This window comes from Paenibacillus sp. D2_2 (assembly GCF_031199965.1).
In the GTDB taxonomy this organism is placed as follows: Bacteria; Bacillota; Bacilli; order Paenibacillales; family Paenibacillaceae; genus Fontibacillus.
Genome location: NZ_CP133605.1, coordinates 5,468,700 through 5,526,370 on the forward strand (window position 1 = coordinate 5,468,700; position 57,671 = coordinate 5,526,370).

A 57,671-nucleotide genomic window follows, 5' to 3' on the forward strand; every position below is an offset into this window, starting at 1 on the left:
ATGCTCTAACGCTGGATTATCAGCTCGATTTCTTTATTAAACATTTTCTCGGGAAGTAATGTGTAATGAGCGAAAAAATCGAACGCATCCCTTTTACCTATAAATTCATCATGGCAGTCGTTTTCTTGATTGCAGTTTTCGTCCTTGCGATGGTGTTAGGTGCGGCAGACACCTCGATGAAGGATGTATGGTTTGCTTTAACAAGCAGCCAAAGTGGCGAGAAATTGACGATGCTTCGTGAAATCCGCCTGCCGCGTGAGATTGCGGCAATCTTCGTCGGAGCGGCCCTGGCCGTCTCCGGCGCTATCATGCAGGGAATGACCCGTAATCCGCTGGCTGATCCCGGCCTGCTCGGACTAACGGCCGGTGCGAATGCCGCGCTTGCCGTAACAGTTGCCTTTCTACCTGCAGTCAACTACTTTGGCCTGATGGTGGCTTGTTTTATCGGTGCAGCTGTCGGTGCGGCTCTCGTATTCGGAATCAGTGCCATCAAAAGGGGCGGCTTCTCGCCGTTGCGTATCGTGCTGGCAGGCGCCGCCATCTCAGCTTTTCTGTATGCTGTGGCGGATGGCGTCGGCATTACCTTCAAAATTTCCAAAGATGTATCTATGTGGACATTAGGCGGTCTGATCGGAACCAACTGGGCGCAGCTTCAGGTCATCGTGCCATTCATCGTCATCGGTATCATCCTGGCAATTTGCCTGTCCAAACAATTGACGATTCTTAGCCTTAGCGAAGAAGTCGCCGTCGGCCTCGGACAGAAAACTACCCGGATTAAGACTATTTTGTTTATCGTCACCGTTCTGCTGGCAGGGGCTTCCGTTGCCTTGGTCGGCAGCTTGACCTTTATCGGACTCATGATTCCGCATATTGTACGAGCCATTGTCGGCACGGATTATCGGTTCGCCATTCCAATGTCCGCACTCGCCGGTGCCTCGTTTATGCTGCTCGCCGACACGTTGGCTCGGACCATCAGCGCTCCTTATGAAGCGCCTGTGGCAGCCATCGTCGCCGCGCTGGGTCTGCCATTCTTCCTCATCATCGTGCGTAAAGGAGGGAAGGCATTCTCATGATTCATCCGTCTCTTATCAGGAAACAGCGGCTGATTTTGCTGGCCCTGCTTATCCTTATCACGCTGACCTCCATTATCAGTATGGGAATGGGATACTCCTCCCTGTCCTTTGATCGGCTTATACCAACCTTGCTTGGAAAAGGAACGTTCAAAGAACATTTCGTCCTGTTCGACGTACGTCTGCCGCGGATTATCATCACACTGCTGGCAGGCATGGCATTAGCCTTGTCGGGCTCAATTCTGCAAGGAATTACCCGTAATGATCTCGCCGATCCGGGCATTATAGGCATCAACTCCGGCGCAGGTGTGGCGGTGGCGCTATTTTTCCTGTTTGCCCCTATTGATGCCGGTTCGTTTATTTATTTACTCCCGGTGGTGGCTTTTGTGGGAGCACTTGTAACCTCCTGCTTGATTTACATTTTTTCATACAGCCGGACAGCTGGCATGCAACCGATACGATTGGTGCTGATGGGTGTAGGGTTCTCCATGGCCCTCTCTGGCGTGATGGTTGTGCTGATCTCTTCCGCTGAGCGGGAAAAAGTCGATTTCATCTCCAAGTGGCTCGCAGGCAACGTCTGGGGAACGGACTGGCCTTTTATCTTGGCTCTTGCGCCTTGGCTTGCTGTTCTTATTCCGTTTACACTTTACAAAGCTAATCGGCTGAACTTGCTGTCACTAAGCGATCCTGTAGCGGTCGGGGTAGGCCTATCGCTGAACAAAGAGCGGGTCGTACTCCTGCTAACAGCCGTAGCGCTCGCGGCCTCCGCCGTGTCCGTTACGGGCGGAATTGCATTTGTCGGGCTGATGGCACCTCATATCGCCAAAGCTCTAGTCGGACCTCGGAATCAGCTGTTTATTCCTGTAGCCATATTAATCGGAGGCTGGCTGCTCGTACTCGCCGACACCATCGGACGCCAGGTTGCCGATCCGGACGGACTAGCCGCTGGTATCGTAGTTGCTCTCATTGGCGCACCTTATTTTATTTATTTGTTGTTGAAGAAATAAGAGGCTTCGTTCATAGAAAAAACCCAAGCAGCGGAACGATCCGCAGGATGCTTGGGTTTTCTTGAATTTATGCGATTACTACTTACTGCTTTTTTCTATTGAACAATAAGATGATCGCAGCTAAAACTCCCATTCCCGCACCACCAAAAAGACTAATAAGCCTGTCCATACTGCCGGTAACCCCATACAAAATTGCGTTTACAACCGACGAAGCTGTGCAAAGTATCAATATCCATTTTAATACTTTATTCATCATCGTGATCTCTCCTCTCACTTCCATTATTTAAGCACGTCAACATGCTCAATGTTACGAATCGACATGTACGCGATGGCTGCACCGAGAAGTGCTAACCCGATCGGTATCGCAATGATAGAGTATAAGGTGAAGCTGCCGGTGTTCTGGCAGACAATTCCGACGACAATAAGCGATGATACGATAGTAGCCGCGCCTGAATGCTTGCGCATACCAAAGTATAGCGGTATCAGACTTAAGAAGCTGGTTGCTAACGCGCTCATTATGACCTTCAACAGCAATTTTCCTGCAATAGACCATGTGAACTGATCCGGAATAACAGATGCGAACAAATTCAATACATAAAATCCTATGCCAACAAACAGATTGGTTACAATATCCGCAACTAACGTAAACAGAACTATAACGAGCAACTTGGCCGCAATGAGTTTCTTACGATTGATGGGGTACATGAACAGCACAGTGATTGATTTGTTACGGAACTCGTCAATGATAAGTCGGGAAATGAGCACCGACGCAAACACAATATATGTCGCCCGAGCAAACGTATCAATGGTAGAGTACGCCGTGTCATAACTCGGAAAGAGATCTTTAAAATCCGCGATAAGGCTCATCATGCAAACGAAACCTAAGATCACGACGTTAGCGATCAGCGCTGCCCGAACATACGTCCCTATGCGAAACTTACGCATTTCCAGCTTCATCAGCTTAAGCAACGATGCCACCCCCATTCAGGATAGACAGGAAATAATCCTCAAGCGATCCTTTTTCTTATGTACCGCTTCAATCGCCACATCGTGCAGTACCAAAGTCTTCATTAGCTCGTTTTGCGGAACGCTGCAGTCATAGATACGGATTTGGCCATCGTCAGTGATGCGGATATTAGATATATGTAAATGGTTTTCAAGCACATAAGCCGCTTTACTGCTATCCCCCGTCGTGATCTCGATATACTCGGTCGTTTGCTTGACCACCTGCTCCATCGGAACCTCCTGCAGCAGCTTGCCGTTATTCATTACAGCGATTGTATCTGCAATCAACTCAATCTCACCAAGAATATGGCTAGAAATAAGCATCGTGATCCCGTATTGCTTGCTTAGCATTTTAAACAGATCACGAAGCTCCTTAATTCCTAAGGGATCAAGACCGTTAATTGGCTCATCTAGAATAAGCAACTCCGGTCTCGTCACAATCGCCCGCGCAATGCCAAGCCGCTGCTTCATCCCAAGAGAGAATTCCTTGACCAGTTTATTATCGATCGCCTTTAGGTTCACCAAATCAAGCGCCTCATCGATCGCCTTTTTGTTATGGTAGCCCATATATTCACAGTGCAGCTCCAAATTGTCCCGGGCCGTCAGCTTTTCATAAAAAATCGGGGTTTCGATAATCGTGCCCATTCGTCCCAGCACCCGGTATGATGTATCGGTTAGTCGCTCGCCAAAAACTTCAATCTCACCTGCCGTCGGCTTTACCAGGTTGGTAATCATCTTCATAACCGTTGTTTTACCCGCTCCGTTCGGACCAAGCATGCCGTATATTTCGCCTTGCTTGATATTCAGATTGACGTTCGAGACAACTTCCTTACCCCTGTAGGCCCGGGTCAGCTGTTTCGTTCTTACGATATGCGTCATCGTTCCATGCCTCCTTCGTTCGTTACAGTTTAATTGTAAGCATCGAATTTGGCTTTTTTCTTACCCGATTCTTACAAATTTCTTAAGTAACATAGGCGATTCGTCTGAGCTTAACGGTAAACACTGTTCTTTCGTAAGGCTTGCTATGGATGTGGATTGATCCTTCTTGGGCTTCTATCAACCTTTTCGTAATGGTTAGCCCCAGACCACTGCCCTGATACGATTTGTTGCGCGAATCCTCCAAAGTATACATCCGCTCGAACACCCGATCTTGATGCAGCTCATCGATTCCTTTGCCCCGGTCCCATACATCTACGTACACAAATTCATCGTCGCCTCGCAATGTTAATCCGACGGCCATTCCTTCCCCACCGTGCCCAATCGCATTGGAGATTAAATTGTTCAGAACACGGTCTAGTGCTTCCTCGTTCCCCACGCTAGCAGCGGCTTATCCGGAATCTGGATGGTGACCTCGAAGCCCCGAACTGTCAGCGTGTCGTAGAAGGTCAACATATTTCTTCCGCAAATATCGTTCATATGAATCCGAGAGAGCGGGATCAGTTTGTCCCCGGACTCAAGCCTTGCCAAATCGAAAAACTGGAGGATCAGATCCAATACCTCGTTGGCCTTGGCGTACACTTTGGACAACAGAACTTTTCTTCTTCCGCATCCATATCCGGGTCCAGACTGATTGTCTCAATATAACCAAGTACGACGGTAAGCGGCGTCTTCAAATCGTGTGAAATATTCGAGATCATTTTGCGCATGGACTGCTCCATCTTCAGGAAATCCGACGCCGTCTGTTGGTTGTGCTCCAGCAAATGATTGATTTCGATCAAGACAGGGATCAATGCGCGATCATCCGTAAAAACAAGCAGCTTCTCGCTTGTTCCGCTGGCGATAATCTCCTGTCAGCCGGTTGTGAATTTGCTCCAAATTGGTACTTCTTGCTCGATAGGCGCGGTACTGGAAAGCAATCACTGCCATCAAAATAACGACGAGTACTGCTAAGGCGATCACCATATCATTGTCCTTCCCACTTGTAGCCGATGCCCCACAACGTCTTGATATAACGGGGCTCGGACGGCTGATCCTCGATTTTTTCACGTAAGCGGCGAATATGAACGTTGATTACGTTCTCGTCGCCATAATATTCGTCATTCCATATAAAACCGTACAGCTGTGCCTTGGTGAACACACGATTCGGGTTCGTAACGAACAGCTTCAGGATTTCGAACTCTTTGGCCGTCAGCTTTAGATCGGTACCTTGCTTTGAAGCCAAATAATTGTCCAGATCAATACGTAGGTCACCGAAAGTCAATACTTTAGACGCTGAAGACGCCTGATCTGCAGCAGCCAATCTAGAATTTGAATATGTAGTAGCCCGGCGAATTGACGCTTTAATCCGGGCAGAAATTTCAATAAGAGAAAATGGCTTTGCTATGTAATCATCGGCACCGAAGCCTAGCCCGATTGCCTTATCGACGTCACTATCCTTGGCCGACATAATAAGGATCGGCACCGAGCTATTTTCCCGGATTAGCTTAATCACCTCGATACCATCCAACTTCGGCATCATAATATCGACTATAACGAGGTCGAAGGCACTTTGCCGAAACAGGGTAACCCCGTCCAGTCCATTAAACGCCGCTGAGACGTTATAGCCTTCTTTGACCAGGTAATTCCGCAGCATTTCAACGATCTGCGTATCGTCCTCAATCAACAAAATGTTATATGGCATGTCGTTCTCCCCTCCAATACTGAAAATTATAGCCCGGGTAGATAGAATGCATAGGCTTTACTAAAAACGATCATGGATTGTAGACGTTAGGCCATGCATTGTTCCCTCTCAATGAATAACCTAGCTTATAGCTTTACTCTCCACATTTATCTGGAAAGAAGCGAGGTTAACCCATGCCAAATTCCTATCCAAAAAGCCGAATACGCAAAATAGTCCGCCGCTTCGGCCTGGTTCCATTGAGCTCGAACTCGGTCGCTCCCTTTTACCGAAAAAATGCCGTTGTCCAAGTACAGACGAAAATCGGAACTTATGCTGTAAAGCCTTTTGTTCGGAGTTCATTACTCCGCTCGAGTACAATGGATCAAATGAAAACAACTGCAAACTATATATAACTCTTGATGGATAACGGGTTCAGTAACATGCCTAAATGGCTTACGAGCAATTCCGAAAGGTTGTGGACTCTAAACCAAGGAAGGCCCTTCTACGTAACCCCATGGATAAAGGGAAGAAACTTGGAACACCCAGAGGATTACGAAAAACTTGGCCAGGCTCTTGCCTCTTTGCATGTCACATCAAGCCGTTTTCTCTCCAATGATGCCCCCTTTTATGATCATATTGGATTATGGAAAGGCCATGACCGTCTCTTTCGTAAACGAATGGCGAGAGCAAACCAAACCGATATAAGAACCCGTAGATGGTATAAAAAGTTTGGAGAAGGATGTAACCGATTTTCAGATCGGTCCTGGACCAAATTAATAAAACCTGAGATTGTAAACCTCTTAAAGAAGGAAATAATCCATCCCGCATTAATACACAACGATATTACTTCATATAACATCATTATTTCAGATGACGGCGGGCTGTTCATCATCGATTGGGACCGTGTAACGGTAGGCTCCATCTACGTTAAAATAGCAACTGCTCTCATGAATACGACTCCATTTAATTCCGTTTTTATATATTCCTTGTTAAAAGGGTACGAGGAGCTACATCCTCTAGACCCGAATGAACGTAAGTTAATTGAGCTGTAACAAACGTGACATGTTAGATATTATGGAGCAAACATGGGTTGTCCGATTAAAAGCAATGGAAGTATTAGATGCGTGGGCAAATCATTAGAGGAGGGTATGATGCGGAAATCACCTATTCCCCTTCTACTTCATCAAAAGCAGAAGGGGGTTTTTTGTCAAATACGTCCCGTCTTATTTATCGGTGCTTACATAACGATCTCTACCCGCACCAAGGCCAAAAATAAAGAGAAGAACGGATGCGCCGACCAGTATCCATAGTGGGAGCGTCCAACTTCCTGTAATATCATGCAAGTAACCGAACATGGTCGGACCGATTGCGGCAAGTAAATATCCGACTGATTGTGCCATCCCGGACAGTTCTGCTGCTTGATGGGCACTCTCCGTTCGCAAGCCAAAGAACATCATCGCTAGGCCAAAGAGAAACCGCCACCGATGCCAAGTATGATCATCCATAAAACAATCAAGCCAGAGCTGCCATATAGCAGGCCAAGTGTTCCAGACAGCAGCAGCCCGAACGTTAAGGTAACTAACAGGCGCTGATTGCGCATACGCCCAGCAATGACCGGAACTATGAATGTAAATGGAAGCAGCGCAAGCTGCATCACGGAGAGCAGTAGGCCAGAACGTTCTGCAGGTATACCTTGCTGCTTCAATATCTCAGGTAACCAGGCGATGATGACATAGAATACCATCGATTGAAGTCCCATGAACATCGTCACTTGCCATGCCAACCCAGAACGCCATAAATTTACATCCTGGTGGCCAGACACCTGGCCTTGCACAGCGACCGATCCAGCAGTACGGCGTTTCAGTTGAGGCAACCAGAACAAAATAGAGATGAAGCTTAAAATGCCCCATACCCCTAGCGCTCCCTGCCAACCCAACCCCAATCCGACGGCCAGTGGAACACTAATTCCGGAAGCAACAGCTCCGCATAAATTCATAGAAATGGAATACAGACCGGTCATCAGACCCATTCGTTGAGGAAACTCCCTCTTAATCAGGCTAGGCAGCAATACGTTACAAACGGCAATAGACAAGCCCAGAATAGCGGTACCTAGATAAAGGGTAGTCATTCCCGACAATGAACGCAACACAATACCGATCGTCAGAAAAATAACAGAAACCAGTACCATTAGCTCAAACCCTAGCTTGCGCCCTAAACGAGGTACGAAAGGCGAAAAAATCGCAAAGGCCAGCAAAGGCAATGTAGTGATCATTCCTGCCAAGGTGTTTGATATATGCATATGATCTCGAATAAGTCCTATTAATGGACCCACCGAAGTTAAAGGCGCTCGTAAATTAGCGGCTATAAACAGAATTCCAATAATGACTGCCCACGCAGCGGTTTTAGATTCTGATTGAATATGCTGCATACGGCTACTTTGATTTGACTTGCTCATGATGTATCCTCTCCATTCTATATTACAAAAAGAAAATATAATATATAAAATATAATCATTGGCATATTATAATATATATAATTAAAATTTGTCCAGTTAAAAAAGTATAGTATAATTTACTTTACCGCTTTAATTTTAAGCTATGATATACTAATCCTTAATGTTATTGTCATTAAAAAGAGGGGACTAAATGCTATGGAAGCCGATGATCCAAAACAAGTGGTATTACAGGTTGGAGCCGTCTTAAAGAAACTTCGCAAAGAGCGGAATATGAGTATTGGTGATTTAGCGGAGCTGTCAGGCGTTAGCAAGCTGACGCTTGGGAATATTGAACGGGAGAGACGAATCCGACTCTAGGTATGCTATGGAAAATTTCAAAAAGCTTGTCCATTCCTCTCATGGCGTTATTCTCATCCGGAAGCAGTGTGAGTCTGTCACGGGCTGGAGAAGGATTAAGGATCGCCGGGGATGATAAGACTTGGGTCGTGGAACCGATTTTCCAAAATGCAAGCGATGAGGTTGAGATGTGCCGGGCTTATTTGCAGCCCAATAGCACCTACTGCCCGGAGCAACACCATTTTAATACTACCGAGATTGTCACCGTGATGTCGGGAGAAATTACAATCACCGTTAATGAGGAGCCCTATCACTTGAACCAATATGATTCAGTAAGTTTTCGTGCCGACAAAACGCATTCCTACACCAATCATTCCGATGATGTTGTGGTGCTCCATATTATTCTTAAGTATGGGGTATGACTTTGCGACTATTAATATCTAGCGGTCAATAATGACCGTTAGAACAAGAAAAAAGCAATTTTGCTCCTCTGACGGACACTTTTGACCCTTAGAAGCAAAAAATGCGATTTCCCGCGGCATTTTCTCTTGTAATGGACATAATTGTCCGTTACAAAAATAGAGTGCTCTAAGAATTAGCGCTAACGGTCAATAATGTCCGGATGAGCAGGAGCATGAGTATGATGTCAACATTTGTGGGTACGCAAAAGGGTTGCCTCCAAGTCAGAAAATCGACTTTCGAGGCAACCCCTTCTAATTTTAGTGCAGATCTATGCTACCTCAATCAACTCTCACAAGCGCTTTTGCGTCTTGTCAGGTTAATTTCTCTTATGATGTCCATATCAATTTTCGGCTTGCGGTCCTCGGTCAACAGACCGTTCACTTCCTGCTGAACGTCCGATACTTGCGTATAGCAATAGCCGCATACATAGTCGAGGTCCTTAATGGCTTCCGTAATCGAGCGGAACCGCTGGATAAATGCATCATCGGACTCCACTTGATTGCCGTAGCCCCATCCTTCCTCGCTCTTAAAAGCAATACCGCCGAATTCGCTGATCAGAATCGGTTGGCCACGATACTCATAACCTTGCGCCATTGCATATTTCCAATTGGAGAACGCTATTTTATTGTTGATGACGGCTTCCTTATCCGCATAGCGGCGGCTTAACGCTTCACCCGATTCCTCATAATCATGCAAGGTGATAATGTCAGATATCGTATGCTCCCAGCCGTCATTCACAACAACTGGCCGATGTGGATCGATCGACTTCGTTAAAAAGTAGATCGCTTCAGTGAACTTCTGCTGCTTGGTATCCGTAAATACGTTGGCAATCCCCAGGATTCATTGAACGGTACCCAAGTTACGATGCAAGGGTGATTGTAGTGCTGCTGCACAATATCAAGCCATTCGCGCGTGAAGCGCTCCACCGCTTCATCATTAAATTCATAAGTTGCAGCAGCCTCCGACCAGACAAGCAGACCTCTCACATCGCACCAATACAGGAACCGATCATCCTCAATCTTCTGGTGCTTGCGCACGCCGTTATAGCCCATAGCCATAATTTTGTCGATGTCGTCGAGAAGCGCGGCCTCCGATGGCGGGGTCAAATGGCTGTCCTGCCAATAGCCCTGGTCCAGGATCAGACGCTGATAGATTGGACGATTATTAAGCAGCACCTTGCCATCCTCAATCGATATTTTGCGTAGTCCAAAGTAAGAATGTACGCGATCCAGGGTCTCTCCGTCCTCCTGAAGCACAAATTCTACCTCATACAGCTTCGGGTTATCCGGACTCCAGCGTTCAAGCTGCCACTCCAGCTTATCACTCTGGAGATTTACCGTAGCAGCCAGACTCTCGCGATCCACAGCAAGTGTCCCTTGTTTAATCACCTCATCGTCCATCGTAACAATCGTCGTCAACTGCAGCTGACGTGCCGACAACTCACTCCCATAGGTAGCGCCGCCGAGTTTATACTCAAAACTTACTGAATTATCATCATAGTTAGGTGTTATTTTCACATGATTCAGATAAGTAGGATTTAAATATTCCAGCCACACCGACTTCCATATGCCAGTTGTCTGTACGTACCAGCAGCCAAAGTTATCTTTTCTCCAGCGCTGCTTTCCGCGCGGTTGTGTACAGCTATCGCTGTCCTCCGCCTTAACCACAATCAAATTGTCATTGCCTGGATGCAGATAAGGGGTGATATCAAATGAAAAGGCAGAATACCCACCTTCATGTCTTCCTGCAAAATGACCGTTAACCCATACCTTGGCGACATAATCGACTGCTTGAAAGCGCAGCTCCACTCGCCGGGCTAATTGCTCCTCGTCCGCTTCAATCTTCCTTTGATACCATACGTATGGATGAAAAGACTCCTCTGCGATCCCGCTTGCCTTCGTCTCATACACAAATGGTACTTGAATTGTGTGCGTAGACGTGAACCCCTTCGGCCATCCTTGCGTCTCTCCCTCATTCGCATCGTCAAATGCAAAATCCCATGCTCCATTCAAATCCTGCCAATCCTTACGTACGAATTGAGGACGCGGATATTCTTTACGATAGTGATCTTTCAATGCCATTATGTTCACCTATCCTTATGCTCTATAGTTTTTGAAATTGAAGTTATAGATGTTGATCTCTTCTTCGTAATAATCCAGATTGCGAATCCGGCAATCATTAGCAATGCAACTGTCATGATCAGACTGGCCAATAATCCTAGCATGAGTTCACCATGTGTACTGCTTAGTGCAAAGATCAGGATATTGCTCATGACTAAGAACCACAGTACATTGCGCCCCATTGCGGCGAAGGGTAAGGACAATACAGCATATTGCTCCATCCCTCTGGCCGCCAAATAGTAAACATACAACAGCAGTGCCGATCCGATGATCCACCATACCGAGGGAGGGAACCGCTCCGGCAGAGCATCAGCAGATAGCCATTTCCATACAAACATGGCAGTAGCAATGCCGGCAGCAGTCAACACCTTCCAGTTCCAGACGACGCGATACTTTGCGAATAGTATTCCGACCAGGTAATACGGGAAGTATTGCAATATTGGAAAAGAGGCCAAGTCCCTCGTACCCATCAGTGGTGCCAGTTGCGATATATGGATAGCTCCATAGGGCAGCCACGTCGTGGCTAGTAGCAGCACCGCGACGGCAATTGCAATCCATTTACGCTCTGCCAGCCAGCGGAGAGGGACAAACAACATCATCCCCGCCACTGTCAGATAGCTAAAGGATATGAGAAACTCCGACCAGCCTGGCATATCCTGCAGCAGCAAAATGGGTCTAATCGTAGCAAAACCTATCTCCCGTCCATCAACAAACAACCGATATGCCAATCCCGAAATGTAGAAAGCGATCAATGTCTTCAGCGCTGCCAAAGCCATACGCGGTGCCGCATTCCGGAACGGCTTGCTGTAATATGCAAGCTCAGATACATAACCGAAGCTGAATACAAATCCTGAGAACGTCAACAAGTTAATGGTCTCGATCCAATATGAGCCGTTCGGATACACCAGTGGATCGCTGAAAAACTGCAGGCTATGGCAATAGACCATACCGAGCACCAGCAAACCTTTGAATATGTCGATGGCCTGCTCGCGCTGTCCGCTCATCCTTTAATCCCCGACAAGCTGATGCCTTTAATAATCTGCCGTTCGAATACCAGGAACACGACGACGATCGGCAGCGAAGCGACCGTATTGATAACCATCGGCTTGACATAGTCCTCTGTGAACTGATCCATCAAGGTCGGTATTCCCATCGGCAGGGTGAACAGATTGTCATCGGTTACTGATAGGAACGGCCAGAGGAAGTTATTCCAAGAACCGATAAAGGTCAGAATCGCCATGGAAGCTAGTGCCGGCCGGGTTAGCGGCAGCATAATGCGCCGGAAAATTGTGAACGTGCCGCCTCCGTCTATCTGCACGCTTTCCAGCAAATCATTAGGCACCCGTCGAAGAAGCTTTTTAATACAATAATCGCAATCGGAGAAGCCAACGCCGGAAGAATAAGTCCAAAATAAGAGTTCAGGATACCCATTTCCTTCGCCAATTGATAGAGCGGAATCAGAATCGCTTCCCCAGGGATAAGGAGCCCAGACAAGACAAACAAGAAGATAAACGTCTTATAGCGAAAAGGAATCTTCGATAATACGAAGCCAGCCATGGCAGCAATGATGACCGTAAACAGAGTGACTAACGCTGCCACGAATAGACTATTCCAGGACCAGAGCACCAGCTTCGTATCCATGATGACCTCGTTGTATACCGCTAATGAATAGGGCGGCGTGAACCAATCGACCACCGAAGTGATCTTCATGCCTTCTTTTTTGATAGAGACCACGAGCATCCATACCAGCGGAATCAGGAAAAAGGCGGCGAAGGCCAGCGAGATGATGCGGTATAGCCATTTCATAGGTCAATTCGCCTCCTTCCGATTATTCATCCAATACTGCACCGCCGACATTGCTAGCAGAATAAAGAACAACACATAAGACATCGCCGCTGCGTAGCCCAGGTCATTATGCCGGAATCCCGTCTGCCAGATGTATTGAATGACCGACCGTGTCTTATCCAGCGGTCCGCCGCCGGTCATGATATAAATCTGCATAAAGACCTTAAAGGAAGCGATAATCTGCAGCATAATGATCGTACGCGTAATCGGTCCGAGCAGCGGAAGGGTAATGCGCCAGAAAACCTGATTGTCGTTCGCTCCGTCAAGCCGAGCCGCTTCGTAGATATCATCTGAGATATCCTGCAGAGCGGACAGATACAAGATGAAGTTGAACCCCACCGTCCACCACAGCGTCAGGACCGAGATCGCCACCCAAGATAAATTCAGCTCGTTCAGCCAGAATATCTCCTTGCCTTCCGGTAGCAGCCGCACCAAATGGAGGACGGAATTCAGAAATCCGGTATAGGGCTGAAAAATAAACAGTCCCAGATAAGAAGCAACCGCTACAGACAATACACTCGGCAGGAAAAAGGCACTGCGGTATAGTCGTTGTAGCCTGGAATTGCGATTGGCAATCAAGGCCAGGATAATCGCCAGTACGACCATCGTCGGTGTCGTAAAAATAACGAACTGGAAGGCGTGCCATACCGAAGCCCAGAAATCCTGATCATGCCACAGCTTCTCGTAGTTGCCGAAGCCGAGATACTCCATCTTTCTGATCAGCGTCCATTTGTAGAAGCTCATTCCTACGCCCTTGATCATCGGCCAGATCGTAAACAGAAAGTAAACGATGAGGAAGGGGAGCAAGAAGAGGAGCGCATGTAGGTCCGCCTTCATTTTGCTCATTTTCATTGCGTTTACCCCTCTGCTCTATTTATCAAGTACTTTCTGAATCTCCGTCTGCATCTGAGCGATGGCATCCTCCGCCGACATTTTGTTAGCCCAAATTTCATTTAAATATTTAAACATCGCCATATCGCGGATCTGCCAATTCTTCGTGGAAGGCTTGTTGAATTTAACGGTATCGGCCACAGCCGCGTAATCGCTACGATAAGGCATTTCCTTGTATTCAGGCTTGTCGAGAACCGATGGCTTGGATGGAATATGCCCCGCTTTGGCCCAGATTTGGCCATTATCAGCGAGCCAGTTGGCAAAGGTAATCGCAGCCTCGCGCTTCGCCTTATCCTCTTTCTTCGCGACCGGCAGAATGATCGTATGGGAATCTCCCCACGTCAGCCGGCTTGTCGAACAACTGCGGAATCGGCATAGCTCCGAACTCCAGCCCTTCTGTCGCCTCCCACGTACCTGTAGCCCATACGCCAGTCATCATAATAGCCGCGGTACCGCTCTGGAAATTTTTATAGAAGTCAGGGTCATTCTCCTTAATATATTTTTTGAGATAGAGATCTTGGATGTATTTCGCAGCTTGAACTGCTTTGGCTTGATCGACCTGAGCTTTGCTCAAATCATCGGAGATAACGTCATTGCCGCCAAGCTGTGCGTATAAAGCCCACCAAAGCCGGAATGGATCATCATTGTTAGGTGAGAGCGCAAAAGGAGTAATATTGTTCGGCAGTTTCTCTTTTAACGTCTGGAGGAAGGATACAAAACCGTCGGCCCCGGGTTCTATGGTTGGCTTGCCGTCCGAACCAAGCAGTCCAGCCTGAGTTAACAGTTTCTTGTTGTAGTACATAATAAAGGGGTGAGTATCGATGGGTACGGCATAATGAACGCCATCTACCACGGTTGCGGAGAGAAGATTCTGGTTGAAAGAGTTCCAATCTACACCTGCTGTGGAAGCAACGTCATCAAGCCCGCTTACAACACCTTGGTCGATTAGATCGGGGAGTCTGGAAGTATGGGAAATGCCTATGTCAGGGCCATTGCCATTGCCAACTGCTGTAATGAGCTTGGTGTAGTATTCGCCCCATTCCAGCTTCGTATTTTTGATCTGTATATCTGGATGCTCTTTATTGAATAAATCAATCATGGCCTGCATGTTGTCGCCGTCTCCGCCAGAGAACAGCGTCCAGAAAGACAATGTAACCTTCTTGCCACTTGAGCCTCCGTCCTGCTTGCTTCCACCACAGGCGCTGAGAACCAAGCTACTGATCAATACCAGCAATACCAACGTCACTAACGATTTCTTCATAGTCTTCCTCCCCTTTTAAATAGAAATTTGTCGATAAAAGATACAAAATATTTGTTTTGATACAAATATCATGTATTTTTATTTGATTATAGGGCCCGTTTATTTAGTTGTCAACGCTTTCATCTAATTTTATTGTAATTAATACATGTAAAAAAGCATTAGTTACAATAATTTGGTAACTAATGCTAGTCTCTATAAAATCTATTTATTTCAGTAGCATGTGTAATGGACCTTCATAATAATATCCTGCTCGTAATCGCCAAAATGCCGGCCGAACAGATTGACTCCGCCTTTATGCACCGCATCCGACTTCACACCAATGCGCAGCTTAACGCTAGGCTTCTGCTCTAGCTTCAAGTCTGATAGCGCTACATCCGATACCTTATTCATATCCAACGTTGTGCGCTCGCTATCAACCCGCCACGTCTTCAGCAGACCGTACTGCGTCGTCGTCTGTTTGCTCCACCAGGCCGGACTGAGTCTGCCTCTCCGATCACCGAAATCCCCAGGACTCGTCCACATCCCGATCTCTACATCATTCACCCATACCGATATGTTTGACGGCCAGTCATTATCAAAATTAGGCGCTTCCGAGCACAGTTCCATTGAGAACTCTATCGCATCAATTCGCGCGTTCTGTGGGATTTCCAGCGGCATAAGGTACTCCACATAGCCTTTGCGGAACCAAATAATGCCCGCCCCCACATGGTTCGGGTGATAGAAGCTTGCCGGTTCATCTTCCTTAATGATCATCGCCTCAGCGTTTGCCATACCGCAGGTAGGATATACCTCGCAGTCGCTGTACTGGCCGATTGGCATTTCTATCTCATACACCTGTTGCCCATCATCAGGTCCGCGTACAACTGTATTCAGCATGATATGAACATCATCATAAGTTCGCGTACATACCTTCATCGCCCCGCGCACAGCGGGTAGCAACTCCGAATGAATCAATTCCGCCGACTCGAGTATCCGAACATTATTGGCCACCGTAGAGACCTGGCAGAGACAACTCCTCAGCAATAGCTATTACATTCATGCTCTTGGAAGACAGTAGACGCAATATATCAACCCGCGCTCTTGTGGATAGCGCATGAGCAACCCGGACAAGCTTATCCGGCTCATCAATTCCAACCTCGAACAACGCTGTCACCTACCATTCTATTTTATATATAGGCATTATCTATTATAGGCGATATTTTTGGAACAAATCAATATTTATGGAATTAATCTTGACCAATGATCCGATCATTCTAATTAGTTGGCTAAGTAAGCATGTAGAAAATGTTGACATTTATATTGGGGACAACTAAGCTATTTGAAAAATAAATAGGATAGCTAGTGGGAGGGAAGTAGTGGAATTTATTAAATTAAATTGTCCGAATTGTAATGGGAACATCGATTTTAAAGAAGGGGAAACCTTCAAATGTCCTTATTGTGGAACTGAATTAATGTTGAAGGAGAATAACGTCTATTATATTGATCAAACGATAAATAATTATTATGGAACAACTCCTCCGGTCAACACAACAGCACGTCCAAATCTGAATTTAAAAGCTCTTCTAATTATTCCGATCGTAATCATTGGTGCATTGTTTGGATATTTCCTTTTGTATGGCAATCAGACAGAATACGGCAGCCATAAAGAAATATCTGTGCGAACGATGCCTGAAAGCGAAGTGCTCCTGTTCTTTTAAGAGATATTTTTAATAAAGGTGAAGCGATGCCTACTGAAGAAGAACTCGCAAGTATCCGTTATTTATCTGCTTACCGTGATAACGACCAGTGGCATTTTGATTATAACCTCGACGACCCATTCACGAATAAGCAAGCTCAGATTTCCGACTATGTGATTATTGATAAAATATTGAATACACAAAGAATCGAACAAAAGGACTTTGAGGCTTTCACCGGGCTGACGGCCTTAAAACTAATGAACGAATATGAAATTTCACAAAGCAAGGAAGTTAGCTTTCAACATATGCAAGGATTAAAAAGCTATTCAGCCGGCTTTAACGAATCATTTGGTTCATTTGCACAATATTTTGGCGATAAGACGAAAATCGTAGAGCTCTCCACGCAAATTCGAAGTAATGCGGAAATGGCTTTATTGTTAGAGTTTCCGAATTTACAATCGCTTGAAATTTCGTATGTCGATGAGTCTGTTACAGATTTTCATCTACTGAATCAGTTGCCATTAAAATCATTGTCTTTAACAACGAGCCAGATCAATGATCTCAAGTGGTTGTCTTCATTAACTGGACTAGAGTCATTAACTATAGACAATAATAATGCGACAGATTTCAGCGCGTTCTATTCACTAAGTCAATTACAAGAGTTGAAGCTTACATCGGTAAGAAACTTAAAAACGCTCGATTTCATACAAAACATGCCTAATTTGCAGTCGCTTGATCTTGATAATGTTGACATTACGAATATAGAACGCCTTAGAAATAAGTCATCGTTGACGAATCTACGTCTATCTTCTTCCTATAAACTGGAATCTATTGATGCTGTAAATAGTCTGACCTCACTGACCGAATTAGCGATAACGGGTTATCATGGTACTGTACCATCGATTGTAGCTCCAAATTTAAAGAAAGCTGAATTATCAGGTTCTCTCATACCTAAACTGAAGGCGCCAGCTTTAAAATCTTTAACTGTTTACATGAGCGGGACAGCAAATGGTTTGGATGGGGCCGAATTAGTGAAATTCCCGCAGCTAGAACAACTTACAGCGATGGAATCCGGAGACTTTACAAATGTTGGTTCTTTAAATCGTCTATCCAAACTGCAAGAATTAAATTTAAATGAGACGTCTTTCTATGATGAGACGAGTGCATTGTTCAATTTGCAGCATATCAAAACGTTAAATTGTAATGAATGTCGTATCCAACTAAATAGTCAGGAGCCTTTTGTGAATAACACGATGGAATATTTAACTTTGAATCAAGCATATTTCCAGATAGGTAATGGTGACTGGTTGCATGAAATGGATAAGGTGATGCCTTATTTTGCTAATTTGACAGCCTTACGTTCATTTACTATGCAAGACAGCTCACTCCAATCATTAAGTTTCATGGAGAGTTGGAAACAAGTTGAGGAGCTCCACTTGGAAAATAACGCTATTTCAAATATAGAACCTTTAGCGAGTCTGCCTCATTTGCAGAAATTATATATTTTAGGGAATCAGGTGCAGAACAAGTCTGTTCTCGATAAGGGAGTTATGATTTATTGAGGTAAGGAAACGGAATAAACGGTGTCGGTCATGAAAATAGGTCAACCAGAGTTTTCTGGTTGACCTAAAACTCTCTATTCAATAATCTTAGAAAATAACGATTCCAGCCACTGCTGCCAACAAAATAACAGCAAAAGGATGCACTTTATACTTGGTTACCCCAATAAGACACCCTACACTGATCAATAGACTCCCTGCCATAGACCAGCTCAATATAGCATCGCTTCTTCCGCTAAATGCAAAGTGGATTGCCGCATAAATAATCATCCCGGTAATAACAGGACGTAACCCATAGAACGAAGATTTTACCCAGTTATTATTCTGCATCCGCATAAATAAAGCTGTGATCAGAATAACAATAATTAATGATGGAAGTATCATGCCAATCGTAGAGACAATTGCTCCTAAAATTCCAGATTGAAAATAACCAATTAAGGTAGCAGCATTCGTAGCAATGGAGCCCGGGGCCATACCGGCAATAGCCACAATCTCCTGAAATTGCTGATCGTCAATCCATCCACTACCAGCCACTTCCCGTTGAATCAACGTCATAACCGCGTATCCACCGCCAAAAGAAATAAGGCCTACCTTGATAAAAACCAAGAATAACTTCCAAAGCATATCATGATCACCCTTAGATGTAGTATTCAGGGAAATGCGGCTCCTTCGTCCCTTCAGACCGCTCCGTCTCTGTCCTCACAGTTATTCCTTTCTTGCGCTTCCATATCACTAAAGTGATTCCGATCAGAGGTCCTCCCAGTATTAGAAAGAACGGATGAACTCCAGTGAACAGCAGAAGTGTTACCGCAAATGCAGCAATAACCAATGTAGCCTTATCTATAATAGATGCTTTCCACATTTTATAAGCCGCCACAACGATCAAGGAGACCACCGCAGCATGAATTCCTTTTAAAGCCGCCCCCACTTTCACATTGTCCTTGAATACTGCTCCAAGTAGACTTAAAATCAAAACGATAAAAAATGTAGGCAGTGTAATCGCGGTTACGGCGGTAATAGCACCTGCTACACCTCCGAGGCGGTATCCAATAAATGCAGCGGAATTAACCGCAACCCCACCAGGGGCTGATCCGGAGATAGATACCATCTCCCCCATTTCCGCCTGACTCATCCACTTCTTCTTATGAACGATCTCCTGTTCAATCGTTGCAATCATGGCATATCCGCCGCCAAAGGTAGAAGGGCCTATTTTGAAAAAGACAGCGAATATCTGCATAAGCATTTTCGCTTGATCATAAATCGAATTCTTCATCCAGTTCACCTTCTTAGTCTTGTTGTTTCTTTCACAGAGGATAAAAGATAACATCCGTAGTATAACACATTTATTCCATTTTGGATTTAAGTTTTCGAATAGTAAGTGAAATTAATTAAATATATTGTAAATCCATCGGAATTGACCTTATATTATTAAGAGTATATTTCTTTTTGGAACAATGTTTCCATCCACGATGATACCAGCTAGAAATTATATAAAGATACCGTTATACTATTTGATATCCCGACTAATCAACTTGGAAATGGAGAAAGATAACTATGATCGCTCATTCCAATCCTTCAATAAAAAAACAAGTATATGATCGGATTGCCTATCACGGTGCGATAACCAAAGCCGAATTATTGGATTATTTCTCTATAACCAGTAGCAGCATGACCCGCCTGCTGGATGAGATGACTTCACAAGATTTGATCATGATCTCAGGGCTTGGTAACTCCACTGGCGGCAGGAAGCCTATTTGTTCAGACCAATCCGAAATTCCGTTACCTGATAGGTTTAGAAATTTCCCGAATCTACTCCACGTTAGGACTGTATGATATGCATCTCAACCCCCTCTCCTTAATCCGTTGGAAGATGGATGCCAGCATGACTCCCGAGTTTCTAATCAAACATATTACGAAGGCAGTCCATGACTTTATGGAAACTCACCATATTTCTTCTAAGGATATTCTCGGGATGGGCATTGGAGCTGTCGGACCACTAGATCACAAGAAGGGGATTATTGTCGATCCTGAACTATTCCCCGCCCCTTCCTGGGAGAACGTACCGATATGTCAGATGATAGCGGAGCAATTGCACATCCCAGTCAAGCTGGACAATGGAGCCAATACTGCGCTTATTGGAGAACATTGGGCACTTCGAACTAAGAACATCCAGCACGCCCTCTATGTTCATGTTGGGGCCAATATCCGTTCTGCAGTAATGTCAGGTGGACAAATTTTACGTGGAGCGGTAGATACAGAAGGAGCTATTGGCCAGATGATTATTCAGACCAATGGTCCAAGGCTTGGGGATACAGGGAATTATGGGGCACTTGAAGCTTTTGTGTCAGTAGCTTCACTAGTGGAACGGTACGTACTCAAATAAAAATCGGACGCAGTAGTGTAATTTCTGATATTTCTCCCGATCATATTAATTTTGCAACCCTGATCAATGCACTTGCTCAAGGAGATTCTCTCGTTCAGGAACAATTTAAGGAAACGGCCGCATATCTGGGAATAGGACTGGCCAACTTGATCAATACAATACACCCAGAATATGTTATTCTGGGAGGCCCGTTGATTAGCGCTCATCCTCTAGTTTTTGATACCGCCATAGAGGTTGCGAAGAAGAATACCTACCATTATCCCAAATACAGCCCAGTCTTTACACAAGGCATGCTTACCGATGAAGCAGTAGCAACCGGAGCCGCAATCATGATTTTGCACGAATGGGAGATTTGATGAAATGGTATAATCATTTGCGAATGCAACGATGATAGATTCAAATTGGAATTAAGATCGCGAATAAATCATCATTTTAGTGCTTATTTGTGTTACTTCCAGTATACTTTATTTTATTTTGACATTATGAATCGAGGGTGATATCTTAAATCCATAACAACTAGGAGGGATCCCCTTGTCAGGAGCATGTATCGGCAACGGCCATTCAAGAATTAGCGTCATGTGGAAGACAGTGTCGGAAGACTGTAATTTGGCCTGTGATTATTGCTATTACAGTACTTGCGGAGGCAAGCCCGGCCCAAAAATTAATAGAATCGATTCTGTTATCTTGGATAAATTCATAAAGGAATACATGGAACAATGTAACGGTGCAGCTGTATTTGCTTGGCAAGGAGGCGAGCCACTGCTAGCCGGACACGAATTCTTTGAAGAGGTGGTGCAGCTTCAAGCCCAGCATGCCCGTCCCAATACTGTAATCAGCAACTCCTTGCAGACCAATGCTACATTGATTAATGACCGATGGGCTTCTTTCTTCAAGAAATATAATTTTCTGATCGGGGTTAGTCTGGATGGTCCACAGGAGATTCATGATTCCCGCCGAGTGAATTCCGCTGGTAAAGGAAGCTTCGACCGTGTGATGGCTGGGATCGAGCATCTTTGTCGTCACCAAGTTGATTTCAATATATTAACCGTAATTCATAAAGGCAACGTAGGCAAAGCTAAAGAGCTCTTGCAATTCTATCGTGAGAACGGTTTCAATTATGTTCAATTCATCCCTTGCATGGATTTCAGGTCCCAGCAAGTGGATAAGCCTGGGGTCTACGAGATTACTCCGCAAGAATACGGCGACTTTCACTGTGAAGTGTTCGATGAATGGTATAATGACGGAAGTCCAGAGATCTCAATCCGTTTCTTCGATAATATACTTAACGTATACCTGAATCGGGACGCGGAGCTCTGTATCCATCGGGCAGAATGCCCGACCAGCCTAGTACTTGAGCAGAATGGAGATGCATTCCCTTGCGACTTCTTCATCAATGATGAATGGAAAGTTGGCAATGTTGGCACTGATTCTATACCAAGTATGCTTGCCCATCCAAACTTTGAACGTTTCCGTCGCATGAAGCCAGCCCTTCCGGAAAAATGCCGTACCTGCGACTGGAAGAAGTTATGCTATGGCGGTTGCCCACGAAATCGTAAGTGGAGCCCTGAAGGAGATCAGTCTTCTCCAGACTTCTTCTGTCAGAGCTATATGCAAATATACGACTATGCTCATGAGAGAATATTTGAATTGGGACAGAGATTACGCAACGAGATGTACTCCCACAACTTGAAGAACTACTTCAAAGGGAAGACTCCTGGACGTAACGATCCTTGTCCTTGCGGAAGTAACAAAAAATACAAAGCCTGCTGTGCCTCTAATCAATCTCCCATCTTGTAATGGATTGATGAAATGTTGATTGCCTCCTGCTCTCGAAGACAGGGGGCATTTGGGGTTTATAATTAACGTGGAGTAACCATTAAAAATACTTAGACCGATACTGCTTCGGTGTCATGCCCGTAAACTTCTTGAAGACCTTAGTGAAATGAGGTTGATCATAAAAATTAAGCCGCCCTCCAATCGACGAAGTCGTATCATTCGTCATACTAAGCAGCTTCTTGGCCTCTTCTATCCGCTGTTTCTGGACATAATTCATCAGCGTCATGCCTGTCTGCTCCTTGAATATATGCATCAAATAACTGCCGTTAAGATCGGTCAATTCTGCAAGTTCATCTACTGTAATATCCTGATATAGATGATTGAAAATAAACTCTTGGCATATCCTCACAGGTTTTGAAACTCCCTCCCTCTGGCTCTGCTCAACACGTTCCGTAAAATCAAATACTGCTCGGGTTATCACTGCCTCAACCGTCTTAGTATCCTTCAACTCCTCAATTTGTTGGATATACAAGTCGCTAAGTGTAAAAGCCATCTCTACGTACACCCCCATCTACAGCAGCCCTCGTTACAAGCACGATTGCACAGATCGCTAAATTCTTGGCATTGCGAAGCTGGCTTCGCTTGGATAGAATCCCTACCCCCTCGTCTGAACGGACTGTCAATTGCTTGGCAAGTTCTGTTGTATTACCGGTGCGGATTAACTCCACAAGTTTCCTTTCCATCTCCAAACTATTATGGAATAACGATAATTCCCGCTGAGTTGAGATTCCAATCTCTTTCTCACCCAGCGGCATATTAGGGAGTGCATACTCATAGCTATATTGCTGCACGTCGGTAATCTGCAAGGTTTCTTGATTGATGATCCAGTTCGTAAGTACAGCAATATGAAGTAGACGAAGGCGATTTATAACAGGTAGGTTACTCCAAAATTCCTTCCAACGCGGCAGTTCGCGATAGGATATTTGATAATCGTTCATGAACCCATTAATAAGCTCATCTGTAGGGATCAACTCAATGGAAGGCCCAACTACGACGAATCCCTGACGCTTCCCACCACGCTTAACAGGCACTACAATAAATCTCTCCAGGAAATTACCAAATAGGATAACCGGGTAATCTGCCTCTCTATCTATAAAAGGTCGAATCTGAGCCTCTATTTCTTTGAAGAAAAGTTTATGCTTCTCCTCCATCCCCCACATCATATCCGATGAATCCCCGTTCTCTGAATAAAAGACAGCGATCTGGATTGTCTCGTATAGCAGCTTACAGGAGTAGGCTAAATCCGAATGCTCTTGAACGTTGACCATTTTAGAATCCCCCTCCTTCACGTACAAATTTTCTAATTATTATACCATAATATAAAGCGGTTTCATGGGAAGATAGAAACTATAAAAGATCTAGGAGGTTATATTTCATGAAACGTGATATCCAAGCTTTGATCGCTGAAATGACATTGGAAGAGAAAGCTAGCCTGTGTTCTGGCCAAGATTTCTGGCGTCTAAAAGGTATCGAACGGCTGGGCATTCCTAGCATCATGGTGACCGATGGCCCACATGGACTGCGCAAGCAGCAAGGTGACACTGATCATTTAGGTATATTCGAAAGTGTACCAGCAACCTGCTTCCCTTCATCTGCCGGAATGGCTAGCTCCTGGGATCGGGAGTTAATCGGCAAGGTAGGCGTAGCTCTCGGTGAAGAGTGCCAAGCTGAGGGTGTTGCCGTCCTGCTTGGTCCCGGCGCCAATATCAAACGCTCCCGTTATGTGGACGCAACTTCGAATATTTCTCAGAAGATCCTTATCTCTCCTCAGAAATGGCCGCCAGCCATATTCAAGGGGTTCAAAGTCAAGGTGTAGGCACTTCTCTGAAACATTTTGCGGTTAATAACCAGGAGCATCGTCGTATGGGAGTAGACGCAATTGTCGATGAGCGCACGCTGCGGGAGATCTACCTGGCCAGCTTCGAGGGCGCAGTAAGAAAGGCGCAGCCTTGGACGGTTATGAGCGCTTATAACAAAGTCAACGGAGCCTTCGCCTCTGAGCATAAGTACTTGCTCACTGATATTTTGAAGGAAGAATGGGGGCATGAGGGAATCGTCGTGACGGACTGGGGAGCTAATAACGAACGCGTAGATGGATTGGCAGCCGGCCAAGAGCTGGAGATGCCTTCAAGCAACGGTCTTGGTGACCGGAAAATCGTCGAGGCTGTTCAAAATGGAGAATTGACCGTAGAAGCGCTGGATCGCGCCGTGGAACGAATTCTGCGAATCATCTTCATGAGTGTCGACAACAAGAAAGCTGATGCTACTTACGACAAAGAGGAGCACCATCACCTAGCCCGCACAGTTGCTGGTGAGACAATGGTACTCTTGAGAAATGAAGATCAACTTCTCCCGCTGGCCCAAGGACAGAAATTAGCTGTCATCGGTCCATTCGCGCAGAAGCCTAGATACCAAGGCAGCGGCAGCTCTCATATTAATCCAACTAGGCTCGATATTCCGTTCGATGAAATCAAGAAGCTCGCAGGCGACACCAGCTCGGTTGTCTATTCCCAAGGCTTCCACCTAGATAAGGATAATCTGGATTATGCCTTGATCGAAGAGGCGATTAAAGCCGCTAGTGAAGCAGATGCAGCTATCATCTTCGCTGGCCTACCAGACCGTTATGAATCCGAAGGCTATGACCGCAAGCATATGCGAATGCCTGCGAACCAGGATCAGATTATTGCAGCTATCACTAAGGTACAGAGCAATGTGATCGTCGTTCTAATGAATGGCTCACCAATCGAGATGCCTTGGATTAGTCAGACAAAAGCGGTTGTCGAGGCTTATCTGGGCGGTCAAGCAACCGGCGGGGCAATTGCTGATCTCTTGTTCGGCAAGGTCAATCCGAGCGGCAAGCTGGCTGAAACTTTCCCGGTCAAGGTAAGTGATAATCCGTCCTTCCTATTCTTCCCGGGTGAAGGCAATCGGGTGGAGTACCGCGAAGGAATCTTCGTCGGGTACCGCTATTACGATAGCAAAGAAGTAAAGCCTTTGTTCCCATTCGGACATGGACTGAGCTACACTACTTTCGAATACTCCGATCTGCTCATCGATCGCAAAGAGATCAAAGATACGGATAGCGTAAATATTCAAGTAACGGTAGAAAATACAGGATCCCTCACTGGTAAAGAAATCATTCAACTCTATGTCCGTGATGTGGATAGTACAGTAATTCGTCCGGTCAAAGAATTGAAGAACTTCGCCAAAGTTGAGCTTCAGCCTGGAGAGAAGAAGGCCGTGACATTCAAACTGGATAAGCGCTCTTTCGCTTACTACAACGTAGAGCTGAAGGATTGGCATGTCGAGTCTGGTCAGTTCGAGATCATGATTGGGCGCTCCTCTGAGGACATCGTACTGAGCGATGTAATTCATGTTGAATCTACTGTTGCACTAAAAACTATCGTCGATAAAAATACGATGCTCGTCGAACTCTTAAGTGATCCGCAAAGAGCTCCGCTCGTACAAGGATTGCTTAAGCAGATGCAGGAAGGCATGGGGGGCTTGACGTAGCGCAAAGTCTTGGTGATGGTGCAGGAGAGATGTTCACCGAGATGATGAATTACATGCCGCTGCGCACTTTGGTTGCCATGGGGCAAGGAATGTTCACCGAAGAAATGCTAAATGGACTAATTGAGCAGTTAAATAGACTCTAAAGGACAAATCGGGGACAAAAAAATATGCAAAGCGAGAAAATCAAGTTCAAAGAGAAGCTTGGTTATGGTGTTGGCGACATGGCCAGCAACTTCATCTGGGCATCAACAAGTATGTTTCTAACATTCTTCTATACCAATGTCGCTGGAATTTCTGCTGCTGCTGTCGGTACACTATTGCTCATCGCACGCGTATTTGATGCATTCGTCGATATCGGGGTCGGAGCAATGGTAGACAAGACGAAGACCAAGTACGGCAAGGCGCGTCCTTGGATACTCTGGCTCGCGATCCCGTTCGGTATTTCAGGCATTCTAATGTTCGCTGCCCCGGATCTTGGTCCGACAGGCGCTCTTATCTACGCTTATGCCACCTATTTAATCATGAATGTCGTGTACTCAGCGATTAACATTCCATATGGCGTCTTAAATTCGATGATTACGCAGGATCAATACCAACGTTCGTTGCTTAACATCTTCCGAATGATGAGTATGTTGATTGGTACGTTAGTCGTAACGACAATGACTTTACCCATGGTGGATACATTCGGCGGCGGTAGGGCTGGCTGGCTGAAGACCTTTATCATTTATGGCTCTGTTGCAGCCATTCTCTTCTTCATCACCTTCAAGACAACAAAAGAGCGGGTCAAGCCCTCTGTTGTACAGAAGGAAATCCCCTTCAAGCGAGGGGTCAAGGCTCTATTTCGTAATAAATATTGGGTCATGATTGTCGTACTTATGCTGATCACCGGGATATCCGGATCTGTTGGAAGTGGCGTTGGTATTTATTATTACCAATATATTATGCATAACAAGGATCTGGTGGGCTTGATGGGCGCGATTAGTATCATTCCAATTTTCATAGGATTGATGTTTGTCGCACCGATTATAAAAAGATTCGGCAAGCGAAACTCATCCATCATAGGATTGATCATCTCATTGATTGGCAGTCTAGTTCTAATTATTAATCCAACAAACTTAAGCGTCATCATCACTTCTACCTTAATCAAGAGTGTTGGAAGTGTTCCGTTAGCGGCCACCATGTTCGCCATGCTAGCAGACACCATCGAATATGGTGAATGGAAAACAGGCATGCGTACGGAGGGGTTAGTCTATAGCGCTGGCAGCTTCGGCTCGAAAGCCGGCAATGGCATAGGAGCAGCTCTCGTCGGATGGTTGCTCGCTATGGGAGGTTATATTGGCGGCCAGGGGACGATCAGCACATCGGCAGGTCATGTCATTCAGTTTATGTTCATCTATCTGCCGATCATCTTCGGGGTAATTACTCTCCTGCTCCTCATACCGTATAAGCTGGACAAGGAATACCCACAGATCATCGAGGATTTAACAGAAGCAAGAACCGCTTAATCGTCTTATAGGAGGAACCTAAAATGAAGGCAATCAAAGTTATAATGCCGTCTGATGGATTTCATGTTCTGCTAGCCAAGCAGATTAGCGGGACTGCCGCTACTACGCAATCGGAAATTCGCTTGATTTGGGAAGATCATAATGTCATCTCCGATGCAAAGAGCATTCTCGGAGTTATGGCGATGGAGGCGAAGAAAGGTACTACTCTTACGTTAACCTTTGATGGCCCGGATGAGGAACAAGCTCTAGAATTGCTAGTTTCATTATTTGAAGAAGCAGCTCAATAGACATAAAAGGGTGAGAGAAATGCCCAAATGTACTATTGGCCCAGCAAATAGTAAGACCGGAATGTGTTCTGCTCATTCCGGTCTTATTTAATGTTACGGTTCGATTCCCCAAGCAAGCGTTCCAGACTGATAGAGTGTCACTTTGTTCCAGTCGGTATAGGCCGTCTTCGTGGAGTCATACGAGTAATCGTTGGACTGGTTGAAGTTGGACCAATCAGACTTGGCAATTCGTGTCTGGATATCACCCGATGTTCCGCCTGGTGCGATCGAGCCCGCTCCGGAACCGAACGAAATCTCCATGTACGTATCCGCATTGGTACCCGTCGTACTTCCGAAGGTGGCGCTGACATTCGAGTTGCCGACCGCCGCCCAATCGATATAAGCATTTAGTGCTGAGCTGCTATCCTTCGTAAAGTAGTACCGGATTTTCAAATTACTGAGATTGACGGCCGAAGTACCATTATTCTTGATCACGAAGTTCGGAGCAAGCGTATTAGAGGTGGCGTTCGTATTCTGAGTTTTGTATTGGACGACAAGATTGCCACCAGTACCTCCACCGCCGGTAGGTATCACACTCACTTGCGCGGAATTGCCGCTCGTTCCGGCGGAATTCGTGGCCGTGACGACGTAGTAGTACGTCGCTCCGTTCGTCAGCCCCGTTATCGTATAACTTGTCGTCGATATATTAGTCGCCACGTTCGTATACGGGCCACCGCTGGTCGTCGCCTGCTTCACCGTGTAGCTCGTCGCACCGCTTGAGGCAGCCCAACTTAGGGCCACTTGGGCGTTGCCCGCCGTTGCCGTTAACCCAGTCGGTGCAGCCGGTACTACTGGCGTGCTCCCACCGCCCAGATATTGCTTCAGCCATTGCATGGCCGGACGCTCAGTGCCAGAGGAGGTTACCAGGTACGTATCGGATTGCCACGTTTGTCCTTGGATGTATCCCCACAGGGTGATACCCTTCACGTTCGGGTTCTCCCACAATACCGGGAACTTCGTCTGATAACGCGACAACTGCGTGGCGTCATCGCCGGTCATGTCCAATTCCGATACGTAGATCGGTAAGCCTGTAGCCGATAGCGAGTTGAGAACACTGTTCATGGTGCTGACGGATACATTATCCATGTTGAAATAATGGCATTGAATGCCGATGCCGTCGACCAATCCCCTGTCCTTCAACAGATTGATGATGGTCAAGTATTGCGACGCTGCGTTAGGATCACTGATGATGCCATAATCGTTAATCAGCAACTTCGAATTTGGGAATGCCGCTCTAGCTTGCTGGAACGACCAAATGACCCAGTCCCAGCCCGTGGTGCCGTCCCCACCGATGGCGTCTTTATAACTAGGCTTGGCATGTAGCGGTTCGTTGACGACGTCGACATAGTCCGCTTTCGGATAGTGCTGGCCAGCGAGCTGAATCCATTCTGTTACTTCAGCCTTCTTGTCGGCTGCGGATAGACTACCAATCCAACCCGGCTCCTGGCTGCCCCAGACAAGTGTATGGAACTTGAAAGGAATCTTGTTTGTCTGTGCATAATTGTAGATCAGATCCCCATTAGACCAGCTCATGGTGTTACGCGTAGATTCGACGGAACCCCATTTCGTCGCGTTTTCCGGTGTAACCTGGTTCCAGTACTTGGAAAAGTCCGAGGGGGCACTGCTTCCAATTACATTGCCCAAGAACTTGTTGCCCGAAGCAAGGCTCGCATCTGCTCTTCCTGCAATGTCGGACAAGAGCAGCCCAAACACCATCACGAATGCAACGTACAAATACAGCCATTTCGATTTCAACATAACCATTACCTCCTCCATCATGATTTTGATCCTACCTCGCTAGCGTACTTGGACCTTCGCCACAGGCTCCCAACCACCTCCATAAAAAGATATCGCTTACATTTACAATTATAAATTACAATTTCATCCATATAAAGTTTAAATATATACGTTTTTTACTTTAAATTATTTCGATCCTCGTGAGAGGAGTGGCCCTATCTTCACTATAAGGATTAAGATGGTCTGCTTACTGCGAGCAAAAGTAGGGCTCCCATATCTGCCACAGCAAAGCCACTCCCTCATCAATCCGCTCCCAGACAACTCCACCGAAGCCAATCAGAAATCTTCTCTGTGGATGATAGACCGCTTTGTCCCCATAAAATGCTGTCGCTGAAGCAACTACAATACCATGAGAACGTGCTAATTCAACCAATTCTTGCTCAGAGACTGAAGCGTGGAGCGATAGAATCAGATGAAATCCAGCATGCGGGGTAATCACCTCGCCATGTCCCTCGAAGTGGGTCTGCAGCGCTTCGGCTAACTGATGGCTTTTTTTGCGATAGAGATTTCGCATTTTACGGACATGCTTCTCGAAATAGCCCTGTTCCATAAATTTCTCCAGGGTACGTTGATAAATACGAGAAGATGATTGTTCGAACCATAATTTCCTGCGCAAATGATGATAAGCATCCAGTATTGAGTCAGGAAGCACCATATAATGTATACAAATGTCAGGTGCGAGAATTTGTGAGAATCCTCCGATATATATCACATTAGCCCCTGGAGCAAGACCTTGCAGTGCAGGCACCGGTTGGCCTAAATAACGAAGCTCTCCCCGTAGTCATCCTCAATAATGTATCCTCCATGCGCCTCAGCCCACCTCAGTAGTTCCATTCTTTCGTTAATCGGCATCACTCTTCCACCAGGGTATTGATGTGAAGGTGAGACAGCAACAATACGGGCTGATGTCTTCAACAAGCGAGATATGTCGATGCCCTGATCCGCCTCTGTGACGTAAGATATCCCATAACCCTCTGCTTGAAAGGTATAGGGGAGCAGCGGATAACAAGGATCTTCCACAGCCATCACTGAGGAAACATCCTTAAGCAGAATCGCGAGATAATGAAGAAGCAGATGCTGCTCTGCGCCGAGTACAATCTGTTCCTTGCGACAGACTACACCACGAATGCGATAAAGATAGGCTGCCAGCTCCTCTCTCAATCCTGCCTCCCCTTGATAATCTCCATAGAATAATAGATCGTTGTATTCATCCCGCAGCGTGTCCGTCAACAGACGCTTCCATTGGTTGATCGGGAAGCCCGCAAAGTCATTTTTGCAGAGATGGAAATCATAGGGATAAGCTCCCTCCATTGAACAATCCCTCTCAAAATGAACAGGCTCGTTCAGGTGATCAGTCAGCGTGAATTGCCCGTATGACACTGGAAGGGCAGCAACAAAGAACCCTTTTCTGGGCCGATTCTCTATGAATCCTTCCGCAACTAGCTGCTGATAGGCAGTTTCTACCGGCGTAGTACTTATCGATAATTGCCGGGCTTGCTCGCGAATCGAGGGCAGACGATCGTTTGCCCCTAATTTTCCCTGGACAATATCCTTCTTGATAGATTCGTATATTAAAGCGTAGATGTTCTGCATTTTTACCCTCTCTTCTGTCACCTAAAAATAATCGAATCTGTACATCCTCAAGTATACAGATTAGTGGTAGATTAAGGTAGAACTGAGATAAAGGAGATATGAATGATATGGAAAATGTACGCTTTCTCGAAGGAAAAAAAGTATATTTGCGTCCGATTGAAGCAGCCGATACCAACTGGTACTTTAGTACGTTGTACGATAAAGAAACAAGAAGACTCACCGGAACGCAGAGACACCATACTCGGGAGCAAATTGCTAGCTACATTGAAGCCAAGTCACAAGACTCATCTTCCGTGCTGCTCTTGATCGCTACCTGTAGCGACGACGCACCAATCGGAGACATTGCGATTCAGGATATTGATACAATGAATCGTAATGCGAATATTCGGATAGCGCTCACTGACGGTAGCCAGAACAAAGGATACGGTACAGAGGCACTTCAGCTCATGCTCGAATATGGGTTTGGAGTGCTTAATCTGCACCGGATTGAACTTAATGTATTCTCGTACAATCATCGTGCAGTGAGAGTATATGAGAAAGTAGGCTTCAAACAAGAAGGGGTTCAAAGAGAAGCTTTGTTCTACAACCATGAGTATCATGATTCCATATTGATGAGCATTTTGGAGGATGAGTACAAAGTTATTAAACAGAAACTAGCAACCAAGGACTCATAGGGGCTTGCACTTCTAAATAAAAGAGGCTAACCACTTTTCAGGTTAGCCTTTATCCATACTGTTATTCCTTCGACTTAGGTCTGATTGGAAGCAACAGATCCAATTGAAGCCGTCGATCAGCCTCCTCATTGCTTAGGTGGTATAGATTGATGTAATTCAAATGCTCTTCCATAGAACCGTACATGCAATCCGGATTACCCCAGTTAGGCTCATACTCTTTACTCTCATCTACCCATTTGGCAAGCAGCCCCCACTCCTCGAAATTCCCCATTGGAATCATATGAGCTGCATATAAACCGCCAACAAATTTCTTTTTCACAAAAGGTTCTTGTACCTCCATATCATCCGGAATGGTGACCCATCTTTCGTACCCATGATCTGAACCATCGGATAGTACTCCGTTCGGATGGTTAAAGCCGTAATGACGCAGATCCAGCTTCTCACTGGCGAGGTTCGTCTGAGTCATTAATTGTTGAAGTTTAATCCATGTATCGTACTCCGGTGTTCCACCTACCAAATGAATAGAAGCTACCGTACAAGGGGGTACATAGAGAATTCTTGCCTCTTTAAGCTTAGACAAATGGTGATCGGCTACATTCAAATGATTCACAGTGATTTCCTCCTTTAAATGATTCGTTGTCGTTGGCAGAGTCTTAATGGTATCCCAAGCAACCTCCAGAAAATCTGAACTCATGTCCAAGTGACCCTTAACGTCAAGTAAGATTATGAATTGTTCCAAGGCCGTTCTAACGGCAGTCAATGCCAAAATATCACTGGATAGCTCCTTAATCTTCTCCTGAAACACAGTGATAGCTTCCAAGGACTCTTCGCTGTGTAGAACCCGGTCAATTTCCCTTAATGGAATTCTCAGTTTTCGTAAGATTAAAATCTGTTCCAACCTAATCAGCGAATCCTGGTCATAGCTGCGATAAGCATATCCCTCTTCTTTACACTCTGCAGCAATCCGATCTGCTCATAATATCTGAGTGTTCTTGTGGAAATCTGATATATCTTAGAAACCTCGCTAATTGTATGCAGCTCCATGTTTTCCTCCTTTCTAGGTACAGCTTAGAGTACGACACGACGTCAAAGTCAATGGGTTTGCCTATAAAATTGCAAGCAAAATAAAAAGGCAGTCTTCGTCCATAGAAATTAGAAGAAAGACTGCCTAGATTTATATATTATATCATTGTCTATTGCATAGGCTGCGGTTCACGGTTCAATCCCAGCGTCCGCGCCGTTGAAGTATGGATCTGCCCAATCAGTTCCGGCTTGCTTAAGAGCCTCATGCCATAGGATGGAATCATTTCTTTGATCTTTGGCTCCCACTCTTTGATATGCTGTGGGAAACATTTATTGATCACCTCAAGCATGACAGGAACGGCGGTAGAAGCACCTGGTGAAGCGCCGAGTAATGCAGCGATTGAACCATCGGCAGCACTAATGACCTCCGTACCAAATTGCAGTGTTCCTTTGCCACTTTCCGTATCCTTAATAATTTGTACGCGCTGGCCTGCCACCACCAGATCCCAATCCTCAGATTTGGCATTCGGTACAAATTCCCGTAAAGTTTGCACGCGCTTTTCCTTCGATTGCATCAATTCCTTGATCAGATAAGTCACCAATGACATGTTCTTGGCACCTGAAGCCAACATCGTTATGAGGTTATGCGGTTTAACCGAAGAGATCAGATCGAACATAGAACCAAACTTCAAGAACTTAGGAGAGAAGCCGGCGAACGGACCAAATAATAAGGATTCCTTACCCTCGATTAATCTGGAGTCCAGATGCGGAACAGACATCGGTGGGGCCCCCACCTGAGCTTGACCGTATACCTTAGCATAATGCTGCGCAACAACGTCTGGATTCTTACACACCATAAACAATCCGCTTATTGGGAATCCGCCGATCCCTTTACCTTCAGGAATGCCGGATTTCTGCAGCAAATGAAGGCTCCCTCCCCGCCGCCGATGAAGACAAATTTAGCCGTATGGCGCGTAACCGTACCGTTCTCGATATTCCGCACCTTCAATTCCCATCTGTCATCACTAGTCCGCTTCACATCCTGGACGTGCTGGTTGAACTTCATGTCAACGCCTTTACTCTTCAAATGATCGAACAATATGCGTGTTAAAGCGCCAAAATTAACATCTGTGCCTGAGTCAATCCTTGTAGCTGCGATCGGACCACTTACCGTCCGGTCCTTCATCATCAGCGGAATCCATTCCATCAGCTTCGCTGGATCATCCGAATACTCCATCCCTTGGAATAGTGGGTTGCTGGATAATGCTTCGAATCTCTTCTTTAGAAAGGCTACATCCTTAGCCCCTTGTACAAAGCTCATATGAGGCACTGGCATAATAAAGTCTCGCGGATTACGTATCAGCTTGCTGTTTACAAGATATGACCAAAACTGCTTAGAAACCTGGTACTCTTCATTAACCTTGATCGCTTTACTAATATCCATGGATCCATCCGGTTTTTCTACGGTGTAGTTAAGCTCACACAGTGCGGAATGCCCTGTTCCAGCATTATTCCATTCGTTAGAGCTTTCCTCTCCAGCGCTACTGCGCCTCTCAAACACTGTAATTTCCCAGTCCGGTGCTAGTTCTTTCAGTAGTGACCCTAAAGTCGCACTCATGATCCCGGCACCGATCAAGATAACGTCTGTCTTGATTTGTCCATTAGCCATTTCGCCGTCCGTCCTTATATTCAAATATTTGATGAAAAGATGTAGGCGCTCCTACGCAGACACCACAGCAAGCCAGAGTGCGACATCGTCACACATTTCTTCCGGAGCAATATAACCTATAATGAATCAGCTTAGTTAAAGATTTAATATCCTCATTATATGATATTTATTTGCTGTTTGATAGACATTCAAGACTACCGGACGGGGGTGAATGGCTATAAAAGATTTCTTTAACACCCATAACCATATTTCATTGTTACATGAGCGGATATCACATTACTGGTCGAAAAACCCAACGTCTCTACTAAATGTCGGGCCTTCTTAGAAAACTTATAATGCCTCTACAAGCTCTAACAAATTGACGCAATATTCGTTCCCAAATCCGTCTGGTATGATAGATTAATATCCTGAAACCTAAAAAAGGCCTATTCCAATTACAACAAGGAATAAGCCTTTTCGACCGTAGCCGCTCTATTTCTTCAGCTTGCGATTATTGATCCAGATCGGCAAGCGAAATACAAGATTAATCAATAGGACAACGAATACTAGAACAGCAGCCGATTTATCGGCAATCTGCCTGGCATCCTCCACGATCGCTTCGGACTGTACGTACCACAAATGAACAGCCAACGTCTCGCCAGGAGAGAATAGGTTAAAATCCCACATCTCGCCGAAGTGCTGAGTCCCGCCGTCAAAATAATAACGGCCGATTCCCCGAAAGCACGGCCCGCAACAAGACAAATGCCGGTGATGATTGCCTGCATGGCTGTAGGAATGACGACCGTGCGGATCATATGAAACTGGGTCGTTCCAAGTCCATATGCCGCGTGTCGCAGATCATTCGGCACCGCCCGAACCGCTTCTTCCGTAACCCGAGCCAACATCGGCAGGTTGAGAAAGGCCAAGCTAACGGCTCCGCCAAGAATCGTAAGCCCGATGCCGAAATATTCGGCGAAAATCGCCAGGCCTAGCAGGCCGAATACGATCGATGGCACAGAGGATAGCGACTCGACGCAAATACGAAGAATTTCTGTGAATCGGTTGTTCGGCGCGTATTCCGCCATATAGATGCCCGCTCCCACACCGATCGGAACTGATATCAATAGCGAGAGAAACAGGATATAGAAGGAGTTGAATAGCATCGGTCCGATGCCTCCGCCAGCATCAATCTCCTCCGGCAGCTTAATCAAGAAATCCCAGGAAATTTGCGGCAGCCCTTTGCTCAGGATAGTGAACAGCAGCCAAAACACCAGCAGCAGGACCCCCGCTCCCAAAGCATAAAAACAACCCGTGGCTACCCGATCCCATAGCAAGGAGCGAGTAGTTTTCCGCGACAGTTTATACCCGGTCATCGATTAGCCCCTCCTTTGCGCCCGATAATACGGATGATCAGAATCAACACGAACGAGATGAGCAACAGCAAAAACGCCATTAGGTGCAGACTATAGTTCCAGGTCGAATCAAAATCGACGTTGGAGATCTGCATGACGATGTTGCTCGTCAGTACCGAGGTTGGAGCGAACAGGGATTTTGCCAGCTGCGGTGTATTCCCGATCACCATGACTACGGCCATCGTCTCTCCGATCGCCCGGGTCATACCCAAAATGATCGCCGCCACGATGCCGCGGCCAGCTGCGGGCAGAACCACCCTGAAGGTAGTCTGAAGCCTGGTGGCACCAAGCGCATAAGAAGCGTCACGGTACTTTCTCGGCACGGCCGAGATGGCATCCTCGCTGATGCGGCTGATCGTTGGAAGGATCATGATGGTTAACACCAGGGAAGCGGCCAGTAGGCCATCCCCAAGCCCTTCACCACTAAGCTCTCTAAGTAATGGAAGCAGTATGGTCAGTCCAAGATATCCGTATACGATGGATGGAATCCCGACCAATAAATCAAGCAGCGGGCTCACGAACTTCTTCACCCAGCTAGGTGCAATCTCTGCAATCAGAATAGCCATTCCCACGGATAGCGGGACTGCAATGATTAAGGTCAAGACCGTTAAAGACAATGTGTTGACAATGAAAAGTGCAGCTCCGAACCTTCCCTCTTCCGGCGCCCAATCAAACGAGAAGAAGAACTCGGCAGGTGTCACCTCCTGAAAAGTTAACAACGCCGTCTTCCCTATAAAGAAAATGACCATCGCCAATACCAGGCAGAGAGCTAATATACTGAACAGAAAATAGTATTTAAACAGCCAATTTACCATCCGAGCTCGGGCATTTCTCGACGTCAAATTCCAACGGTTGCGCGGATATATTCCTGTTCCGGATTCCCGGACAGTTTTGTGAGCAGAAGTGTTCAACCTGGTTCCTCCCATATATAAGACCAGTCCCGTAAATCAGGGACTGGTCAAATTGTAGCTATCGCTGATTTATTTCATTGCCGAGATCGGAATGAACTTCAATTTTTTCAGGGAACCCTCTTGGAACTTTTTGCTTTGAATGTATTCGATGAAAGCTTTTGTCTCTCCAGTTGGCTCTCCCTTGGTCATAAAGTAACCATAAGACCAGATCTTGTATTTACCGTTGATTACGTTATCCACGGTTGCCTCTACCCCGTTATGTTTCACGGCTTTGATGTCATCGCCGCTGATGTAGGTCAAGTCGATGTAACCGATCGAGTTCGGCGTTGTTGCCACAGCCGTCTTCATATCACCGCTGGAGCCCACTTCCTTGTAGTTCTTCTCCTTCTTGACAATGTCTCCGCCACCAAGCGCCTTTGCTTGGTAATTGACACGAGTACCGGAACCGAAGGAACGAGTGATGACTACGATATCCTTGTCTTCGCCACCAACATCTTTCCAGTTCGTGATTTTCCCGGAATAGATGCCTTTTAATTGTTCCGTCGTCAAGCTATCGACCTTAACGCTTTTGTTCACGATCGTCGCGAACGGAATTACCGCAACTTTATTAGCCACTTGGCCATCAAACTTTTTAAAGCCTGGTACGTCTGTGCTGGCATCCCAGTCGCAGGCGCCAATATCAGCGATACCCTTCTTCACAGCCTGTGGGCCAGTAACCGAGCCCTTACCCGAAGCAGCGATTTTCACTTTCGGATGTAGCTTTTGGAATTCCTTAGCGGCTTGCAGCGTCAACGGCAACAACGCCGTCGAACCGTTCACCGTAATTTTACCTTTCAATTCATCCTTCGCCCCTACAGTGCCCGAGATCGTTGCAGACAAGAGGAACGCTGAAGCGACCGCAGCCAAGGACAGTGTTTTCAACCATTTCATATTGAGTAACCCCTTCCGAATTATAGATTATATTATTTCGTAAGTTCCGATACTTTTCCGTCTTGCACCAGCATTACTTTGCCATCCGCGATGAACGCAATGGTTCCATTCTGTGCAATGGTCCAGTCAGAGACGGATTCGTCTGTGCTGAACAGCTCCGTTTTAGCGCCCGATGCGGCTACTTCGAACCATTTGCTGCTACCATCTGCCGCCTCAGCAAGAATAATCAATTTGCCCGAGATGAATTCACTGGAGATCACGTTAACGTCAGCAACTAAATTACGGATTTGGGAACCATCGGCTGGAATGATCTTCAGGGTGTCGTTCTCTACCTTACCTTCCGGATCGGCGCTGATGTAAGTAACACTGCCATCCGACAACAGGGACAGGTACAATTTGTTGTCCATCTGCTGAGTCAGTTGCACCGGTTTCGCCTCAGGATTGCCAAGCTCGAGCGAATACACCTGAGTGCCCGCTTTCGAGTAATCGATGGTCAGTGACTCCTCGGTTCCTTCCTTATCCGTTTGGGCATTTCCGGTCACGTTTACGAAGTAGACGACTTTCTTCCCGTCCATCGATACTTGTACCTCAGATTTATTTTCGACTTTGTCAGCCAGTACTTCCGTGATTTTACCAGTATCCACACTTATGTAAGCAATTTTCTCTTGTTTGTCGCCTTGGATGAAATAGATTCTCTTGCCGTCTGCAGACCATACCAAATCAGTCTTTACTGATTTGTCCTTACCAAGCGGTTGGATTCTGCCAGTTGCCGTGTTCAGCAAGAGCAATGCCCCGCTCTGATCTGTAAATGCAGCCAAAGAACGGTCAGGGGATAATGCTGCTCCGATGGCGCTCTCGTTGCTGGAGAACATTTCAACTTGCCCGTTGTTCCACAACTTGATCAATGTCGGATTCTCTGCATCCTCTTGGCTAACAATGACGTTACCAGCAGCATCGAACAGTGGCGTACCAAACTGACCGCTCAAGCGTCCCACACTACGCAGATCACCTGACTCCTGCACTTCTCCTCCCAAAGCCTGAACCAGCGCTATCGGCTCTACGAACATAACGCCTCCCGCAATTTGCGGAGCGATCGTAAATTGGGCAGTGGTGCCGTCTAAGCTATAGCCTTTTGAGCCGGATTTGAGGCTCACTTCGTGCAATCCTTGACTGTCCGTTACAATAAGACTCTCTCCACTCAGCTTGATCGTGGCTCCTAGACCACCAGCCAGATCGCGAAGCGAATAAAGTTTTGTCTTTCCTACGACCATTGTTTTCAGCGTATATTTAACGCCGTCGATCGCCACGCTTTCACTAGCTGCCTTGAGTTGGCTTGCCCCGGCTTTAGTCGCAATCGGCTTTTGGCCAGCTTCAGCCGCAGACGCAGATGCCACCGCCACAGACGAAGTCACCAGCGCAGAAGCAAGAATCATTCCCAGAACCTTACTCTTCTTCATCCAATTCACCCTTTTATATTGGCATATGTAACTAAATAGATTGTCGTATATATTTGTTAAAGTGATTTTAGAAGATTGTAAAGTTATGTAAAATCAACAGAAAAATTTCGTCAGATTGTAAAGTTCTGATCTTCTGATAACAAAAAGACGGCGCAGGGATGGGATCCCTCGCCGTCTTTTCATTTTCTCCATGCTATTTATCGCTAGATATTCTCGCAATATTTTTTGAAATTGTCTAAAATCGACTGCCAACCAGCTCTTTGCATCTCAACGGGGTTGGTGGCCTCAGCATCAAAGATTTCGATCACTTTCGTGCTGTCTTCCTGACTAACGAAAGTGATCGCTACTTTTCTTCCATCATCCATCGTGTATGAAATGAACTCGTTGATTCTGACATCATCATAAACTCCGCCGAAATCAAATCCAAAGCTGCCATCCTTCGCTTCCATTCTAGTGAGGAGCTTCCCGCCGACCCGTAGATCATTTTCGGCTTTTGGAGTGTGCCAATCATCGGAAGCGGAATTCCATTTTGTAAGATGCTGAGGTTCTGTCCAAAATTCCCAGACTTTCTCTACTGGTGTTTGAACTGTAGTTTCAATCGTTATCGATTCTTTATGCCCTGTCCCCATAAAGAAGCCCCCTCATTATTAGGTTTATTAATCGTCTGCTTACTTCTTAAGCATTTGGAACACTTGCTCGACATCCTTATCGCCGCGGCCGGACAGATTCACGATGAGAATCTGATCCTTATGCATCGTAGGAGCTAGCTTCTTAGCGTAGGCAACCGCATGAGCACTCTCAAGAGCAGGAATAATCCCCTCCGTACGGGACAATTCCTGGAAAACTTCAAGCACTTCCTCGTTAGTTACGGTCGCATATTCCGCCCGCCCAGAGACCTTAAGATGGCTATGTTCTGGCCCAATACCTGGGTAGTCCAGGCCTGCTGCAATGGAATAGGTCTTCTGCGGCTGACCTTCCTCATCGAGCAGTACTAGACATTTAAAGCCGTGGATGACGCTTGGAACGCCTTGTGTCAAGGTCGGAGCTTGATCAGGCTCGACCCCAATCAGACGAACGCTCGGCTCATCAATATAGTGGGCGAACGCGCCAATCGCATTACTACCGCCTCCAACGCAGGCAATCACCGCATCTGGCAGGCGACCTTCCTTCTCCAAGATCTGCCGTCTTGATTCTTCGCTAATGACGGATTGGAAGTGCTTGACCATCGTTGGAAATGGATGAGGCCCAACCGCGGAACCCAGCAGATAAAATGTATTCTGATAGTTCTCCACCAGATCATTCAGCGCTTCATCTACCGCATCCTTCAACCGACCTTGTCCTTTATTAACAGGAACAACGGTAGCTCCCAGCAGTTCCATCCGGAACACGTTCAGCGCTTGGCGGCGAGTATCTTCAGCCCCCATATAGATGACACATTCCATATCGAACATAGCGCAGGCCGTCGCTGTGGCTACTCCGTGCTGTCCGGCGCCAGTTTCGGCAATAATCCGCTTTGCACCCATTCTTTTGGCAAGCAGAATCTGGCCGATAGCGTTGTTGATTTTATGCGCGCCCGTATGGTTTAAATCTTCCCGTTTCAAATAAATCTTAGCCCCGCCCCAATCATCGGACAATCGCTGTGCATACGTCAATGGACTCTCACGTCCCACGTATTCACGCAAATAATAGCGAAGTTCTTCATTAAATTCGGGATCATCCTTGAATTTGTAGAATTGCTCACTTAAATAGTCCATAACCTCTTGCAATTGTGGCGGAACGAAGCTACCTCCGAACTCTCCAAAATACCCCTCTTGCTGCAGCTGTTGGCTCATCTTGTAACACCTCCATAATAGATACAATTGAAAATTTTTCTTACTATCGTACCATAATTTTCTGCTTATGGGCGGTATTATTTCTGAGCCCCTTTCCGTCAAAAACATGACTGTACTTAGGACTGCATCTCGTCCTCGATCCGCTTCATGAACTCTTCCGCGGCGCTGTAACCAAGCTGCTTGAGATACCAATTATTCGCCGCTGCCTCGATCAGACCAGCTACATCACGTCCCGGCTGCAGCTGAATTTCGATATGCGGTATCTGCACACCCAGATAATCAGTGAACTGAGGGACGACCTCCAGCTCATTGTTCAGAGAATCTCCCTTCCACGGGGTTAATTCGATATCAAGTACAATCCGCGTCTCGTCCTGAAAGGCTCTTCGCCCATATTGACGGACGACATTAATCAGTCCGACGCTGCGCAGAGCAAGAAATTCGCGGGTCGTCTCATTATGTGATCCAAGAAGAGTAGATGGACTGAGCCTCTTAAGCACCACTATATCGTCCGCCACAAATCGATGTCCCCTCCGGATGAGCGTATGAGCGGTCTCGCTTTTGCCAATGCCGGATTTACCCCTGAGCAGGATACCTATGCCGGAGACATTTATACATACCCCATGAATCGATACTTCCGGTGCCAATGCCTTCACTAGATAACCATCCAGCTTAACAATAAAATCCGTTGTTGTCTCTGATGTCCTCAGCAAAGGGATGCCTTCCTGCTCGCAGAACAGGGTTAGAAAAGGGATCTCCTGCTGGCCAGACGTCACAATAAAGCACGGTGGATGATATTTGACGATGTTCCCAATATGCAGCTTGCGTTCCTCTACCGTACGCGTCAATAAATAGGTAATCTCCTTACGTCCAAGTATTTGAACCCGCTTCATAGGGAAAAAATCAAAATACCCGACAAACTCTAGCCCCGGTCTGTGTGTACGAGGTCGGGTAATCTCGCGATCCATGTGGCCAGCTCCAGTAAGCACCTCTAATTTGAATACATCGGCCAGTCTCTGAACAGTGATCGTCTTCATGTGTCTCTCCTCCTTCGAACTATCTATTCTAGTTGGATTGATTTTAACAGAATTCTGTTACGAGTTCCTCTCTGTGTTCTAACAGTTATGAGACAGTTCATCCTATAGAGGTTGTTCACACTTATATTGAACCATTCACCCAACTGAACATCGCAAACCTAAAAAAATCACTAACCCTAAAACAGGATTAGTGATTTTTTTATTCGGTATTTTAATAGCCAGCGGGAATCTCTATTTATTCAACCATTAAGCACTCTGCGCAATTAAGCCGTTTACTTCATCCAATACAGCCTCATACGTAGTTCCCAACGCGATGGCAATTTCTTTGAACAATATATTTCGAGTTGAAGTTAACATGGTCTGATCTTGATTGCTCAGCTTTTTGTTATTTCTCTCGGCCCTTTGCTTTTGACGCATTAGCGTATTGATAATTTTAGCGATTTCTTCCCGGTTGCCAGAACGGATGACTTTAGAATACGTATGATTGCGATCTGTATTTTTCTCGATCCATTCCGTGCCCAGAGATCTAAAGGATTGTATGACCTCCTCGGCTTCCGCCGGGCCAATAAGGTTAAGCATGAGCAAGTTATGGTTGTCCACCGGGGCACTGATCTTTAAATTATCATCGCTCAACGGATGCAAATCATAATACAGTTTCAGTTTGCCTGGCAATTTCCTTCTCACTTATACTATCAATTTTGCATATGCCGTGTACTGAATATATAACTAAATGACCCACTTTAAACATGCTGATGACCTCCTCGCCATTTGTCAACCAAGTTGACATACTTCTCTATTATACACCATCGTCAACCCGGTTGACAATGAATAGCCTGCTTTTGTATATTGAATGAGCATATACCGAAAGGAATGATAATAATAAATATGGAATTGCATAACTTAAATGTGATAGACCTAGTAAGTGAGCTTCATATCCGTCTTCGCAGCTTAAACAATCAATTGTGGCATCAGAGCCATGATATCCATATATCCAACTCAGAATGGTACATTATGTCAAGGACCTACAAGAAGCAGGTAACCATATCCTATGTCGCAAGGCAGATGGAAATTTCTCGTCAGGCTACACATAAGTTCATTAAAAATTTAGAGTCCAAAGGCTTGGTAGAAATCAACAATGCACAGCATAATAACAAGGACAAATGCATCCAGCTTACAAAGCTCGGCGAAGAATGTTTTGAACAGAACAGAGCCATTAGGGAAAAGCTCGAAGCGAAGATTATCGCCTCCATCGGAGCCGAGCGTACGGATCAGCTTGTGCAAATCTTGAATATGGATTGGGGATTGGATAATGTCTCATCTTAAAAAAACATCCCGTATAATACAGAAGAAGGACATCCTCTATAACTAGACGGATGTCCTTCTTTTAGTAGTTTATAACTTAAATCCTTTAACAAGACTTTGTAAATCATCAGCCATTTTCGCCAAGGATTCGGAGAACGAGTTAACTTCCTCCATGGAAGCCAATTGTTCCTCTGCTGCGGCCGAAATGTCCTTTGTGCCGTCAGCTGAATTTTTCGCCACTTCAGAGATTTGACTAACAATCTCAACGGCTTGTCCTGTACTGGATTGGATCTGCTGGGAATATGCAGTAACCTCTTGGATTTGTGCCGCTACTTCGTTAATGGATTGTTGAATGATCTCGAACGACTTTCCTGCATGATCGACAACTTCAATACCCAGGCCTACTTCTTTGGTTCCCTTGCCCATCGCCTCGACAGCTAACTGGGTCTCATTTTGAATCGAGGAGATCAGCAGCCCAATCTGTCCTGCCGAGTGAGCGGAATGCTCCGCCAATTTGCGGATTTCATCCGCAACTACGGCAAAGCCACGGCCATGCTCCCCTGCTCGAGCAGCTTCAATAGCAGCGTTGAGCGACAGTAGATTCGTCTGAGTCGCCATATCAGAGATGACTTTGGCCATATCTTCAATTTCGGCTGATCTTGCTCCCAGATTCGATATAATTTCGGCAATTTGCGTTACTGTATCTTTGATGGAGTGCATCTGTGCAATAACTGACTGAATCTCCTCGTTCCCTTCTCCAGCGGTTCGGGATGTCTGTATTGCCGAATCTGTCACTTGCTGTGCATTCGCAGCAACTTGCTGTACGTCTTCAGCAACTTCTGTGATCGAATTGACACTCGCTTCGGCATCATGAAGTTGCTTGTCCGTCCCTTCAGCCATTTGTTCAATGGTTAGAGCAATCTGTTGGGTCGCTTTGCTCGTTTGTTCGGCATTTGCGGACAGCTCTTCAGCCGAAGTTGCCACTTCTTCTGCCGTAAACTGAACCTTTGATATGAAGCTGCGTAAATTCTCTACCATTGCATTAACGGATTGAGATAATTGACCAACCTCGTCTCGGGAGCGGTTCTTTAATGCAGATACCGTTAGATCCCCTGAAGATATGCGTTCAGTAACAGAAGCAGCCTCCATAATTGGTCTAGTGATTTGTCGACTTACAAAATATGCAATGATGATAACAAGCACCATGACAAGCAAAACGACAATCGTGATTTCTTTTTTTACTGAATCAACCTGCTCCGTAATAGCTTTCTGAGGGAGGTGGAGATATAATCCATACCCCGACTGCGCCATCGGAGCATAGACAACGATAAAGGTTTTTCCCTCTTCTTTGTATGTAGTAGAACCAGAACTTGTTCCATGGGATTCCAAAATATTGGCCAAGTCCTGCGAAACGCCTGCTTCGCTAACCTTCTTCCCAATTAACTCTTTGTTCGGGTGGAGCTGGATTACTCCCTTTGAATCGACAACTACAGGATAGCCCGCTCCGTTATCGATATACAAATCCTTCGTGTATTCATTCATGAATGCTTCAAAGTCAACTAAACCGGTAAGAACTCCTAATACTTTATCGTTCTCTCCTTTTACCGATGTAGCTACGATAATCGATCTTTTTCCAGTAGATTTGGCAACTACGACTTCACTGTAGGCGTCTTTACCTTCCAACCCGCTCTTAATATACCCCCTTTCACTTAAGTCAACTCCGATATTACTCTCGAACGTATCTGCAGCTACAACCCCATTTTCGTTAGTAAACGTATTACCGTCGAAAACATTGGTGCTCTCAGTAAAGTTTTTAAGGAATTTAGATTTTGCCACTTCATCCGTAGATTTTATATCAGATGTAGAAGCCAAGATTTTTACTTCCGCCATCCGCTGTCCGATGTACTGGTCCACGGTGTTCGCTGTGGTGGTTACGAGCTTTTCATAACTATCTCTTTGCTTACTGATTAACGCCGAAGAAGATTGGTTAAAAATATAGAGCGATGTCGTAATCAACGGAATCAGTGCAACAATTAGAAATAAGCTTATGATCTTATTCCGCAACGTACCGATAAATAAACCTGTAGTTTTGCCAACCCCTTCCTTAGATTTTTTCATAAATTGAGAACTCTTCATCTTACACCCCTCCGTAATGTTGTACCTTTACCTTGCTGAATAAAATGTGGACTGCCGAAAATAAATTCGACAGTCCATGAATAACTTCGTTTCTGGTCGATTGCAATCTCAGTCGCGTTTAATCAAAAAATCCGGCTGGTGCAGTCACCCGAAAAGCTCCTTTACCCTTAAATCTTTGGAAATATTTGACTTCATGTTATGTATTTATACATTATTAATCGGACAGGTTTCAACATTTTTTTATATTATCCGACATCGTTTTTCAGAAAATTTTTCAAATTCACGAAAATTCATGCCTAACTCCTGTCAAAAAAGGCGAAGGCCCCGTATACTAAGGGTTACCTTCGCCCAGTTATTAAACCTGCTGCTCTCGCGAGCAGAATTTTGACTCTTTCCTACTCCTCCTCCGAGAGAAGCTAAGCTTGCGATTCGATGCCAACTTCCGGAGTGGAGAGCGGCTTCACCAGTGCCTTTTTCTCCCAAGCCCGGCTTCTCCAGCGAAGCAGCATGATAACTCCGCGCAACCATTCATCCACCGTAAACGCGATCCAAATACCAAGCAGCCCGATCCCAAAATGGACACCTAGCACATAAGCGAGTGGGACCGAAACTCCCCACATCGAAAGTACACCCATCATAACAGGAAACCGCGCATCGCCAGCAGCACGGAGCGAATTGATAATGACTGTATTAAAGGTTCTGCCAGGCTCAAGCACGATGGAAAGCAAGAAAATAGTTGCACCAACCGCAATAATGTCAGGATCCTTCGTGAACATACCGATCATCTGATAGCGGAATAGAAGCGATGCGATACCGACAATGACAAACGTTAGTAAGAAGCTGGTTCTCACGCTTTTAATCAGTCTCCGGTAAGCAGCCTTCATCTCCCCTGCGCCAACCATTTGTCCGACGATGATCTCCGTACCTGATCCAATCGCCATTGCAAGTGCCATAAAGTAGTTCGATACGTTCATGACATAAACATGCGTATTTAGAGCTGTAACGCCTATCATATTAACAAAGCTGATGATCATCAGATACTGCGACTGCCAGGAAAGATGCTCCCCCGCAGCTGGCAGACCAATGCTCATGATCTGCTTCACATATGAACCATCCCAGGTCACGTAGTCCTTACGATGAATCGGTGCAGGAATGCGACGGTATAGAATTACGATCAGAACGATAATGCCGAGCAAGCGGCTAATCACCGTCGAGACGGCTGCTCCTGTAACACCCCATTGCGGGAAGCCGAAGTTGCCGAAAATCAGCAAATAATTGCCGGTCATATGAATTATGTTGACGCCTAATGTAACATACATAACACTCTTCGTATGTCCAGTAGATCTGATGACTGACGAGATCGCATATGAGAGCGCCTCAATCCAGATAAATCCACCGATAATCTTTAGATAGTGACTGGCAATACCAACTTGTTCAGGATTCAAATTCAGCAATCGCAATAAGGGTTCTCCGAAGCTAAACAGTGCGATACTGACGATGATCCCGAAGATCAGATTAATCGTAATGGCGAGCGCCGAGATCCGACTTGCTTCCTGCTCTCGTCTGGCGCCAATGTACTGGGACACCGCAACACTCGTTCCAATTCCGACAAAGCCGAACATCAGAATACAGAAGAAAATAATTTCGTTGGCTAATCCAACAGCTCCTGTTGCCGTGTCAGAGACGCGGCTTAACATAAACACGTCCACTGTACCCAGTAGCATCCGTAGCACGGAATCTATGAAAATGGGCCAAGTTACGGCAAAGAGGCTTAGTTGTTTCCATGAAGGAATATGATCAGATGTCGTCACGTTTTTGTATGCTCCTATATAGGTCTATTCTTTACATCTACAATAGTTTAATAGGTGTAAACAAAAACGTCTATAACATTAAAAAACAATAAAATCGATCCCCGATTCATATACATGTTAAAAATTATACGGTATTCTTGTACATGGTATTATCACATATGATTTGAAGCAAGCAATCCAGCTAGAAAAGGAAGACTCATAATGAGTAATTTATATACTTTTGGCAATAAAGATGGCATTGAATTAACAGCACGAGTGTACTCTATAGCCTCTGACAAACCTGCGATTTTGTATTTTCATGGAGGTGGGCTGCTCTGTGGAGAAAAAGACGATTTACCTAAGGCCTATATTCAGAAATTCCTAGATTCAGGCCATCCATTTATCACTTTTGATTATCGACTTGCCCCCGAGGTAGGTCTACCAGATCTATATACTGATGTACAGGATGCAGTTAATTGGTTTCAAGCTAATTTTGAGCAAATCGGGCTTACCCATCATCGATTTATTTATTTCGGACGCTCTGCAGGAGCATACTTAACCTTCCTCGCTGCGAAAGATGACAGTCTGCCTAAACCGGAAAAAATGATAGCTTTCTACGGTTATCCAAGGCTCGATATTGATACATTCAGTTCCAAAACATATCAGCATATTACGCTTATACCTAAAGCTCTTGTTGACGGAATAATAGGAGACAAACCGGTTGTATACGGCCCTATCCATAAACGATATGCATTATATTTGCACGCACGCCAAACTGGAACCTGGATTTCTAGTTTATTTCATGACCCTACGACAAATGTAAATAACTACCAATTATCAGATGAGGATCTACACAAGCTTCCTCCTACTTTTATCGCACAATCTAGAACCGACTCAGATGTACCTTTTTATGTGAGCGGAACACTTCATAGCCAGATTCCGAATAGCGAATTATTCGTCGTCGATCAAGGAGAACATGATTTTGACCGTGACCCATCTAATCCGCTCGCGATCGAAGCTTATGAGAAGGCAATCGCATTTTGCATGGAGTAACAATTAAAAAACCAGTGTGTCACCTTATTATCTTTGGCTCACTGGTTTTTCTTATCTATATTAGATTGACTAAGCAGAAACTCGGAAAATATTGACATATAATACAGCCCGATGGTACGTTTTATAATAATTTTATTTATTATAAGGTGGCCTATGAGAAGAAAACTACAGATTTTTATATCGTCTACTTATCCCGATTTAATCGAGGAAAGGCATACCGCTGTGGAAGCCATACTTAAAGCAGGTCACATCCCTGCTGGAATTGAACAATTCTTCAAGCGCCCTCAAGCAGGAATTATTAAGAAGTGGATTGATGAATCCGATATATTCTTCCTGATTCTCGGAGGACTCTATGGGAACATGCTTCCGGACGGATCAAAAAGCCACACTCATTGGGCATTTGATTATGCCGGCGAAGTTGGTAAACCTAGATTCGCTTTTGTTCTCACCGATGAAGCCTTAAGACAGAAACCATACGACTTTGTAGTATTGGAGGACTATCCTCAGTACCAAAAGTTCAAGCAATCCGTAATAGAGACAGTACCTATATATCATATTGAAGATATGCGGCACATTCAGATGGTGATTCGTGATCAATTGCCCGAGCTTGCAAGAAGGGACGATTTATATGGCTGGGTCTCCGGCAAGGATGTCCAAGACGCAAAGAAGCTGTTGGAAGACAACACACATCTGTTGAAAGAGAATGCTAAATTGAAAGCTGAGCTAGAGGAAATAAAAAGAGCAAATCAATGACATGCAAAATTACGAAATTACTCAATACGGAATTTGATCAAAGGTTTGGATGGATGGGAAGCTGAAAAGGTAAATGATCCATCACAGCGCTAAATCAAGGGGGATTTCGCAAGTTACTGCAGTAACGGTTGCCACAGTGGCTATTTAGCCCATAATCCTCCATTTTGATTTTTAACGGTTGTCATGGAGCTTATTGATCGATTTTGATGTAAATATACCTACTCTTGATGGAAATAGGCGCTATGACAACCGTTAGACTGCGAAATGCGGCATATTACGATGAATAAAGGCTATGGCAACCGTTAGAAGCCACGACACCCTCATTCCGCATTTATTGGTTTCATCAAATCGTTGTTCGTTAATTTATTTGTTCGTATGTTCATCATCTGTTTGAACACTTATTGGAACTGCCATCGTGATGATCCCAGTATCAATAGAAGCTTATTTTTTTCTCACACTGCGTAAGTTTATCAATCCCGCCCCGCCTCGTAGAGCTTCTGCGCCACCATGGCAGGCCTTGTACGCGAATCCGTCATGTGGTCCCCATCACCAACAATCAGTCGGAACAGACCGAGCCGCATGGACATATGTGGATTCCACCCATAGCCTTCTCCCTGTGGCAATACGTTGTCCTGATAGAAATAGACATAGCTCCTTGGTGTAGACAATGCATAGAACGCCTTAAGATCCAATTTCTCAAAGAGCGGTTTAGCCGGTTAGGAACAACACCAGCATAGATTTGCCTAGCCACATCCAAGGTAGCGGTGTTGACGAACAATTCCCGAAACAACGGAAACGGAAGCATGATCGTGTCGTCCTTTGAACTAGCTCTAAGCTGCTCAAATCCTTGTCTCGTTTGCGGAGGTAACTCATCGGCAAGCGACTCGCCGTCTTTCAGTACAAATGCATCCCAGAAGACGAGGCGCTTAATACGGTCTGGTACCTGTTCGGCTACCTTCTGAATGACTGTTCCCCCAAAGCTGTGTCCAACAAGAATAATATCGTGCAAATTTAGCTCCGTTATAAAATCGACTACAGAATTCGTGACCATGGCATGCGTGACATTTTTGTTAGGATCATCTCCATGACCAGCATATTCCGGCGTATAGACGACATGCCCATTCCTGCGCAGTGCCGTCGCTATGCCGTCCCAGAAATGAGCATCGGCCCAGGAGCCATGCACAAGCACGAAGGTAAGCCGCTGCTCGACATGCACTTGATAGTTATTGTTCGATTCCATGGCTTCATCCCGTAAGAACCATCCACCTTCAAAATTAAGGGGAAAATACCTATAAGGCATAAACCGGTAATCGGTATAGGGAAATTGATGATTTTTTTGGCAATAAGGATACATGCACAAACATCCTCTCAAATCAGCATATATCAGCTTATGCCTAATGCGTTTGAGAGGTTCCCACCACTTGATCTATATATCGCTCATGCCCTCACGTCTGGTCTCCTAGCAATTATCCTTCACTGTCGTTGGTTATCTCTTAGTTTTTGGAGTTTCGCAATGATGTAATCGTAATCCAATTCATCGATATTCGGATATCCATTGATCTTCGATTTCACATCAATCAGTTCCTGTGGTAATTCTGTATTTGCACCTCTCGTAAAGATGGCTGCCACAGTACCTGTAACCACACCGATAACTCCAATTCCCGAAAGCATAAGTACACTTGCAATAATTCTCCCCACGGTTGTCACCGGTGAAATGTCCCCATAACCCACCGTAGTCATTGTGACAATCGCCCACCATAACGCATCCTCATATGTATGTATATCTGGCTCGATCAACTTCATTGGTAGAGCAACCACAAAAAGCATGGTCATAACAAGCAATAATAGATTATCAATCTTGTACTTCTTCAAAAACAGATCAAAGAGCGCTGTACGTCGATTCATAATCATCAGCAACCGCAATAGCCTAATAATTCGCACAAAACGCGCAGTTCGCAAAATGTGATCGATCGGGAGAATGGATATAAAGTCCAATGGATGTTCCCTAAAAAACTTCCATTTATTCTCACTTAGTGCCAGTCGGATAATGTAATCTACAAAGAACACTGCCCAAATAAACCTGTCCAAAATTACGCCCTCGACGGAAGGAAGGTCTAATGTAAGTGAAAGGACTACTAAAAGCCCCAGCCCTATTTCATAGATTAGTCCAAATGATATTTTCTTTGTCATTGATCCTCCTTTTCATCAATAAACGTTTGGAAAAATATTATTCTTCTCCATTATATTACCTTATTATCACTTATGATATGGTTCAGCTTGACGGATCTATCGGGCGGAAAACAGAATAAGCCTCTATTCCATACACGGAATAAAGGCTTATTTTTTATACTTTTGCTTACTTTAATACTCCCCTTTTATGACAAAGAACGAGCCCCGAATAGTTCCAGCAAGTTTAGATTTCTGCCTAGCAAACTTAAACTTCCCTTCTAGCTCCTGCGGTACCTCCATCCCTTCAGAAAGCTTAAAACCAACAGCCCGCTTCTTAGGGTCATCAACCGTATACATCACATTAAGTCCCAGACCATCTTCATAGAAGACGTAGGTAAACAGAATATTTTCTACTTGGAAACGCGACGTCTCTAAAGGTTTAGCTGCAAACTCAATATCACGTTCTTTTAATACTCGGTTCACATAATCAAGGTTCTCCTGGCTTTCACTAGCAGGTACAACCGTAAATTCATGCTTGTATTTATTCATAAAGTAACGCGCTTCATTCGCACGTAAGCCTGGCAAGCGCCTCTGCCACAGGAGAAGATTCTAAACCAACCGTAGACACATTTTTAAAATCAACGATATACGACATTCCAATCCTTCTCTCTATTTATTTACTAACAACAGGAATCCACATCTCACCAAACACTAAGCCGTCTCGCTGCCCCATATGAACCGTTGTATTTGGCCCACCAACATAGGCAAAATTCTTTGCTTCTGGTAACACTTGACCAAAGGCAATGCCAGCAAGCTTATTACTAAGCTCATCAGCCGTCGTCCCTTCCCCTTTTACAACCAGGTATTCCCCCTTAGGGAATTGAATAACCCTTGTTGCCTCTGGCAGTGATTCCTCTGTCATGACACCAGCATAGTGCATCATCTTATTGTTCACCGCTTCGTTCACAGCAAAAATGTAATCATTTGTGGCGATGGCTTTTAAAGTGGCTAGCCTTCCATCTTGTTCGACAGCCGACCAAAAGTCCGCCTTTTCCTTATTTATGCCAACAAAGTCTGTGTAATCGCTCTTCAGCTCTGTTCCAATCCCTAATACGGTAAAGCTTTCTTTTTCCTCCAACGCATATTGTGCCATAATCAAAACCATCCTCCTTTTTAAATGAACCAAATGATTTGTCTTTTCACTTGATGGGTTTATAATAGCCTTAAATCATGTCAAAAAGTGATACTGTTTAGGGGGCCCTATGAAAAAAGTTGAACGGATTAATATCATCATGCGCTATATTAACAATCGTGCCCACTTTACTATTTCTGAAATCATGCAAGAATTTAATATTTCTCGTTCGACAGCGATTCGAGATATCAGAGAAATTGAAGCCCTAGGGATGCCACTTGTCGCTGAAGTTGGGAGGGATGGAGGGTATTTTGTCATGAACAACTCTGTCCTTCCCACGGTTCGCTTTACCGATAATGAGATCAAAGCCCTTTTTATTGCCTTTATGGCCACAAGAAATCAACAACTTCCTTATCTAAAGAGTCGTCAGTCTTTAACTGAAAAATTACTAGGCCTCATCTCAGAAAACCAGCAAGACGACCTTGTTCTTTTAAATCAGATATTGCTGTTTGAAGGGACTAACCCCCATAATCCCGATCTACTTGATCTGTCAGACCTGCCCCATCCTATGGTAGAAAACCTCTTCCAAAGCCTTCTTTTAGATAGCTATTTATTGGTTACCATTCAAGAAGAGAAGATAACTCAATCATATCCCATTTTTCTCTTGCACCTTTATCACGAAAAAAGCCAATGGCTCATTGAAGGCTTTGACTTAAAGGAAGAGAAGCGGCGAATTTTCCCTGTCGACAATCTCATCCATGTAGAACCCTACCCTACGAAAAAAAGAGAAAATAAAAAAAAAATTTTAGAAAAACTCAGTAAACAGGAAGAAGCAATCAACCTTATCCTTGAGCTTGGTCCAAAGGCGATTGCCCAGTTTAGAAAATATCATCCTTTGAAAGCTTCCATTTCTTATACAAATCCTTACCAAACCACAGCCATTCTAAAGACTTTTATCAACGTGAACAGTTCAGAAGAATTAACCGAAATTACAAGTTGGCTACTTTTTCTAGGTGGGGATATCAAGATCAGGGAAATGCCCGAAGAAGTCTTAAAGATTCTACAAGAGAGATTTAAGATATGGAGGTTTGAATGAGCGCAACAGAAAGCTTCTATATATATGTGTACAAAAAAGAGGAAGCATGCGCCCCCTCCTTCACTCGTTCTAATGTTTAATAGCGTCTTTGCCTACATAATACGTTTCGGTAGGTCCTAAATAGCTGTCTGCAGGTTGCTTTCCTTCTGGATAGATCACCAATTTTTCCAATACAAAGCCTGGGCTAACTGCATAAATCCTCAATGTATTTAACCCTTCGCGGCACTGGATCCCCGTGCTGTATTTACGAATATGATCAAGAACTCCTTGTGCCCAATGATCGTCATCCACTCGGTATCCTTCAGGCATTGTATTGACGATGCTAATCGCTTCCTCATTCACTTGAACCCCACAGAATAACGAGCCTTGTTTGGTAACTGGATTAGATGGTTGCATATAGAGCTCTACCTCATACAGACCGCCTTCCTCTACTGCAAAATGATATTCCAGATAAGGTGCGTCCTTACCTGCAGTAAAGTATTCTGTAGTTGGATAAGCCTTCACAGCGGATAATGTCTTACCGTATCCTTCAATCACTTCGAATTTGCTAGCATTCCCATTAGGCTGGATGGCTTCCTGGTTCAGCGCATAATGCTCAGCTTCTATAGAAATATAACCATTCGTCTCGATAAAGGTCATATGAGGCAGTTTACTAAGGTCATCTTTGGGTACATTTACAACTATAGTACATCTACCTAATGGCATTTCTATTAAAATATGGCCTTCTGTCTCGTCGTTTATCGTACCACGGTCAACCTTTACATGAATGACATTTGTTGTTTGTTCTTTCCCGTCTAAGCTTCCGCTCGTCTTAGAACAGGTCAACCACGGATGATCACATGTAATCTTATACTCAGCAGTAAGATCGCTAATACTTGAAATGGTAAATGAAGCTTCCTCAACGTCCGGCTGTAGGAAATCATTCATATATAATTTGTTGATATGCCATGCGCTTCCTTCGCTACGCTGGGTCGTTCCATCTATTGCAACTACCAATCTCGGTTTATTCGCCGGTATAACATGCATGAGAATCGGATTTCGAGCTTCATCTTCATTCCACCTCGTGAAGCCGATATGCTCAGAGAGCCCCATACCGTACCACCTGCCATCATCCATTACATGATACAGATCAACAAGCTCTTTATCCTTTTTCATGCATTGTCTAATCTGTTCAGCAAGCTTATTGGCTTCCATTTCCCCTAGCTTTGCTTTGTAATGGTTTTTACTTGTGAGCAACCACATTTTCTGCAAATTGAGATTCCCTACGGTTGGATAATAGATTAGTGCGAAATAAGACGGTAACTTCCCTTCATCCACTGTCTTATATAGTTCATTAGCTAGATCTAATAGGTAATCTATTTGATTTAATAAATGATCTGTTTCCTTATAATTTACCGGATGGTATACATCTGAATTCATGTGCTCAGGTCTGCGTATATGTGCCATCTTGGTATAGCCTGTCAGGAGCTCAAAGATCTTCTCCATATCATCCTCATTGAACACGCCAGCAAACTGCTGCTGAATCCACTGTTTCGTATATAGATCCGTCTTATTAAGAGCATCGGTTCCCCATTGTTCAAAATCATACGCCAAATCAAGAAAATAGGATAACGGGAACTCCTGCGTACTAATATCACCCACATTGACGATCCAGAGATCACGGATTCCGAAGTCATAAGCCATCGTCATCTGCTCCCAAATTTTCGGGAGGTACGAACTGTTAATCCATTCAAAAGAGATCGGCCCGCCATGATAATCAAAATGATAATACATTCCATAACCACCTGGATGGTTACGCATTTCTTCCGTTGGCAATGTGCGGAGATTACCGTGGTTATCATCACAAAGCATTAGAATAATGTCCTCAAGCTCCTCGGAATGGATTAATCCTGGTGTCTGTTCATCTCCATAGAAGAAAGGCTCCACCTCTTTATATAAGGCCAACATTCTTGGTACTTCTGACAGGTCTGGATTGACATTTTCCCGGATCAATCGGTTCTGTGTATGTATGACTTCTCGCAGCAATTGAATATTATCGGACAGTGTAGCGCCTTTACCCATGATTGCAGTATCGGCTTCACCACGCATACCGACCGTAATCACACTTTCAAATTTGCCGCTTCGTTGAAGACCGTCTTCCCAGAATTTCGTAATCCCTTCTCTGTTCACAATGAAATTCCAGGCATCGCCATAGATTGAATCCTTACCACGGAGATATTTATATTCCTCACCAGATCGCAAACAAGGCTCGTGATGGGAAGCCCCCATGACGACTCCATATTCATCTGCCAGTTCCGCATTAGCCAAGCCGGGCCCATCATCATAAAATCGAGCTGACCACATCGCAGGCCAGAGATAATTTCCTTTCAATCTTAGCAATAACTCAAAAACGTGATCATACATTTCTGCGTTAAAACCGCCATAATTTTTCATCGTCCAATTGCCAAAGGCCGGCCATTCATCATTAATAAAAAAGCCGCGAAAACGAACGGATGGTTCTTTAGAGATATATTTCAAATTCTCACTCAGAGAGAACGATTCTTTCCACTCTGGCTTCACATTGGCCCAATCCACCAACGGAGAAACCCCAAGACACTCTGATAGATGAAAAAGACCGTAGATTGTACCGCGTTTATCACTTCCTGCGATAACCAATGCCTTCTCAACGCCTTCAAAGGGATGATCAATGACCTGGAATAAGAATACTTCTCTCTTCCCTTTGATGTCTGACAAATCGATCAACTTCTTCTCCTCAAGCTCGAGTAGCATTGGGCTACGACCCACGGTTCCATACAGAACAGCATTTTTGCCAAGCTGGCTTCTGTCTGTCGTTGCTTGTGGTGCATAACCAAAGACCAACTCCACATCATGCATAACCTTTTTAGCTATTTTGTTCACACCGACGAAAGCTTCCTCTTCCGAGTAAAATAGCGCGCCTGCTATTGATGCACTATCGTCTGTAGTGCTTACATTTTTAAGCATCTCTTGAGTAATAGTGAACTCCATAATAACTTCCTTTCTGCTGCTGTTTTCTCATACGATTGTATGCTCTCTTCATTTTATTACAGCCAGTATATATAAATTGGGGATTAAAAGATATGCACTCTACGAGCATGAATCTACCATAATCTCTCATGATCGACCAAAAGGCCATCCTATGCGGATGGCCTTTCGCTTTTTTCAACATCGTAGTCATGTACTAGGTTAACGTACCTCCGGTTAAAGATCTCCGAGAAGTGCATCGAATTGCTCCCAACGCTCCGCAGTGTGAATCATTTCTTCGGCAAAACGGGCAGGGGCCACACTGAACGATTCGATCGACGGCTGGATCCACCAAGACGATTCGATACACCAGACGTACTTGATTGCCCTCAAAATCGAGCCCGGCGGCAGCGACCGTACACTACGGTAGCCTTCAGTAAAAGCAACCACAGCATCTTTGTGAAGTCCATATTCGCTGAGCGTGCCGGAAAGGATAGCCCGTCCAAGGTCCAGTGCTGGAAACGAGTAGCGCGCCCGATCAAAATCAACGATGGCTGCTAGATGGTCCCCTTCGAAAAGCAAATTGTCCGCCCACAGATCAAGGTGGGTCCAGCCCGCACTCAGAGGCGGCACAAAGTCATCATTTTCAAGTGAATTAATAATCGACTTCTGTAATTGCAGTAAGTTCCTGACACGTTCAGACGAGTCACGAGCTGCATTCCAATTGACCTCCCAGGTGTGTTCCATCTCCTTGCGAGACAACTGCCAGACCAGGTCCTTCCGGCGGCACTGCTAATCCGAGCCCTATTGCTGCTGAGGAATCCCAGAAGGCATGCATATCCGCGGCAGCTCGTCCGAGTGAGTGCATCCTATGCTCACCAATCATTCCAGCAGGTACCATAGCCCCCGGACAGCACGTCATGACGGTCATGTACCTTCCGCACGGCAGGATGTGCATACAGCGCCCTTCCAGTGTCAACGGCTCAGGACACGGTCCTCCCGACTGATAAAAGAAGCTGCAGTTGCAGCGCATTTTCAATCTTGTCGCGGAACTCCGGATCATGCATCTTATACCGTCCGGGGTGATAGCTTTTGACG

53 protein-coding genes and 10 pseudogenes (2 of these 63 cut by a window edge) are annotated in these 57,671 nt (G+C 45.2%); 19 read left to right on the forward strand and 44 right to left on the reverse strand.

Annotated features, from left to right (window positions below):
- The 3 genes in view from RE628_RS27945 to RE628_RS27955 are tightly spaced (at most 6 nt apart) and all read left to right on the forward strand, a layout consistent with a single transcriptional unit that may run on beyond the window.
- A protein-coding gene (locus tag RE628_RS27945) for an iron-hydroxamate ABC transporter substrate-binding protein (RefSeq protein WP_309156599.1) crosses the window boundary here: on the forward strand, positions 1 to 59 show its 3' end. It extends 880 nt beyond the left edge of the window; only the last 59 of its 939 coding nucleotides appear in the window; the start codon falls outside the window, past its left edge; the stop codon is at positions 57 to 59.
- Positions 60 to 65: 6 nt separating this feature from the next.
- Positions 66 to 1,073, forward strand: coding sequence for a FecCD family ABC transporter permease (locus tag RE628_RS27950; RefSeq protein WP_309156600.1), 1,008 nt, complete (start codon positions 66 to 68; stop codon positions 1,071 to 1,073).
- Positions 1,070 to 2,077 carry a FecCD family ABC transporter permease gene (locus RE628_RS27955; RefSeq protein ID WP_309156601.1) on the forward strand — a complete coding sequence of 336 codons (1,008 nt, stop codon included), beginning with the start codon at positions 1,070 to 1,072 and terminating at the stop codon, positions 2,075 to 2,077. Before RE628_RS27950 ends, RE628_RS27955 begins: the two co-directional genes overlap by 4 nt.
- Before the next feature lie 82 nt (positions 2,078 to 2,159).
- On the opposite strand, the gene RE628_RS27960 is transcribed toward RE628_RS27955, so the two are convergent.
- The 5 genes and pseudogenes from RE628_RS27960 to RE628_RS27980 form a co-directional block, all read right to left on the reverse strand.
- Positions 2,160 to 2,333 carry a hypothetical protein gene (locus RE628_RS27960; protein WP_309156602.1) on the reverse strand — a complete coding sequence of 58 codons (174 nt, stop codon included), beginning with the start codon at positions 2,331 to 2,333 and terminating at the stop codon, positions 2,160 to 2,162.
- A 23-nt stretch (positions 2,334 to 2,356) separates the two neighbouring features.
- Positions 2,357 to 3,046, reverse strand: a complete 690-nt coding sequence (locus RE628_RS27965; protein ID WP_309156603.1) for an ABC transporter permease — start codon at positions 3,044 to 3,046, stop codon at positions 2,357 to 2,359.
- A pseudogene (locus RE628_RS27970) lies at positions 3,039 to 3,961 on the reverse strand (ABC transporter ATP-binding protein). Before RE628_RS27970 ends, RE628_RS27965 begins: the two are co-directional and overlap by 8 nt.
- Positions 3,962 to 4,043: 82 nt before the next feature.
- Positions 4,044 to 4,984: pseudogene (locus tag RE628_RS27975) on the reverse strand (sensor histidine kinase).
- A 1-nt stretch (position 4,985) separates the two neighbouring features.
- The gene (locus RE628_RS27980; RefSeq protein WP_309156604.1) at positions 4,986 to 5,702 is read right to left on the reverse strand and encodes a response regulator transcription factor; all 717 of its coding nucleotides are present in this window, start codon (positions 5,700 to 5,702) and stop codon (positions 4,986 to 4,988) included.
- Positions 5,703 to 6,100: 398 nt separating this feature from the next.
- On the opposite strand from RE628_RS27980, the gene RE628_RS27985 reads away from it, so the two are divergent.
- Entirely contained in the window at positions 6,101 to 6,733 is a 633-nt protein-coding gene (locus RE628_RS27985) for a phosphotransferase (protein WP_309159601.1), read from the forward strand.
- A 171-nt stretch (positions 6,734 to 6,904) separates the two neighbouring features.
- Here RE628_RS27985 and RE628_RS27990 read toward each other — a convergent pair.
- Positions 6,905 to 8,109: pseudogene (locus RE628_RS27990) on the reverse strand (CynX/NimT family MFS transporter).
- A gap of 222 nt (positions 8,110 to 8,331) precedes the next feature.
- Between RE628_RS27990 and RE628_RS27995 the strand changes: the two are divergent.
- A complete protein-coding gene (locus RE628_RS27995) occupies positions 8,332 to 8,493 on the forward strand; it encodes a helix-turn-helix domain-containing protein (protein ID WP_309156605.1) in 162 nt (53 codons plus the stop codon).
- 2 nt (positions 8,494 to 8,495) lie between these two features.
- Positions 8,496 to 8,894 carry a cupin domain-containing protein gene (locus RE628_RS28000; RefSeq protein ID WP_309156606.1) on the forward strand — a complete coding sequence of 133 codons (399 nt, stop codon included), beginning with the start codon at positions 8,496 to 8,498 and terminating at the stop codon, positions 8,892 to 8,894.
- Positions 8,895 to 9,216: 322 nt separating this feature from the next.
- Here the strand turns inward: RE628_RS28000 and RE628_RS28005 are convergent.
- From RE628_RS28005 to RE628_RS28040, 8 genes and pseudogenes are all read right to left on the reverse strand, one after another.
- A pseudogene (locus RE628_RS28005) lies at positions 9,217 to 11,015 on the reverse strand (glycoside hydrolase family 2 protein).
- A gap of 5 nt (positions 11,016 to 11,020) precedes the next feature.
- A complete protein-coding gene (locus tag RE628_RS28010; protein ID WP_309156607.1) occupies positions 11,021 to 12,058 on the reverse strand; it encodes an acyltransferase family protein in 1,038 nt (345 codons plus the stop codon).
- Positions 12,055 to 12,384: a carbohydrate ABC transporter permease gene (locus RE628_RS28015; protein ID WP_309156608.1), complete on the reverse strand. Its 330-nt coding sequence runs from the start codon at positions 12,382 to 12,384 to the stop codon at positions 12,055 to 12,057. The genes RE628_RS28010 and RE628_RS28015 overlap by 4 nt, the downstream gene beginning before the upstream one ends.
- Complete coding sequence (locus tag RE628_RS28020) at positions 12,363 to 12,860, reverse strand: carbohydrate ABC transporter permease (RefSeq protein WP_309156609.1); 498 nt, start codon at positions 12,858 to 12,860, stop codon at positions 12,363 to 12,365. The genes RE628_RS28015 and RE628_RS28020 overlap by 22 nt, the downstream gene beginning before the upstream one ends.
- A gap of 3 nt (positions 12,861 to 12,863) precedes the next feature.
- On the reverse strand, positions 12,864 to 13,751 hold the full coding sequence (locus tag RE628_RS28025) for a carbohydrate ABC transporter permease (protein ID WP_309156610.1): 888 nt from the start codon (positions 13,749 to 13,751) through the stop codon (positions 12,864 to 12,866).
- An 18-nt stretch (positions 13,752 to 13,769) separates the two neighbouring features.
- On the reverse strand, positions 13,770 to 13,958 hold the full coding sequence (locus RE628_RS28030; protein WP_309156611.1) for a hypothetical protein: 189 nt from the start codon (positions 13,956 to 13,958) through the stop codon (positions 13,770 to 13,772).
- Positions 13,959 to 14,079: 121 nt separating this feature from the next.
- Positions 14,080 to 15,051, reverse strand: a complete 972-nt coding sequence (locus tag RE628_RS28035) for an extracellular solute-binding protein (protein WP_309156612.1) — start codon at positions 15,049 to 15,051, stop codon at positions 14,080 to 14,082.
- Between the two features lie 210 nt (positions 15,052 to 15,261).
- Positions 15,262 to 16,195, reverse strand: a pseudogene (locus tag RE628_RS28040) (ArsR/SmtB family transcription factor).
- Positions 16,196 to 16,406: 211 nt separating this feature from the next.
- Between RE628_RS28040 and RE628_RS28045 the strand changes: the two are divergent.
- Together RE628_RS28045 and RE628_RS28050 are read left to right on the forward strand one after the other, a co-directional pair.
- On the forward strand, positions 16,407 to 16,748 hold the full coding sequence (locus RE628_RS28045) for a TFIIB-type zinc ribbon-containing protein (protein ID WP_309156613.1): 342 nt from the start codon (positions 16,407 to 16,409) through the stop codon (positions 16,746 to 16,748).
- A 26-nt stretch (positions 16,749 to 16,774) separates the two neighbouring features.
- Positions 16,775 to 18,289 carry a leucine-rich repeat domain-containing protein gene (locus RE628_RS28050; RefSeq protein ID WP_309156614.1) on the forward strand — a complete coding sequence of 505 codons (1,515 nt, stop codon included), beginning with the start codon at positions 16,775 to 16,777 and terminating at the stop codon, positions 18,287 to 18,289.
- An 87-nt stretch (positions 18,290 to 18,376) separates the two neighbouring features.
- On the opposite strand, the gene RE628_RS28055 is transcribed toward RE628_RS28050, so the two are convergent.
- Both RE628_RS28055 and RE628_RS28060 read right to left on the reverse strand, forming a co-directional pair.
- On the reverse strand, positions 18,377 to 18,910 hold the full coding sequence (locus RE628_RS28055; protein ID WP_309156615.1) for a chromate transporter: 534 nt from the start codon (positions 18,908 to 18,910) through the stop codon (positions 18,377 to 18,379).
- Positions 18,911 to 18,923: 13 nt separating this feature from the next.
- Positions 18,924 to 19,559, reverse strand: coding sequence for a chromate transporter (locus tag RE628_RS28060; protein ID WP_309156616.1), 636 nt, complete (start codon positions 19,557 to 19,559; stop codon positions 18,924 to 18,926).
- A 450-nt stretch (positions 19,560 to 20,009) separates the two neighbouring features.
- Between RE628_RS28060 and RE628_RS28065 the strand changes: the two genes are divergently transcribed.
- The 3 genes from RE628_RS28065 (at position 20,010) to RE628_RS28075 (ending at position 22,466) form a co-directional block, all read left to right on the forward strand.
- Positions 20,010 to 20,669, forward strand: a complete 660-nt coding sequence (locus tag RE628_RS28065; protein WP_309156617.1) for an ROK family protein — start codon at positions 20,010 to 20,012, stop codon at positions 20,667 to 20,669.
- 20 nt (positions 20,670 to 20,689) lie between these two features.
- The gene (locus RE628_RS28070) at positions 20,690 to 21,025 is read left to right on the forward strand and encodes an ROK family protein (RefSeq protein WP_309159603.1); all 336 of its coding nucleotides are present in this window, start codon (positions 20,690 to 20,692) and stop codon (positions 21,023 to 21,025) included.
- Between the two features lie 220 nt (positions 21,026 to 21,245).
- Complete coding sequence (locus RE628_RS28075; protein ID WP_375143144.1) at positions 21,246 to 22,466, forward strand: anaerobic sulfatase maturase; 1,221 nt, start codon at positions 21,246 to 21,248, stop codon at positions 22,464 to 22,466.
- 79 nt (positions 22,467 to 22,545) lie between these two features.
- On the opposite strand, the gene RE628_RS28080 is transcribed toward RE628_RS28075, so the two are convergent.
- On the reverse strand, positions 22,546 to 22,998 hold the full coding sequence (locus RE628_RS28080; protein WP_309156619.1) for a helix-turn-helix domain-containing protein: 453 nt from the start codon (positions 22,996 to 22,998) through the stop codon (positions 22,546 to 22,548).
- Positions 22,982 to 23,773 (reverse strand): hypothetical protein, encoded by a 792-nt coding sequence (locus RE628_RS28085; RefSeq protein ID WP_309156620.1) that lies wholly within the window; start codon positions 23,771 to 23,773, stop codon positions 22,982 to 22,984. Before RE628_RS28085 ends, RE628_RS28080 begins: the two co-directional genes overlap by 17 nt.
- Positions 23,774 to 23,880: 107 nt before the next feature.
- Between RE628_RS28085 and RE628_RS28090 the strand changes: the two are divergent.
- The 3 genes and pseudogenes from RE628_RS28090 to RE628_RS28100 all read left to right on the forward strand — a co-directional run bounded on the left by RE628_RS28090 (position 23,881) and on the right by RE628_RS28100 (position 27,810).
- Positions 23,881 to 26,161: pseudogene (locus RE628_RS28090) on the forward strand (beta-glucosidase).
- Positions 26,162 to 26,185: 24 nt separating this feature from the next.
- On the forward strand, positions 26,186 to 27,523 hold the full coding sequence (locus tag RE628_RS28095; RefSeq protein ID WP_309156621.1) for an MFS transporter: 1,338 nt from the start codon (positions 26,186 to 26,188) through the stop codon (positions 27,521 to 27,523).
- Between the two features lie 23 nt (positions 27,524 to 27,546).
- On the forward strand, positions 27,547 to 27,810 hold the full coding sequence (locus RE628_RS28100) for an HPr family phosphocarrier protein (protein ID WP_309156622.1): 264 nt from the start codon (positions 27,547 to 27,549) through the stop codon (positions 27,808 to 27,810).
- Positions 27,811 to 27,903: 93 nt separating this feature from the next.
- Here RE628_RS28100 and RE628_RS28105 read toward each other — a convergent pair whose 3' ends face one another.
- From RE628_RS28105 to RE628_RS28120, 4 genes and pseudogenes are all read right to left on the reverse strand, one after another.
- Entirely contained in the window at positions 27,904 to 28,683 is a 780-nt protein-coding gene (locus tag RE628_RS28105) for a cellulose binding domain-containing protein (protein WP_309159604.1), read from the reverse strand.
- A pseudogene (locus RE628_RS28110) lies at positions 28,660 to 29,565 on the reverse strand (endo-1,4-beta-xylanase); the annotation flags it as partial. The pseudogene RE628_RS28110 and the gene RE628_RS28105, both read right to left, overlap by 24 nt.
- A 268-nt stretch (positions 29,566 to 29,833) precedes the next feature.
- Positions 29,834 to 30,394 carry an aminotransferase class I/II-fold pyridoxal phosphate-dependent enzyme gene (locus RE628_RS28115; protein ID WP_309156624.1) on the reverse strand — a complete coding sequence of 187 codons (561 nt, stop codon included), beginning with the start codon at positions 30,392 to 30,394 and terminating at the stop codon, positions 29,834 to 29,836.
- 8 nt (positions 30,395 to 30,402) lie between these two features.
- A complete protein-coding gene (locus RE628_RS28120; protein WP_309156625.1) occupies positions 30,403 to 31,239 on the reverse strand; it encodes an aminotransferase-like domain-containing protein in 837 nt (278 codons plus the stop codon).
- Between the two features lie 107 nt (positions 31,240 to 31,346).
- Between RE628_RS28120 and RE628_RS28125 the strand changes: the two genes are divergently transcribed.
- A complete protein-coding gene (locus RE628_RS28125; RefSeq protein WP_375143016.1) occupies positions 31,347 to 31,913 on the forward strand; it encodes a GNAT family N-acetyltransferase in 567 nt (188 codons plus the stop codon).
- 61 nt (positions 31,914 to 31,974) lie between these two features.
- On the opposite strand, the gene RE628_RS28130 is transcribed toward RE628_RS28125, so the two are convergent.
- From RE628_RS28130 to RE628_RS29920, 12 genes and pseudogenes are all read right to left on the reverse strand, one after another.
- A complete protein-coding gene (locus RE628_RS28130) occupies positions 31,975 to 32,811 on the reverse strand; it encodes an effector binding domain-containing protein (protein ID WP_309156627.1) in 837 nt (278 codons plus the stop codon).
- A gap of 5 nt (positions 32,812 to 32,816) precedes the next feature.
- Positions 32,817 to 32,957: a MerR family transcriptional regulator gene (locus RE628_RS28135; RefSeq protein ID WP_309156628.1), complete on the reverse strand. Its 141-nt coding sequence runs from the start codon at positions 32,955 to 32,957 to the stop codon at positions 32,817 to 32,819.
- A 149-nt stretch (positions 32,958 to 33,106) separates the two neighbouring features.
- Positions 33,107 to 34,605 (reverse strand): annotated as a pseudogene (locus RE628_RS28140) (malate:quinone oxidoreductase).
- Between the two features lie 471 nt (positions 34,606 to 35,076).
- Positions 35,077 to 35,957: pseudogene (gene pstA, locus RE628_RS28145) on the reverse strand (phosphate ABC transporter permease PstA).
- A complete protein-coding gene (gene pstC, locus RE628_RS28150; protein ID WP_375143145.1) occupies positions 35,954 to 36,838 on the reverse strand; it encodes a phosphate ABC transporter permease subunit PstC in 885 nt (294 codons plus the stop codon). Before pstC ends, pstA begins: the two are co-directional and overlap by 4 nt.
- Positions 36,839 to 36,976: 138 nt before the next feature.
- Complete coding sequence (locus RE628_RS28155; protein WP_309156629.1) at positions 36,977 to 37,837, reverse strand: phosphate ABC transporter substrate-binding protein; 861 nt, start codon at positions 37,835 to 37,837, stop codon at positions 36,977 to 36,979.
- 32 nt (positions 37,838 to 37,869) lie between these two features.
- Complete coding sequence (locus tag RE628_RS28160; RefSeq protein ID WP_309156630.1) at positions 37,870 to 39,294, reverse strand: stalk domain-containing protein; 1,425 nt, start codon at positions 39,292 to 39,294, stop codon at positions 37,870 to 37,872.
- A 203-nt stretch (positions 39,295 to 39,497) separates the two neighbouring features.
- Positions 39,498 to 39,923 (reverse strand): SRPBCC family protein, encoded by a 426-nt coding sequence (locus tag RE628_RS28165; RefSeq protein ID WP_309156631.1) that lies wholly within the window; start codon positions 39,921 to 39,923, stop codon positions 39,498 to 39,500.
- Between the two features lie 39 nt (positions 39,924 to 39,962).
- On the reverse strand, positions 39,963 to 41,126 hold the full coding sequence (gene trpB, locus RE628_RS28170) for a tryptophan synthase subunit beta (protein WP_309156633.1): 1,164 nt from the start codon (positions 41,124 to 41,126) through the stop codon (positions 39,963 to 39,965).
- A gap of 116 nt (positions 41,127 to 41,242) precedes the next feature.
- On the reverse strand, positions 41,243 to 42,160 hold the full coding sequence (gene hprK / locus RE628_RS28175) for an HPr(Ser) kinase/phosphatase (RefSeq protein ID WP_309156634.1): 918 nt from the start codon (positions 42,158 to 42,160) through the stop codon (positions 41,243 to 41,245).
- 246 nt (positions 42,161 to 42,406) lie between these two features.
- Positions 42,407 to 42,844 carry a CarD family transcriptional regulator gene (locus RE628_RS28180; protein ID WP_309156635.1) on the reverse strand — a complete coding sequence of 146 codons (438 nt, stop codon included), beginning with the start codon at positions 42,842 to 42,844 and terminating at the stop codon, positions 42,407 to 42,409.
- Positions 42,804 to 42,947 carry a CarD family transcriptional regulator gene (locus RE628_RS29920; protein ID WP_375143017.1) on the reverse strand — a complete coding sequence of 48 codons (144 nt, stop codon included), beginning with the start codon at positions 42,945 to 42,947 and terminating at the stop codon, positions 42,804 to 42,806. Before RE628_RS29920 ends, RE628_RS28180 begins: the two co-directional genes overlap by 41 nt.
- Before the next feature lie 119 nt (positions 42,948 to 43,066).
- Here RE628_RS29920 and RE628_RS28185 point away from each other — a divergent pair, with 119 nt between their 5' ends.
- A complete protein-coding gene (locus tag RE628_RS28185) occupies positions 43,067 to 43,483 on the forward strand; it encodes a MarR family winged helix-turn-helix transcriptional regulator (protein WP_309156636.1) in 417 nt (138 codons plus the stop codon).
- 69 nt (positions 43,484 to 43,552) lie between these two features.
- On the opposite strand, the gene RE628_RS28190 is transcribed toward RE628_RS28185, so the two are convergent.
- Together RE628_RS28190 and RE628_RS28195 are read right to left on the reverse strand one after the other, a co-directional pair.
- A complete protein-coding gene (locus tag RE628_RS28190) occupies positions 43,553 to 45,598 on the reverse strand; it encodes a methyl-accepting chemotaxis protein (RefSeq protein ID WP_309156637.1) in 2,046 nt (681 codons plus the stop codon).
- A gap of 416 nt (positions 45,599 to 46,014) precedes the next feature.
- A complete protein-coding gene (locus tag RE628_RS28195; RefSeq protein ID WP_309156638.1) occupies positions 46,015 to 47,409 on the reverse strand; it encodes an MATE family efflux transporter in 1,395 nt (464 codons plus the stop codon).
- Between the two features lie 201 nt (positions 47,410 to 47,610).
- On the opposite strand from RE628_RS28195, the gene RE628_RS28200 reads away from it, so the two are divergent.
- Positions 47,611 to 48,441, forward strand: a complete 831-nt coding sequence (locus tag RE628_RS28200; RefSeq protein WP_309156639.1) for an alpha/beta hydrolase — start codon at positions 47,611 to 47,613, stop codon at positions 48,439 to 48,441.
- A gap of 153 nt (positions 48,442 to 48,594) precedes the next feature.
- On the forward strand, positions 48,595 to 49,194 hold the full coding sequence (locus RE628_RS28205) for a DUF4062 domain-containing protein (RefSeq protein WP_309156640.1): 600 nt from the start codon (positions 48,595 to 48,597) through the stop codon (positions 49,192 to 49,194).
- Positions 49,195 to 49,750: 556 nt separating this feature from the next.
- Here the strand turns inward: RE628_RS28205 and RE628_RS28210 are convergent.
- The 4 genes and pseudogenes from RE628_RS28210 to RE628_RS28225 form a co-directional block, all read right to left on the reverse strand.
- Positions 49,751 to 50,434, reverse strand: coding sequence for an alpha/beta fold hydrolase (locus tag RE628_RS28210; RefSeq protein WP_309156641.1), 684 nt, complete (start codon positions 50,432 to 50,434; stop codon positions 49,751 to 49,753).
- A gap of 233 nt (positions 50,435 to 50,667) precedes the next feature.
- On the reverse strand, positions 50,668 to 51,282 hold the full coding sequence (locus RE628_RS28215; protein ID WP_309156642.1) for a potassium channel family protein: 615 nt from the start codon (positions 51,280 to 51,282) through the stop codon (positions 50,668 to 50,670).
- A 273-nt stretch (positions 51,283 to 51,555) separates the two neighbouring features.
- Positions 51,556 to 52,018: pseudogene (locus RE628_RS28220) on the reverse strand (phage tail protein).
- Positions 52,019 to 52,036: 18 nt separating this feature from the next.
- Positions 52,037 to 52,516, reverse strand: a complete 480-nt coding sequence (locus RE628_RS28225; RefSeq protein WP_309156643.1) for a GyrI-like domain-containing protein — start codon at positions 52,514 to 52,516, stop codon at positions 52,037 to 52,039.
- 109 nt (positions 52,517 to 52,625) lie between these two features.
- Between RE628_RS28225 and RE628_RS28230 the strand changes: the two genes are divergently transcribed.
- The gene (locus tag RE628_RS28230; protein ID WP_309156644.1) at positions 52,626 to 53,591 is read left to right on the forward strand and encodes a helix-turn-helix transcriptional regulator; all 966 of its coding nucleotides are present in this window, start codon (positions 52,626 to 52,628) and stop codon (positions 53,589 to 53,591) included.
- 69 nt (positions 53,592 to 53,660) lie between these two features.
- Here the strand turns inward: RE628_RS28230 and RE628_RS28235 are convergent, their stop codons facing one another.
- From RE628_RS28235 to RE628_RS28250, 4 genes are all read right to left on the reverse strand, one after another.
- Positions 53,661 to 56,597: a glycosyl hydrolase 115 family protein gene (locus RE628_RS28235; protein WP_309156645.1), complete on the reverse strand. Its 2,937-nt coding sequence runs from the start codon at positions 56,595 to 56,597 to the stop codon at positions 53,661 to 53,663.
- Positions 56,598 to 56,810: 213 nt separating this feature from the next.
- Complete coding sequence (locus tag RE628_RS28240) at positions 56,811 to 57,320, reverse strand: phosphotransferase (RefSeq protein WP_309156646.1); 510 nt, start codon at positions 57,318 to 57,320, stop codon at positions 56,811 to 56,813.
- Positions 57,280 to 57,531 (reverse strand): hypothetical protein, encoded by a 252-nt coding sequence (locus RE628_RS28245; protein WP_309156647.1) that lies wholly within the window; start codon positions 57,529 to 57,531, stop codon positions 57,280 to 57,282. The genes RE628_RS28240 and RE628_RS28245 overlap by 41 nt, the downstream gene beginning before the upstream one ends.
- Before the next feature lie 25 nt (positions 57,532 to 57,556).
- On the reverse strand, positions 57,557 to 57,671 hold the end of the coding sequence (locus RE628_RS28250; protein ID WP_309156648.1) for a hypothetical protein. Its footprint extends 149 nt past the window's final position; the window shows 115 of its 264 coding nt (coding positions 150-264); the start codon falls outside the window, past its right edge; its stop codon occupies positions 57,557 to 57,559.

What these genes read in the sequence shown, in the direction of transcription:
- RE628_RS28205 (WP_309156640.1), top strand. Translation starts at nt 48,595, where the DNA reads ATGAGAAGAAAACTACAGATTTTTATATCGTCTACTTATCCCGATTTA.
- RE628_RS28190 (WP_309156637.1), bottom strand. Translation starts at nt 45,598, where the DNA reads ATGAAGAGTTCTCAATTTATGAAAAAATCTAAGGAAGGGGTTGGCAAA.
- RE628_RS28210 (WP_309156641.1), bottom strand. Translation starts at nt 50,434, where the DNA reads ATGGAATCGAACAATAACTATCAAGTGCATGTCGAGCAGCGGCTTACC.
- RE628_RS27985 (WP_309159601.1), top strand. Translation starts at nt 6,101, where the DNA reads ATGGATAACGGGTTCAGTAACATGCCTAAATGGCTTACGAGCAATTCC.
- RE628_RS28240 (WP_309156646.1), bottom strand. Translation starts at nt 57,320, where the DNA reads ATGGAACACACCTGGGAGGTCAATTGGAATGCAGCTCGTGACTCGTCT.
- RE628_RS28060 (WP_309156616.1), bottom strand. Translation starts at nt 19,559, where the DNA reads ATGAAGAATTCGATTTATGATCAAGCGAAAATGCTTATGCAGATATTC.
- RE628_RS28135 (WP_309156628.1), bottom strand. Translation starts at nt 32,957, where the DNA reads ATGGAGCTGCATACAATTAGCGAGGTTTCTAAGATATATCAGATTTCC.
- RE628_RS28020 (WP_309156609.1), bottom strand. Translation starts at nt 12,860, where the DNA reads ATGAAATGGCTATACCGCATCATCTCGCTGGCCTTCGCCGCCTTTTTC.
- RE628_RS28095 (WP_309156621.1), top strand. Translation starts at nt 26,186, where the DNA reads ATGCAAAGCGAGAAAATCAAGTTCAAAGAGAAGCTTGGTTATGGTGTT.
- RE628_RS28025 (WP_309156610.1), bottom strand. Translation starts at nt 13,751, where the DNA reads ATGAAAATGAGCAAAATGAAGGCGGACCTACATGCGCTCCTCTTCTTG.
- RE628_RS27960 (WP_309156602.1), bottom strand. Translation starts at nt 2,333, where the DNA reads ATGATGAATAAAGTATTAAAATGGATATTGATACTTTGCACAGCTTCG.
- RE628_RS28120 (WP_309156625.1), bottom strand. Translation starts at nt 31,239, where the DNA reads ATGCAGAACATCTACGCTTTAATATACGAATCTATCAAGAAGGATATT.
- RE628_RS28035 (WP_309156612.1), bottom strand. Translation starts at nt 15,051, where the DNA reads ATGAAGAAATCGTTAGTGACGTTGGTATTGCTGGTATTGATCAGTAGC.
- RE628_RS27995 (WP_309156605.1), top strand. Translation starts at nt 8,332, where the DNA reads ATGGAAGCCGATGATCCAAAACAAGTGGTATTACAGGTTGGAGCCGTC.
- RE628_RS28245 (WP_309156647.1), bottom strand. Translation starts at nt 57,531, where the DNA reads ATGCACATCCTGCCGTGCGGAAGGTACATGACCGTCATGACGTGCTGT.
- RE628_RS29920 (WP_375143017.1), bottom strand. Translation starts at nt 42,947, where the DNA reads ATGTCAACTTGGTTGACAAATGGCGAGGAGGTCATCAGCATGTTTAAA.
- hprK (WP_309156634.1), bottom strand. Translation starts at nt 42,160, where the DNA reads ATGAAGACGATCACTGTTCAGAGACTGGCCGATGTATTCAAATTAGAG.
- trpB (WP_309156633.1), bottom strand. Translation starts at nt 41,126, where the DNA reads ATGAGCCAACAGCTGCAGCAAGAGGGGTATTTTGGAGAGTTCGGAGGT.
- RE628_RS28125 (WP_375143016.1), top strand. Translation starts at nt 31,347, where the DNA reads ATGGAAAATGTACGCTTTCTCGAAGGAAAAAAAGTATATTTGCGTCCG.
- RE628_RS27955 (WP_309156601.1), top strand. Translation starts at nt 1,070, where the DNA reads ATGATTCATCCGTCTCTTATCAGGAAACAGCGGCTGATTTTGCTGGCC.
- RE628_RS28230 (WP_309156644.1), top strand. Translation starts at nt 52,626, where the DNA reads ATGAAAAAAGTTGAACGGATTAATATCATCATGCGCTATATTAACAAT.
- RE628_RS27950 (WP_309156600.1), top strand. Translation starts at nt 66, where the DNA reads ATGAGCGAAAAAATCGAACGCATCCCTTTTACCTATAAATTCATCATG.
- RE628_RS28010 (WP_309156607.1), bottom strand. Translation starts at nt 12,058, where the DNA reads ATGAGCGGACAGCGCGAGCAGGCCATCGACATATTCAAAGGTTTGCTG.
- RE628_RS28200 (WP_309156639.1), top strand. Translation starts at nt 47,611, where the DNA reads ATGAGTAATTTATATACTTTTGGCAATAAAGATGGCATTGAATTAACA.
- RE628_RS27980 (WP_309156604.1), bottom strand. Translation starts at nt 5,702, where the DNA reads ATGCCATATAACATTTTGTTGATTGAGGACGATACGCAGATCGTTGAA.
- RE628_RS28235 (WP_309156645.1), bottom strand. Translation starts at nt 56,597, where the DNA reads ATGGAGTTCACTATTACTCAAGAGATGCTTAAAAATGTAAGCACTACA.
- RE628_RS28100 (WP_309156622.1), top strand. Translation starts at nt 27,547, where the DNA reads ATGAAGGCAATCAAAGTTATAATGCCGTCTGATGGATTTCATGTTCTG.
- RE628_RS28030 (WP_309156611.1), bottom strand. Translation starts at nt 13,958, where the DNA reads ATGCCTTATCGTAGCGATTACGCGGCTGTGGCCGATACCGTTAAATTC.
- RE628_RS28000 (WP_309156606.1), top strand. Translation starts at nt 8,496, where the DNA reads ATGCTATGGAAAATTTCAAAAAGCTTGTCCATTCCTCTCATGGCGTTA.
- RE628_RS28055 (WP_309156615.1), bottom strand. Translation starts at nt 18,910, where the DNA reads ATGCTTTGGAAGTTATTCTTGGTTTTTATCAAGGTAGGCCTTATTTCT.
- RE628_RS28080 (WP_309156619.1), bottom strand. Translation starts at nt 22,998, where the DNA reads ATGGCTTTTACACTTAGCGACTTGTATATCCAACAAATTGAGGAGTTG.
- RE628_RS28165 (WP_309156631.1), bottom strand. Translation starts at nt 39,923, where the DNA reads ATGGGGACAGGGCATAAAGAATCGATAACGATTGAAACTACAGTTCAA.
- RE628_RS28225 (WP_309156643.1), bottom strand. Translation starts at nt 52,516, where the DNA reads ATGGCACAATATGCGTTGGAGGAAAAAGAAAGCTTTACCGTATTAGGG.
- RE628_RS28105 (WP_309159604.1), bottom strand. Translation starts at nt 28,683, where the DNA reads ATGCAATGGCTGAAGCAATATCTGGGCGGTGGGAGCACGCCAGTAGTA.
- RE628_RS28160 (WP_309156630.1), bottom strand. Translation starts at nt 39,294, where the DNA reads ATGAAGAAGAGTAAGGTTCTGGGAATGATTCTTGCTTCTGCGCTGGTG.
- RE628_RS28050 (WP_309156614.1), top strand. Translation starts at nt 16,775, where the DNA reads ATGCCTACTGAAGAAGAACTCGCAAGTATCCGTTATTTATCTGCTTAC.
- RE628_RS28075 (WP_375143144.1), top strand. Translation starts at nt 21,246, where the DNA reads ATGTGGAAGACAGTGTCGGAAGACTGTAATTTGGCCTGTGATTATTGC.
- RE628_RS28155 (WP_309156629.1), bottom strand. Translation starts at nt 37,837, where the DNA reads ATGAAATGGTTGAAAACACTGTCCTTGGCTGCGGTCGCTTCAGCGTTC.
- RE628_RS28085 (WP_309156620.1), bottom strand. Translation starts at nt 23,773, where the DNA reads ATGGTCAACGTTCAAGAGCATTCGGATTTAGCCTACTCCTGTAAGCTG.